The sequence below is a fragment of the Dorea amylophila genome, assembly GCF_025567265.1.
Classification (GTDB): Bacteria; Bacillota; Clostridia; order Lachnospirales; family Lachnospiraceae; genus Dorea_A; species Dorea_A amylophila.
The window spans coordinates 114,658-172,328 of record NZ_JAOQJW010000004.1 but is presented as its reverse complement, the minus strand read 5'-3'; the positions used below and the strand labels follow the sequence as shown (position 1 = coordinate 172,328).

Below are 57,671 nucleotides of genomic sequence, written 5' to 3'. Positions count from 1 at the left end.
TAATTGTTCCGTCAATAATCGGCATCGCAAAAACAAAAGTAAATTATGACCTGCTGAGTTACCTGCCGGATCACCTGGAGACGGTAAAAGGACAGGATATCCTGGTAGATGAATTTGGAATGGGTGCATTCTCCATGGTCGCAGTCGAGAATATGGATATGAAGGATGTACAGAAACTGGAAAAGGAATTTGAAAAAGTGCCGCACGTCCAGGATGTACTCTGGTATGACGATGTGGCAGATATCAGTCTTCCGACAGAGATGATTCCAAAAGATATAAGAAAAGCATTTATCAATGGAGATGCAACGATGATGCTGGTATTATTTGATGATACGACATCATCTGATAATTCCATGGAGGCACTGACGCAGCTTCGTAAGATCGCAAATAAGCAGTGCTTTATCAGTGGTATGACGGGTATCGTTACAGATATTAAGAATATCGCAATGAAAGAACTTCCGATCTATGTAGTGATCGCGGCACTGTTAAGCCTGGTCGTACTGGAGATTACATCGGGATCATTTGTAGTTCCGTTTTTATTCCTGCTAAGTATAGGGCTTGCGATTTTATACAACCTGGGAAGTAATATTATATTCGGTGAAACGTCTTATATTACGCAGGCACTGACAGCAGTATTACAACTTGGCGTAACGATGGATTATTCCATCTTCCTTCTGAATAGTTATGAAGAGAATAAGAAGAGATTCCCGGGTGAGAAAGACAGAGCCATGGGGCATGCAATCGCCAATACATTTAAGTCGGTTGTCGGAAGTTCCGTAACTACTGTGGCCGGATTCATCGCACTTTGTGTTATGACATTCGCACTCGGACGTGACCTTGGTATCGTAATGGCAAAAGGAGTTGTGATCGGCGTTATCTGTTGTGTAACGATCCTGCCGGCACTGATCCTTGTATTTGATAAACCAATCGAGAAGACAAGACACAAATTGCTGTTAAGTAATATGGATCGTCCATCAGCCTTTATCACAAAGCACTATAAAGTATGGATCGCGGCATTCCTTATACTTTTACTTCCGGCAATTTATGGAAATAACCATACAAAGATTTACTACAATATTGCAGATTCACTTCCGGCAACATTGAACAGTAATGTATCAATTGCAAAAGTAAAGGATGACTTTGGGGCAAGCAACATGCATATTATCATGATGGATAAGAACATGGATGCAAAGGAAAAACAGCAGATGCTGAATAAGGTCGATAAAGTAAAAGGCGTGAAATGGACCATCAGTATGAGTTCACTTATCGGGCCTAGTGTACCGGATTCCATAATTCCGAAGGATGTCCGGAAGATGCTGCAGAGTAAAGATTATGAACTGGCATTTGTAAGCACAGAATACGAATCTGCAACGGATCAGGTCAATACACAGATTAAAAAGATTGATAAGATTGTAAAATCATATGATAAGACGGGAATGGTCATCGGAGAAGCGCCTCTGATGAAAGATCTGCAGGATGTCACGGATGTCGATCTTGTTAATGTTAATATTATCTCTATCGCAGCGATATTTGTGATCATTCTGATTATTTTCAAATCGATTTCACTGCCGGTTATTCTGGTGGCAGTTATCGAATTTGCAATTATGATCAATATGGCGATCCCGTATTATCAGGGAATCAGCCTTCCGTTTGTGGCAAGTATCGTGATCGGTGCCATTCAGTTAGGTGCAACTGTTGACTATGCGATCCTGATGACAACGAGATATCAAAAAGAACGAAGCCTTGGAAAAGATAAGATGGAAGCAATCAGCATTGCGCATAAAACAAGCATGCCGTCCATTATCAGCAGCGGACTTAGTTTCTTTGCAGCAACATTTGGAGTTGCCTGCTACTCACAGGTTGAGATGATCGGTTCGATCTGTACATTGCTTGCAAGAGGGGCAATTATCAGTATGATCGTAGTTCTTCTGGTATTGCCGGCAATGTTTATGATATTTGACAAATTAATCTGTAAGACATCCATCGGATTTCTTGGGAAAAAGGCAAAAGCACAGACAAATGAAGCAAAGTAACCTGTTATTAACAATCCATCATAATTAAGAAAGGAAGCAGGAATTATGAATAAGAATAGGAAAATGAAAAGAAAAGTTGCAGCATCTGTAGCAGTCGGAATGTCAGTGATGATGGGTGTAACACCGGCTTTCGCGGCAAATGGAACTTCAAACAGCGAGGTATATAAAGAAGAGACGGTATATGTGAATGCCAAAGCAAGCGGCAAGACAGATAAAGTAACGGTATCCAACTGGCTTAAGAATTCAGGAAGTGTATCCGGCAATCTGGAAGATGAAAGTACACTGAGCGATATCAAGAACGTAAAAGGTGATGAAAAATATACCGCAGACGGAGATAAGCTGACATGGTCTACTGATAGCGAGGATATCTACTATCAGGGAACGACAGATAAGAAACTTCCGGTATCTGTTAAATTAAAATATTACCTGGATGGAAAAGAGATGAAACCATCTGAGTTAAAAGGAAAGAGCGGACACCTGAAGATCACGGTGGATTATAAGAATAATGAAAAGAAGAATGTATCTGTAGACGGAAAAGATACAGAAGTATATACACCATTCGTCATGATGACAGGTATGATCCTTCCGAATGAGACATTCAGTAATGTAACAATTGATAACGGCAAGATCATTTCTGATGGTAATAAGAATATCGTAGTCGGATTCGGAATGCCGGGATTAAAAGACAGCCTGAACTTAAGCAGTGAAGAAAGTGACAAAGTTACGATTCCGGAAAGCTTAAGTATTGAAGCAGATGTAAAAGATTTTACAATGTCTTCTACTTATACAGTTGCATTATCTGATCTGTTGGATGATATGAATATGGATGACATTGCAGATGTAGATGATCTGCAGACAGCGCTGGATGATCTGGAAGATGCGGCACTTCAGTTAGTCAGTGGTTCCGATACACTGGCAGATGGTGCAGGAACACTGGCAGATGGTGTGAATACTTATACAGAAGGTGTTGACACATTGAATGCCGGTATTCAGAAATATCTTGGTTCTAACGGAGAGTTAAGCGGCAGCGTTACAGAGTATGTGAATGGTGTGAATAAAGTTGTCAAAGGGGTACAGGATTATACGGATGGCGTAAATACACTGGCAGATGGTGTAAGCAGTTACGTAGACGGTGAGAAGCAGCTGGCGGCAGGAGCTTCACAGCTGACACAGCTTAGTGCGGGACTGAAGCAGGTGCAGAGTGCAATCTCCCAGCTTGAGGCAGCAACGGATGGTGAGGGTGAAACCACAGAAGACCTTCAGGCAGCCTCCAAGGCTCTGGCAGCAGGAACAGCACAGATGAAAGCAGCACTCGGAACGAAAGAAGTAGAGGGTCTGATGTCTCAGGTAAATGCTATGGTAACAACCGGCAATACATTGATGGCAGAGACTAAGACATTAAGCGGAACACTGGCAAATGGCATCGAGGTACCGCTTACAACAATTGCCCAGACATTAAATGGTATGCAGGAAGCTCTGGCAAATATTGATGCAGCGCAGACAGCATTAGAGAATGCATGTAAGAATATCAATGATGTAGTTGCATCTGACAATCAGACAATTGCAACAGCTAAGACAACAGCAAAGAACAGTTCTGATGCGATCGCTGCATCTATAAGTGCACTGGAAGCGAAGTATGCAGGAATCTCAGATAAGAATTCCGAGGAAGCAAAGCAATTACAGAGTTCTATAAGTGCACTGAAGAACGCAAAAGCTTCCACAGATTCCGTACAGAATCTCAAGGAGTTATCAGGCATTGATACGTCAAAGATGCCGACAATAGATGTAGATTCCTTAAAAGCAGGTGCAGCAACGATCATGACGAATGCAGATACTTTGAAGAAGTCTTCGGGAGAGCTGGCAGCAGTACTTCCGGAATTACAGAAGCAGTTGAAGAGTATCGAAGATGCGGAAGGTGTTCTTGCACAGGCAGGGCAGTTAAGTACATTAACAGGAAGTGTAGACCAGTTAAATGCAGGTATGCAGGGACTGAACAGTGCAATCGGAACACTGCACAGCAATCTGGCTGCATTGAATCATGCGACATCCGCTCAATTCCCGACAGCAATTCAGGGAATCACGGCACTGAACAAAGGATTCGCTCAGTTAAGCGGATACAATGATTCCCTGGTAAGCGGTGCAAATAAACTGAAATCCAACAGTCCGACATTAGTAGCCGGTGTCAATACACTTCAGAGTGGAACCAATCAGCTGGCAAGCGGACTGAACACACTGGGAAGCCAGATGTCTTCCGGATCTGCAACACTTGCAGCCAACAGTGGTGCACTTAGAAGCGGAGCTTCCGAACTTCAGTCAGGTGCAAAAGAGCTTGCAGAAGGCATGGCAAAATTTGACAAAGAAGGAACAAGCAAGTTGAAGAGCACAGTAGAAGATGAACTTGGTGATGTAATCGACAGAATCGATGTGCTGACATCAGAAGATTGCAAATACAATACATTCAGCGGTAAGGATGAAGCGATGGATGGTAATGTAAAATTTGTGATTGAGACGGATGCAATCGAGTAAATAATATGAATATGAAATAAAAAGAATCACAGGTGGAAGAGGATGAAGTAATATGTTCCCTGTTAATTAGACGAGGGGCGTATTACTTCATCCTCTTCCACCTGTGATTCTTTTTTTATTTTTTCAACATTCTCCAGAGAGTGCTTCTGCTTATGCCAAGACGTTTGGCAGTTTTTTCTTTATTCCCATGTTCTTCGGCAAGAATCCATTGTATGATTTGAGAAGACGATAAATTAGTCTTATTATCTTTCCTTGAAATTTCCTCGGTATAGTGCTAAAGTATACTAAAAAGGTATGATTTAGCGAGTGCGTGAAAAACATGCACTAAGGAGGAGAATTCATGAATGAATACAGAATAGGAACAAAATGTGTACAGGGCGGATATACTCCGGGAAACGGAGAACCAAGACAGATTCCGATCGTACAGTCAACAACATTCAAATATGCAACCAGTGAAGATATGGGAAAATTATTTGATCTGGAAGCGTCAGGATATTTTTATTCCAGATTGCAGAATCCGACTAATGATATGGTTGCGGCAAAGATTGCAGAGATGGAAGGTGGAACGGCAGCGATGCTGACTTCATCCGGACAGGCAGCCAATTTCTTCGCACTGTTCAATATCTGTGAGTGCGGAGATCACATTGTAGCATCTTCATCCATTTACGGTGGAACATTTAACCTGATCGATGTAACGATGAGAAAGATGGGAATCGATGTAACATTCGTGTCACCGGATGCAACAGAAGAAGAGTTAAATGAAGCATTTAAGCCAAATACAAAGGTAATGTTTGGTGAGACAATTGCCAATCCGGCACTTACCGTACTGGATATTGAATTATTTGCCAAAGTGGCACATGCACATGGTGTGCCGCTTATCGTAGATAACACATTCCCGACACCGGTCAACTGCAGGCCGTTTGAATGGGGAGCAGATATTGTAACTCATTCGACTACAAAATATATGGACGGACACGGAGCTGCACTTGGTGGAGCAATCGTAGATAGCGGAAAGTTTGACTGGATGGCACATGCAGACAAATATCCGGGACTTTGCACACCTGATGAAAGCTATCATGGAATTACATATGCAGAGAAATTTGGCAAAGAAGGTGCATTCATTACCAAATGTACGGCTCAGCTGATGCGTGACTTCGGATCTATGCAGTCACCACAGAATGCATTCATTTTAAACCTTGGTCTGGAATCCCTGCATGTACGTATGCCGAAGCACGTAGAGAACGGACAGGCAGTCGCAGAATTCCTGGAAGCACATCCAAAGGTAGCATATGTGAACTATTCCGGACTTCCGTCTGATAAATATTATGAAAGAGCACAGAAATATCTTCCAAACGGAGGATGCGGTGTTGTATCGTTCGGATTAAAAGGTGGAAGAGAAGCAGCGTCTACATTTATGAAGACATTAAAGCTTGGTGCGATCGAGACGCATGTAGCAGATGCAAGAACCTGTTGTCTGAATCCGGCAACGTCTACACACAGACAGATGACGGATGAACAGTTAAAAGAGGCAGGAGTACCGGCTGAACTGATTCGTATCAGTCTTGGCCTGGAAGATAAAGAGGATCTGATCGCAGATATTTCGAATGCGTTGGATGCAATCTAAGGTAGAATTGAAAGAGTAAGGCAAAATTCCGAAAAAACTTACATAAATATATATGATTGCAAATGTTGATATCTGTACCAGATCGATAGAGGAAGCACTGGATGTGCTTGCAATGTCGAAAAGGATGGTAGCGACACTAAGGGGATAAGTTTATATCCCCTTTTTTTTTGACGTTTTTATAGCAATCATGCTAAAATAGAGAAATCTACCATGTGTATGGAATATTTTGAGCCGGCAGGGACAGTAAAAAGACCAAAAACCCCGTCCCCAATGGCTGGAGAGGGAAAATTATGAATAAAAGAGAATCATTTAGCAGCAGATGGGGATTTATCTGTGCCTGTATCGGTTCAGCGGTCGGTATGGGAAATATCTGGATGTTCCCAACAAGAGTATCATTGTATGGAGGCGGTTCATTTCTGATACCATATTTTATATTTGTAATACTGATCGGTTCGACGGGAGTGATCGGGGAGATGAGTTTTGGGCGTGCGGCAAAGGCCGGTCCAATCGATGCATTTGGAATTGCCTGTGAGAAAAAAGGAAAGAGAAAAGTCGGAGAAGCACTGGGGATGATCCCTGTATTCGGATCACTTGCCATGGCAATCGGATATACGGTTGTAATGGGGTGGATCCTAAGATATGCCGTTGGAACATTTACAGGAGCAACACTTTCGCCTGAAAATGTGGATGAATTCGGGGCGGCATTTGGTAAGATGGCGTCAGCATTTGGTAATAATATATGGCAGATACTTGCGCTTGTGGCCTGTATGCTGATTCTGATGTTAGGTGTCGGAAGCGGCATTGAAAAAGCAAATAAGATCATGATGCCGATATTCTTCGCATTGTTCGTGATTCTGGGAATCTATGTCGGATTCCAGCCGGGAGCAAGTGAAGGATACCGTTATATTTTCAGAGTAGATCCAGAGGCATTCAAAGATCCGGCAACGTGGATCTTTGCACTTGGTCAGGCATTCTTTTCCCTGTCGGTAGCAGGAAATGGAACATTGATCTATGGATCTTATCTTTCGGATGAAGAGGACATTCCGGCTTCTGCAGGAAGAGTTGCATTATTTGATACGATTGCAGCAATTCTTGCCGCACTCGTTATCATTCCGGCGATGGCAACAACGGGAGCGCAGTTGGATCAGGGAGGTCCCGGACTATTGTTCATCTTTCTCCCGAATCTGATTAAAGGAATGCCGGGAGGATGGCTGATCGCAATCATCTTCTTTGTTGCGGTATTACTTGCGGGTATGACATCGTTGATCAACTTGTATGAGGCTCCGATCGCTACGGTGCAGGAAAAATTCAAGCTTGGAAGAGTGCCGGCATGTGCATTTACGGGAATTGTGGGAGTGATCGTGTCCCTGCTGATCCAGGGCATCGTGTCAGACTGGATGGATGTGCTGTCTATCTATATCTGTCCGCTTGGAGCCGGGCTTGCAGGAATCATGTTCTTCTGGGTATGCGGTAAGGCATTCGTGGAAAAACAGGTTAATACAGGAAGAGAGACACCATTTACGAAACAGTATTATACAATATGTAAATATTTTTATGTACCGGTATGTTTTATTGTACTGATCCTTGGAATTGTTCTCGGAGGAATCGGTTAGAAGAAAAAAGGAATGAGAGGATAAAGAAGAATGAAAAAAGGAAATGTGGCAGCATTACTGCCGATAGGCGTATTTTTGTGTATCTATCTGGGGCTTGGAATCGCATTTGAATATGTAATGAAGATTCCGATGGGATTCTATAATGTTCCGATCATAATCGCATTTCTTGCAGCGATTCTGGTGGCATGCCTGCAGAACCGCAAGATAAGTTTTGACGGAAAGCTGGAAATCATGGCGCAGGGGCTTGCTGATAAGAATATTATTACAATGCTTCTGATCTTCCTGACAGCGGGGGCATTTGTCGGAGTGGTAGGAAGAAGCAGTGCGGAAAGTGTGGCATATTTCATGTTGTCACTGATTCCGGCAAGATTTTCAGTTGCGGTATTATTTGTGGTAGCCTGTTTTGTGTCGGTTGCCATGGGAACGTCGGTTGGGACAATTACATTGATCACGCCGATCGCAGTGTCCGTATCCAAGGCTTCGGGATTTGACATGGCACTTTGCATCGGTTCGGTTATGGGAGGATCAATGTTCGGAGATAACCTTTCTTTTATTTCAGATACAACGATCGCAGCATGTAACGGACAGGGATGTCAGATGAAGGATAAATTCCGGGAGAACTTTGGAATTGCACTTCCGGCAGCTATTGCAACGCTGGTATTGATTTTAGTTTTTTCATTTCAGACAGATATTGCCGGACAGGTAAGCAAGTCTTATAATCTGGTGCAGATTATCCCGTATGTGCTGGTTCTCATAGGAGGAATTGCCGGAGTCAATGTGTTTGTGGTGCTTCTGATCGGAATTCTGTCAGGTTCGGTTATCATGCTGGCCGGCGGACATATTGCGGCGACAGATCTGCTTGCTAATATGGGTTCCGGGGCTTCCGGAATGTTCGAGACGAGTATGGTGGCAATCCTGGTAGCAGCGATGTGTGCACTGATCCGTGAATATGGTGGTTTTGATGCATTGCTGGCAGGAATCCACAAAGTATTCAAAGGCCGCAAAGGCGGTCAGTTTGGTATGGGACTTCTAGTCGGAACGATGGATATTGCAACGGCGAATAATACGGTGGCAATTGTCATGGCGAATCCGATCGCGAAGGATATGGCAAAAGAATATGGGATTACACCGCGAAAGGCAGCTTCGATACTGGATACATTTTCCTGTATTTTTCAGGGGATTATTCCTTACGGAGCGCAGATGTTGGTTGCGATATCTGCGGCAAGTGAACTGGGATATCGTGTGTCGGCATTTCAGATCATGCCGAAGCTTTTTTATCCGTTTTTATTATTTGTGAGTTCTATGATATTTATCTTTGTGATTCCGGCAAAGAAAGAGAGGTAAATTGTGAAAGAAGAGATCAGACAGAAACTGACAGGTGCAGTCATCGGACTTGCAAGAACCTGTGAGAATAACGAAAAGACAGAGAACACTAACCGGGTATTCTTAGAAGCACTGACGGCGGCCGGAGACTGGTCGGCAAGTACCTTTGATATGAGTGAGATGTTAGAAAAGGTAAGAAATGAAAAATATACAGTCTCACCGGGATGTGTAACATGTGCAGCACCATGTGGCAATACGGATGACTATGATATGGAGAATCTGTGGAAAGAATCCGAAGAAATCGGAGCATTTAAGAATACAATCCTGATGGTAATCTGTCAGACTGCAGCAAAATTGTATCATGCAGATCAGACAGAAGAATCTGAGACGGTGAAGTTATTATTCCGTGCATTATGTATGATCAGTTTTGAAGGCTGGGATGTTGCAGGGCTTACACCAGTGATGGTGGAACTTGGAAAAGCAGGACGGATATAAAAATAAATAGAATAATATTAGCAAAAAAGACTTTAAAAGGGATTCAGAAAAATCTATTCCAAAGTCTTTTTTTTGTCATCCATTCAAAAGAAGTATTACTTATGAAAGATAAGAAAAATTATCTGATTTAATAGAAGATTAAAGATAAGAAATGCGTTATAATAACAATACACTGTATATATCAAGGAGGAACAAAAACATGACAGTACCAGAAAGACTTTCCGCACTTCGTAAGTGTATGGAAGAAAAGAACATTGATGTGTATGTAGTACCGACTGCCGACTTTCATCAGAGTGAATATGTTGGGGAACATTTCAAAGCGAGAAAGTTCATTACAGGGTTCTCAGGATCAGCAGGAACGGCCGTGATCACAAAGACAGAAGCAAGACTCTGGACAGACGGACGTTACTTCATCCAGGCAGCAGCACAGTTGGAGGGGACAACTGTAGAACTTATGAAAATGGGTGAGCCTGGTGTGCCAGAGATGAATGCATATATTGAAGAGGTATTAAAGGAAGGCGAGACACTTGGATTCGACGGAAGAGTCGTATCTGTCGGTGAAGGAGAAGGTTATGCAGCCATCGCTGGGAAGAAGAATGCAAAAGTAAATTATCAGGTAGACTTAATCGATGAGATCTGGGAAGACCGCCCGGTATTATCCGAAGAGCCTGCATTTAATCTGGATGTAAAATATGCCGGAGAAACTGTTGCAAGCAAACTTGCAAGAATCCGTGAAGAGATGAAAGAAGCAGGAACCAATGTGCACGTTGTATCTACGCTCGACGACATCTGCTGGACGTTAAATATCCGTGGAAATGATATAGACTTCTTCCCACTGGTATTATCTTACGGAATCATCACAATGGACAGTTTCGAGCTGTATATCGATGAGAGAAAATTAGATGACAAGTTAAAAGCCAAACTTGCAAAAGATGGCGTAAACTTACACCCATACAACGACATTTACGAAGACGTGAAGAAATTTGGCAGTGATGTGGTTGCAATGATCGATCCTGGAAAACTGAATTATGCATTGTTCAACAATATTCCTGAAAATGTTAAGACAGTAAAAAAGAGAAATCCGGCAATTCTCATGAAAGCGATCAAGAACCCGGTTGAGATCGAGAACATCCGCAAGGCACAGATCAAAGACAGTGTTGCGCATGTAAGATTCATGAAATGGCTGAAAGAAAATGTTGGCAAGATGAGGATCACAGAGATGAGCGCATCTGATAAATTGGATGAATTCCGTGCTGAGATGGGCAAATTTATCCGTCCAAGCTTTGAACCAATCTCTTCATTTGGAGAGCATGGTGCGATCGTACACTACACATCTTCACCGGAGACAGATGTAGAGTTAAAAGAAGGACAGTTATTCTTAACGGATACAGGAGCTGGATTCTATGAAGGTTCCACAGATGTAACCAGAACTTACGCACTCGGCGAAGTTCCGCAGATTATGAAAGATCACTTCACATTGGTTGCGATCAGTAACTTACAGCTTGGCAGTGCAAAATTCCTGGAAGGTTCTACCGGTATGATTCTTGACATCCTTGCAAGAAAACCATTCTGGGACAGAGACTTAAACTTCAACCATGGTACAGGACACGGAGTCGGATACCTTCTGAACATCCACGAAGGACCTGCAGGTTTCCGTTGGAAATATCGTAAGGGTGAGACAGAAGTATTACAGGAAGGCATGGTCATCACAGATGAGCCTGGAATCTATATTGAAGGATCTCACGGAATCCGTCTGGAGAACGAACTGTTGACCTGCAAAGGAACATTGAATGAATATGGTCAGTTCATGTACTTCGAAGCAATCACCCTGATTCCAATGGATCTGGATGCGATCAATCCGGATATTATGACACAGGAAGACAAGAAACTGTTGAATGATTATCATGCAAAAGTATACGAAGTGATTGCTCCTTACCTGAACGAGGAAGAGCAGGAGTGGCTGAAGAAATACACAAGAGCTATTTAACCTGTGAGGACGGATTTTTCAGCGGTTTGCTTCTAAATGAGAAATGATATTCATATAATGAATTGACAAAGATGAAAATGCTTAGTAGAATCTAAGTTAGTTACAACTAACTTAGATTCTACTAAGTAAAGGAGTTCATTATATATGAAGCGGAAATCCAAGAATCAATCCAAGAATCAATCCAAGAATAAGACACTTAATTTCTTGCGTTATCTGGGGCCGGGGCTTCTGGTTACAGTAGGATTCATAGATCCGGGAAACTGGGCTTCGAATATTGCGGCGGGATCAGGTTTCGGATATGAGTTATTATGGATGGTGACATTATCTACAGTTATGCTGATCGTACTGCAGCATAACGCGGCACATCTGGGAATTGCAACCGGACTGTGTCTGTCGGAAGCGGCGAGCAGATATATGCCAAGGCTGTTAAAAGACCTGATACTTCTGACTGCAATGCTTGCGGCGGTAGCAACGGCGATGGCAGAGATACTCGGAGGAGCGATTGCGCTGCAGATGTTGTTCCATATACCAATCAGACTGGGGAGTATCCTGATCCTGGTTCTGGTATTATTCTGTGCATTTACGAATGCATATAAGAGAATAGAAAAACTGATCATATTATTCGTGTCGCTGATTGGATTTTCTTTTTTATTCGAAGTTGGAATTGCGAAGATCAACTGGGGAGCAGCTGTGGTCGGATGGGTGAAACCGTCATTCCCGTCAGGAAGTATGCCGGTGATCTTAAGCGTATTAGGGGCGGTGGTGATGCCGCATAATCTGTTTCTGCATTCGGAGATTATTCAGAGCAGACAGTGGAATCTGGAAGACAGTTCGGTAATCGAGCAGCAGTTGAAGTATGAATTTAAAGATACATTATTTTCCATGATCATTGGATGGGCAATTAACAGTGCGATGATCCTGATGGCGGCAGCGACGCTTTATCAGAACGGAAGTGGAAAACAGGTGGATGATCTGACTGTTGCGGGAAAGATGCTGTCGCCTTTGTTGGGGAATGCGGCAACGGTGGTCTTCGCATTGGCACTTTTGCTGGCGGGTATCTCATCCAGTATCACTGCAGGAATGGCCGGTGGAACGATATTTTCCGGAATCTTTAACCAGCCATATGATATTAAGACAAAGGAAACAAAAAGAGGAGTACTGCTGACGATGATTCCGGCGGCGGTGATCATCCTGTTTATCAGACAGCCATTCGAAGGTCTGGTATATTCCCAGATGCTGCTTGCGATTCAGCTTCCGATTACAATATTTACACAGATATATCTGACCTCATCTGAAAAAGTAATGGGAAAATATGCGAACAGCAGACGTTTGAATTTTTTGCTTCTGGTGATTGCTGTGATTGTAACAGGGCTGAATATAGCATTGCTTTTTGTATAGACAGGAAGAACAGAATAAGAAGAAAGAAAAACCGGACACTGTATAGAAACAGGCTCGGTTTTTTTGTATCAATTATTCGGTTACAGCGGAAGCGGCAACGTTTTCTTTCTCAGGAAACATCTTTCTGAAGATCAGACGGATGAATGGTCCGCAGTAGAAGATCTGCCAGAAGAAAGCAACTGGGAAGTTCATGAATGTTGTCTGACACCAGGTAGCAATCACATTACTTCCTGCGTTCTTGAACAGAATCGTTGCAACAAGACTCATGCAAGGGCACATGATACATACGATCATAGAAGAGATTGCAAGAGTGATGAAGATTGGTCTGTCCTGTGGTGTAACGATACGGAATGCAAGCATATGTGCAAGCTTGTCAACGAATGCAAATTCCAGCACGAAAGCAACCGGCCACATGATTTTCAGTTCGCCGAAAGCCATCAGGAATACTTCGTTGCTCATTCCTCCCACATTCAGGCAAATATTGTAGCAGATCATGACGTATACCATCAGAAAAGACATCATCAGTGTAAAAATAACATTTTGAAATAAAGTTTTTGGCATAATTTTTGTTCTCCTTTTTATGAAATATTTAAAAATGGGTACAAAAAAGACACTTGTGTTGTTCGTTAATCAAGCATACACTTGTGTCGTTTCCAATTAAACCAAAATTATCTTATTTTTTTGTCCGAATATGAATTATACCGAACGAAAAGCTAAAAATCAAGTGTTTTTTTACATAACATCCGGAAGTGGATTTATGACACTTCTCATTTCAGTTCTGATCATTCTCGGTGCGGTGTCGACAGCCGTCAATATGGTTGCGGCAATGGTAAAGCGTATCTGTAACGGGATTGAGAAGCGTTTATTAAAGAAAGGGCAATTGATTAAAACTCAATTGCCCTTTTAACGGCCTCAATATCTCCCGTAAACAAGATGCTCTCCATTCCAAGTTCTTTACTTGCAATGACATTTTCCACCGTATCATCGATGAAGAAGCATTCACTTGGTAGAAGGTCATATTTATTGAACAGATGGTAATAAATATCGTGTCCCGGCTTTGCCATCTTTAGAGGTGCAGAGAAGACGATGCCATCGAATTCTTTCAGGATCGGATAATCTTCCGGTGCACGTTCTGCAAACCTGGTAGAAGCGTTGGAAAGCAGATAGATCGGAACTCCCCGGGCTTTTAACTCTTTGATGAATTCCCATGTTTCAGGAAGCGGATCGACATACTGGAACCAGTTCTCGAAAAAATCGCGGGCAGTATCTTTCAGACGGTCCGGAAGTTCTGCAATCGTATCTTCGGCATTCTGGTCATAGTCAATAGTTCCGGCATCTAAAGCTACCCAGTTTTTAAAAATGGCATCAGCAAGAATATTATAATCTTCCGGTGTAGAAGCAAATTTCCCCAGGATATAGTCTCCTTTAAATTTTCCGATTACATTTCCAAAGTCAAAAATAATATTCTTGTATCTCATCTTAAGTTCCTCCCTGTATTTTATACTGCCTGTTTTATATTTTTATAAACATTATTATAGCCTTATAGATAGAAGGAATCAATATACGAATGATAAATAACATGTCAATATAAGTATGATTAATAGAAGGATGTCAGGTTTTTGTGAGATTGACAATCATCAGGAAAGTGTATATGATTTTCGGTAGGACTGTAAAAGGAAAGAGAGATTATTATGGAAATCAGTATACTTTTAATGGAACAGATCGCAGAACTGTTTCTTATGATCCTGATGGGATATATTATTGTAAAGACAGGATTGTTAAAGGGAGATGACAGCAAAGTTATTTCTAAAATTGTATTATATCTTGTTATCCCGTGTGTGATCATCAATGCATTTCAGGTGGATTATACGAGTGAAAAAGTGAAGGAACTTTTGCTGGTATTTGCAGCGTCGGTATTATTACAGGTTATATTACTGGCAGCAGTGTGGGGTGTTGGAAAGGTATTGAAACTAAATGAAGTAGAGATGACATCCATCTATTATTCGAATTCGGGCAATTTGATCGTACCGCTGGTGACTTTTATTCTGGGAAAAGAATGGGTATTATACGGTTGTGTGTTCATGAGTGTCCAATTGGTATTTCTGTGGACGCATGGCAAGAATACGATCAGCCGGGAAGGAAAGTGGGACTGGAAAAAGATTGTATTCAATATCAATATGATCTCGGTATTTGCCGGAGTTGTGCTGTTTTTTACCAGGATCAGGCTTCCGGAAATTGTAAATCAGACCTTAAGTTCTGTGGGCAGTATGATCGGTCCGGCAAGTATGATCGTAACGGGGATGCTGATCGCAGAGATGAATCTGAAGAGTATATTTGAAAATGTGAAAGTGTATTTTATTTCATTTCTGAGACTGGTCGTGATACCTGTGATATCATTGATGATTTTAAAGATAAGCGGGCTTGTGAACATACATTCGTATGGAAAGAAATTACTGCTTATCGTATTTCTTGCGGTGATCACACCGTCTGCTTCAACGATCACACAGATGTGTCAGGTGTATGGAAATGATTCGAAATATGCCAGTGCGATCAATGTTATGACGACATTATTATCCATTGTGACAATGCCGCTCATGGTGCTCTTGTATCAGACTGTGATGTAGAAGAGAGTATAGATGAAAGGCGTGTATTTGTATATAGTTGATGAAGAAAATTATCTGTTTTCTGATTGAAAGCGAACCAAAGGTAAGATACAATGGAGATATGAAGGAGGGGAGCAGAAGATGGCAGAATTACTTACAGCGGCGACACCGATATCCTATTATCTCGTTGCAGTAAATATTATTGCATTCATTTTATATGGAACGGATAAAGCGAAAGCAATGCATCATCAGTGGAGGATCAAAGAGGCAGTGCTGATAGGGATTGCGTTTGTCGGCGGTGCATTTGGTGCGTTTGCAGGAATGATTGTATTTCATCATAAGACAAGAAAGATGAAATTCCGAATCTTAGTTCCAATCGCTATTATCATCTGGCTGACCCTTGGCGGATTTTTGGCAGAACGTGATGTGGTAGGACTGACGAAGACAGACCGGCCAAAGAATGAATACAACGGCACAGAGATCACACCGTATCATAGCAGTGTGGATAAAGATGGTGACGGTACGGATGATCAGACCGATATTTTGAAGAATGCATTGGTTTATGTGAAGAAGCGGCCGGTTTACAAGAGCAGATATTATCAGACCGGTTATCCGGATGACAGATATGGTGTCTGTACAGATGTTGTCGGATATGCGCTTAAGAAAAGCGGATATGACCTGCGGGAACTGGTAGACAAAGATATCAGAAAGAATTCGAAGGATTATGATATTGATGAGCCGGATAAAAATATTGATTTCCGAAGAGTAAAGAACCTGAGAATATATTTTGAACATACAGCGACCAGTCTGACCATGGATGTAAATGATATTGAACAATGGCAGGGCGGCGACATTGTAGTGTTCAAGAATCATATCGGGGTAATTTCTGACAGACGGAATGTGGAAGGTGTACCATATGTGATTCATCATAATGATCCGTATCAGAAGAATTATGAGGAAGATATCTTGCAGGAGAGAACGGATATTGTCGGGCACTTTAGAATATCGTAATGGCAAAGCACTGTGAAATATTACCAAATTTCGCAGTGCTTTTTTGGCGCATTTTTCAATATGTCTTTTTATGACAAATCTTTTAATAATAAAGACTGTTCGTCTGGTTTAGCATTCTCAGCAATTACATCACGGACGTTCTGCATACGCATATCCAGGTCGGCACTGATCTGTGCACAGGCAAGCATCTCATCCTCCAGATATTTTGCTTTGTCAGCCGGGATATCTTTCTTGTAACGTAGCTTATGTTCCAGACTTGCCCAAAAATCCATAGCGATCGTACGAAGCTGTACTTCTACAGTCATGTTACGTTTTCCGTCCTGTAAAAAGATTGGTACACTGACAATCAGATGAAGGCTGCGGTATCCGCCCGGTTTTGGATTTTTGATATAGTCTTTCTTCTCAAGAAGTGTGATGTCATCCTGAGAAAGCAAACAGTCCGCAAGCATGTAGATATCATCCGGAAAAGAGCAGATGACACGGACGCCGGCAATATCATGGATATTTTCTTCAATAGAAGAAAGGGTGAGAGGTATGTCTTTTTTACGGATCTTTTTGATCAGGCTTTCCATGGATTTGACGCGGGACTTGATATCCTCGATCGGATTGCGGTCATATTCCAGGGAATACTGTTCGTTTAATACTTTGAATTTCGTCTCTACTTCCATGATGGCACATTGATAATAGGACATCTGTTTCTCTATTGGTTTCATATCTTTATTAACAAAATCCAGAAATTCGTCAGACATCAGACTGTTTCTGACGAAGCGTTCTTTGCGTTGTTCGATAAATGTCTCAAGGGGTCTCATGTTACATTTCTCCTTTCATTATCCAAAAATATTTTAGCATATCTGTAGTTGAAATTCTATCAACAGATAGGTGTGTTTATGGGAGAATGCGACAATGTAAAAGAATTGTAGCAAGTTGTACAAAATCAAGTCCAATTGTCGGATATATTCACAGTTAAAATTTTTCGTGGTAAGATAAATGACATAACGTAAGATATAAAGAAATAAATCATAAGGAAGTGTAAGTTTATGAATTCCAGATACAAAGGAATATTTTTCATTACATTATCGGCGTTATCATTTGCATTCATGAATGCTTTCGTAAGGTTATCCGGTGATCTGCCTTCGGTACAGAAGAGCTTTTTCAGAAATCTGGTAGCTTTTTTTATTGCGCTGATCATGATCATAAGAAGTAAGGACGGATTTAAAATCGAAAAGGGAAATCTGAAATATATGATTCTGCGTGCGACATTCGGTACGGTGGGAATCTTGTGTAATTTCTATGCGGTGGATCATCTGGTGCTGTCGGATGCATCGATGCTGAATAAGATGTCGCCGTTTTTTGTAATTATCTTTTCATTTTTATTGCTGAAAGAAAAGATGAGTCCGGCACAGGCACTGGCGGTTGCGGGTGCATTCATCGGAAGCTTATTTGTAATCAAACCGACATTTACGAATATGGCACTGGTACCGTCACTGATCGGACTGTGCGGCGGGATCTGCGCAGGTATTGCTTATGCGATGGTGCGTATCCTGGGGCAGAGAGGACAGAAAGGTTCTTCGGTTGTAATCTTCTTTTCAGGATTCTCGTGTGTGGTTACACTGCCATATCTGCTTCTGGATTTTCATCCGATGAGCGGCCTGCAGATCTTAACACTTCTGGGTGCGGGACTTGCGGCTGCAGGCGGCCAGTTCGGAATCACGGCGGCTTATTATCATGCACCGGCGAAAGAGATATCCATTTATGATTATTCGCAGATCATCTTTTCGACGATTCTGGGCTTCTTTCTGTTCGGGCAGGTACCGGATAGGTATAGCGTGCTGGGATATGTGATCATATGTGCGATGGCGCTTTGGATGTTTGTGTATAATAAGAACCGGGATTAAACACAAAATCGATTTAATAATTCAGTTTTTCTGGAATCAAAAGTTTTCCGAATCTGTTCGTTGGTTTTTACCGGTGGATACTCTAGAAAAAACGAAGGAGGTTACTTTATGCAGGCACAAGTAAAAACGTGGGGGAATAGTCAGGGGATTCGCATTTCAAAGGAAATATTAAAAGCTGCAAATATAAGAGCTTCTAAGACTGGTATTACAAACTGTTATTACATTTTACAATAATTATGTTGACTTATAGAAAATCCATGATATGATTCAAATGTTAGATTTAGGAAATGGTAATTTTATGAAGGAAAACAAGGGGTAAAAAAGATGAATTATAACAAGATTGTACAGGGGATCCTGGACATCGGAGAAGCGATGCTTCAAAGTGGTGCAGAGAATTTCCGTTTGGAAGACAGCTTTTACCGCATGTGCAGAAGCTATGGATTTAAGAGATCGGATGTATTTGTCATTCCGAGTAATATACAGGTGACGGTGGAGACACCGGAAGGCGAGATTATTACACAGATACGTCATATCGAGTCGTCGGAGCCGAATTTTGACCAGCTGGATTATCTGAATAATCTGTGCAGATATGTCTGTCAGCATACACCGGATGAAAATGAGATGCGTGAGAAGTATCTGGAAGTTATCAATCGTGAACCACAGAAGCGTATCACAAGATATGCGGCAGGAATCATGGGTGGAACAGGATTTGCTGTATTTTTCGGGTGTAACCTCTGGGATGCGGTCATTGCATTTATAGTATCGGTGATGATCGTTGCAGTCGGTGACTGGCTTGCGAAGCGTGAAAGCAACTTACTGGTTTACAATGGTATTCTTGCGTTTATATCAGAAGTGATTATTATCGGAGCTTTGAAGATGGGAATTGCAGAGCATCCGGACCGTATTATGATCGGTATCGTCATGCTTCTGATCAGCGGATTGAGTACAACGAACGGAATCAGGGATCTTCTTCAGAGAGACTTCATTTCCGGATTCATTAATATTATGAATTCGTTCCTTGGAGCAGCGGGAATTGCATTTGGAATTGGTCTGGCGATCATATTATTCCATGAGGGATATTCCGATCATTTTATCCTGAATCACAGTGTACCGATTCAGCTGCTCTCCTGCACGGTTGCGTGTACTGGATTTGCATTATGGTTCAAGATCCGTGGAAAACAGGTATGGTATAACAGTATCGGAGCATTTTTTACATGGGCAATCTATGTTGCAGTATACGCAGTAAAACCGAGTAACTTCCTGGCAACCATGATTGCAGCAGGATTTGTTGGATTTTATGCATTTATCATGTCCAGAGTAAATAAAGCACCTTCAACCATCTTTTTGACTGCATCGGTATTCCCGCTGATCCCAGGACCGAATCTGTACTATGTAATGTACGGGTGTGTCAGCCAGGATCCGCAGATGGTTTTTGAGGAGACGATTATTCTTCTGGCGACCTGCCTTGCAATTGCATTCGGATTTATCATCGTAGATGTGGCATCCAGAAGTATCATGCATGCAATGAAGAGAGAATATCATATCGGTAAAAGCGCATTGAATCTTCCACTGATCGGTGGAAAGAAATAATAATCGAAATCTATGAATTATGAAAAGTTAGTACAGGGAATCCTGAATATAGGAGAAGCAATGTTACAGTGCGGGGCGGAAATTTTCCGGGTAGAAGACAGCCTGTACCGTATGTATAAGAGCTATGGTTTCGTAAAATATGATGTATATGTGATCCCAAGTAATATACAGGTGACGGTGGAGTCGCCGGAAGGTGAGATTCTCACACAGATCAGGCATATAGAGTCTACAGGGGCGGATTACGACAGGCTGAATTATCTGAATGCCCTGTCACGGTATGTCTGTGCATATAATCCGGATGATAAAGAGCTGGTCAGGCGCTATAAAAAAGTAATGGCACGGCCGGATCAGAGTGAACTGATCACAGGAATCGCACAGATTACAGGTGGAACGGCGTTTACCGTATTCTTCGGTGGAGATATGCAGGATGTAGTTGTTGCATTGATTGTCTGCCTGATGATCGTTCTGGCAGGCAGATGGCTTGGTAAGCGGGAGGGCAACCCGATGATCTACAATCTGATTCTTGCATTCTTATCGGAGGTTGTGATCATCAGTGCTGCCAGGATCGGATTGGGAGATCATCCGGACCGTATCATGATAGGAATTATCATGCTGTTAGTCAGTGCACTTGGTGTGATCAATGGGATACGTGATGTGATGCAGAGAAACTTTATATCCGGAGCACTGGAAGTAATGAATTCAATGCTTGGTGCGTTTGGCATTGCTTCCGGGATCGCACTTGCAATGCTGTTGATGGGAAATATATCGGCAGAAGGATTTGATGTGAATAAAAATACCGTGATTCAGCTGATTTCCTGTACGATAGGCTGTATCGGTTATGCAAGCTGGTTCAAAATACGGGGAAAGAAAATCCTGTATTCCGGTGTCGGGGCATTTCTGACATGGGGGATATATTTACTGGTGTATGCATGGTATCCGAATAATTTTTCCGCAATAGTAGCTGCGTCCTGTTTTGTTGCAGGATATGCATTTATTATGTCGAGAATCGATCATGCGCCGTCCACGGTCTTCCTGACCGCATCGGTCTTTCCGTTGATGCCGGGAGCAAGGCTGTATTATCTGATGGATGGTGTAGTCAGCAGAAATTTTTCAATGGCAGCAGAACATGCACGGGTATTGCTCGAAACGTGTCTTGGTATTGCATTTGGATTTATTATTGTAGATGTGATTTCAAGAAGTATCATGCGGGCGCAGGGAAAAGAATATCACATGGGGAAAAAGTCTACAGTTATTAAAAAAGATGAAAAATAAAGACTGTGTTACGAGCATCCGGATGATGCAGGTGAATTTTCCGGATTGACAATTTTCCATCCTTATAATATAGTAAAAGACAAAGAGAAGATCTGATGACTGACGGATAATGTGGAGTACCACAGGGAAATCAGATACTTGGTAGAAGCCGACCGTCTGGGCAGCATTTATCCTAAATAGGATGAGTGTTGTCCTTTTTTTACAACACCGGATACAGAAGAACCGGTAGTGTTGTATGAAAAGGACCGGGAATTCAGAAAGACAACATACGATCAGGAGGAAATGAATGATGAAAACAGATATTGAGATCGCACAGGAATGTATGATGGAGCCTATCACAAAGGTGGCAGAAAAAGCAGGAATTCCAGAAGAATATCTGGAACAGTATGGAAAGTATAAAGCAAAGATTGATTATAATTTTTTAAAGAAATCAGATAAAGAAGACGGGAAGCTGATTCTTGTGACCGCAATCAATCCGACACCGGCAGGAGAGGGGAAGACAACTACCACGGTAGGTCTTGCAGATGCCCTGCAGAGAATGGGGAAAAAGCCTATGGTGGCACTTCGTGAGCCATCTCTTGGACCTGTATTCGGTATGAAGGGAGGAGCTGCGGGCGGAGGATACGCGCAGGTTGTTCCGATGGAAGATATCAACCTTCATTTTACGGGAGATTTTCATGCGATCGGAGCTGCGAATAACTTACTGGCAGCAATGATCGATAACCATATCTATCAGGGAAATGACCTGAATATTGATCCAAGAAAAATTGTATGGAAGAGATGTGTGGATATGAATGACCGTCAGCTCCGTTTCATCACAGACGGACTTGGCGGAAGGGTAAATGGTGTGCCGAGAGAAGACGGCTATGATATCACTGTTGCTTCTGAAATCATGGCAATCCTCTGCCTCTCAAAGGATATTGCAGATCTGAAAGAAAGACTCGGAAAGATTATTGTTGGTTATACTTATGGCAAGATCGCAGACCAAAAACCGGTAACAGCACATGACATGCATGCAGAAGGTGCGATGTGCGCACTTCTGAAAGATGCTTTGAAACCGAACCTGGTACAGACACTGGAGCATACACCTGCAATCGTGCATGGCGGACCATTTGCCAATATTGCGCACGGATGCAACTCACTGACGGCGACCAGAATGGCAATGAAGCTTGCAGATTATGCGATCACAGAAGCAGGATTCGGAGAAGACTTAGGGGCAGAGAAATTCCTGGATATCAAATGCCGTATGGCAGGAATCAAACCGGATGCAGTCGTGATCGTAGCAACTGTAAGAGCTCTCAAGTATAACGGCGGCGTTGCAAAACCAGATCTGAATGAAGAAAATCTGGAAGCATTAGAAAATGGAATTCCGAACTTAATGAAACATGTGGATAATATTAAGAATGTATATGGACTTCCATGTGTTGTTGCGATCAATGCGTTCCCGACGGATACCAAAGCGGAACTGGATCTTGTAGAGGAGAAATGTAAAGAGGTCGGAGTAAACGTGGCACTTTCCGAAGTATGGGCAAAGGGCGGCGAAGGCGGTCTGAAGCTTGCAGAAGAAGTGGTACGTCTGTGTGAGGAACCAGGTGATTTCCATTATGCATATGAACTTGAAGGAACGATCGAAGATAAATTGGATCAGATCGTGCAGAAGATCTATGGCGGTAATAAAGCAGTACTTACGGCAGCAGCCCAGAAGCAGGTAAAACAGCTGACGGATCTTGGATTCGGCAACGCACCGATCTGTATGGCGAAGACACAGTACAGTCTGACTGATGATCCGAAGAAACTTGGAGCACCGAAAGACTTTGACATTACAGTCCGCAACCTGAAAGTCTCTGCGGGGGCAGGATTCATTGTAGCCCTGACAGGAGACATCATGACGATGCCTGGTCTTCCGAAGGTTCCGGCAGCAGAAAGAATTGACGTGGATGATGAAGGAAGGATCACAGGATTATTCTAAGTGTAGATAAAGTTAACAGTAAAATCCGGCGGCTTTTGTGAGGCCTGCCGGATTTTTTGACATTTTTTGACATAAGATTTACAGGATTTTGAAAAACAGCAGGAGAATATGTGCTAGAATTTCAAGTTAGTGTTATAATGCAAGAAGTAAAAAACGGCAAGCAGGCATGGCTGCCCGGCTGTAATTTGAAAAGGAGGAATGCTTATGCGTCAATGCCCGAATTGCAAGTCTGACAATCCAGATGATGCTCGTTTCTGCAATTATTGTGGAATGCGTCTTCCCGAATCAAAAGAGGAAACATTATATAATGATCTGGAAGGACTGGAAAAAGCCCGGAAGGTAGAATTTTCCGATCAGGAGATAGCAGAGGAATCGGAGAAAGTAATTGATGAAGCGAAGAAATTATTCGAACCAGAGTGGAGCGAAGAACAGGAAGAAAATGATGGTCTGAAAAAGCAGCTCACAATTCCGGAGAATCTGGGCCATATGATCGAAGAAGTGACGCGGGAAGAACTGGAACAGGAACTTCACAGGAAGATCAAGCTGAGAGAACAGGATCTGAAAGAGAATGAAACTCCGGAAGAAGAACTGGTTGAAGAACCGACCAGAATGATCGGAGAGGACAGCAAAGAAGAGGCAGATGAGCCGACACGTATGTTCACAGGGGATATCGGAGATTTCATCAAGAAGAAAAAGGACTATGAAGATGTTCCGGAAGAAGATGCATATGAGGAAATTCTTCAGTCCTGGGAGAGAAAGCGGAAAGAAAAGAAGATAAAACGGGAAAAAGAAGGAAAAGATCCGAGTCGTGTGCCGCAATTTATCCGGGATAAACGTTCCTGGTCAGATATGACAACCGGACAGAAGAAAGCAGTGAAAAGAATTGCAGCAGGGATCCTTATAGTTGCTGTATTCTGTATTATAGAAGTATATCACGGTCGCCCGGAGGCGGTGGCAGAGCGCTATTGTAAGGCATACATACAGGAAAACTGGAAGAAGGCAGGACGTCTGTCAGATCTTCCGAAAAACGGATATGTAACGCAGGATGAATATGTAAGCTATATGAAGAAAAATGCGGTTACAGGGATTTCCGGTTATGAAATAAAAGAGACAAAGGAAAATCGTCAGACAGAGGTAGAATCCGGCGGAAAGCAGCGTGCATTTACCGTTGCATATAAGACAGAAGATAACAAAGAAAAGACGAAGACGCTTATTGTTCAAAAACAGAAAAAACGAAACTTTCTTTTTTTTACTGATTGGAAAGTATCATCAGACGAGATAGTAGCAAATGACTTTAATCTCTATCTTCCGGCAGGTTCAAAAGCCTGGATCGATGATATAAAACTGACGGGGGATTCTAAGCTGAAAGATGACTCTGACAATCTGGAACAATACAAAGTGTCATTGATTGAAGGGGAACATAAGATCAAGGTAAAAGTTCCGTGCTTTCGGATGTACCGGTCCGGGTTCCGGGTGTCAGATAAAGGAAATGCGACGATTTCCAAGATGAAGACATCGGAAAATGGGAAAAAGAAATTTAACAGAAAGATGCAGGACATCCTGAACGCATATGTGAAAGCTGCGAAGGCAGGCAAATCTTTCTCTGAAGTAGCAGTATTGTTTGAAAAGGATTCTTCCTGCAAAAAAGAGAACAAAGAATTCTATAATGACCTGAAGAAGCAGCTCGGTTCCGGAGACGGTTATATAACGAAAGAAGTAAAACTTGATAATTATGAAGGAAAATATGTGATCAGCGGTGTAACAGGAGTGGTCAGGGGAACGTTGTCCTATGATTATAAAGTTACTTTTAAAGAAGAAAATAAAAATGAGAGCCGGTCTGTGTCAGAAACAGGTGATGGCGTAGAAGATGCAGACGGAAGTTCGCAGATGAGCGCCGAATTTGTGTATCAGAATGGAAGTTATCAGCTGCGTTCCGTTAATCCCGGAAATATCTGGTATAAGCAGCTACAGTAGATTTATTCCCAAAAAGTTCTTTCAAAAAAATGCAAATAATATAGGAAAAAGCTTGCTTTTTAAGCTTGGATATGATACGATATTCGGGCGAATGGAAGTAGGCTTTTTTTTTATGCCTAAAATCGGGCAGCATCGCAAGCTGCCACGAAACACGTTAACTAAGAATATAAAGCGAGGTGGAAGTTGTGCGTACAAGAATCACATTGGAGTGTACAGAATGCAAGCAGCGTAACTACAACATGACAAAGGATAAGAAATCTCATCCGGAACGTATGGAAACCAAGAAGTACTGCAGATTCTGTAAGAAACACACATTGCACAAAGAGACAAAATAATCGCCGCAAGAAGGAGTGAATGTCGATGAGTGGTAAGAAAACTCAGAAAGAAAGCTGGTTCAAAGGTCTGAACAGAGAGTTCAAGAAGATCGTATGGCCAGACAAGATGACAGTTGCAAAAGAGACGGCAGCGGTTGTTTCTGTATCCGTGGTCCTGGGAGCGATTATCGCAGTTGTAGATTTTTTCGCCCAGTACGGAGTAGATTTATTAATTAAATAACTCAAAACGGACAAGAAAGGTGAGATTATGTCAGAGGCAAAATGGTACGTAGTTCATACCTATTCAGGGTACGAGAACAAAGTAAAAGCCAACATTGATAAGACAATCGAGAACAGACATCTTGAGGATCAGATCCTTGAAGTAAGAGTGCCGCTGGAAGACGTTGTTGAGATGAAGAACGGTGTCCAGAAAGTATCTCAGAAAAAGATGTTTCCAGGCTATGTGTTGATACACATGATTATGAATGATGATACATGGTACGTTGTTCGTAATACAAGAGGTGTGACAGGATTTGTCGGACCTGGATCTAAGCCGGTGCCGCTTACAGATGCGGAGATGGCTCCTCTGGGAATCCAGAGAGAGGAAGTAGTCATGGACTACGAGGAGGGCGACACAGTCCAGGTAATCGCTGGAGCATGGGCAGATACGGTTGGTGTAATCCAGTCTATCAACATGCAGAAGCAGAGCCTTACTATTAATGTTGAGCTCTTCGGCCGCGAGACCCCGGTTGAAATTGGTTTCGCAGAAGTTAAGAAAATGTAACAGTAAGTGGGAGGGGCGTTGTATGTTCCCCGCCATCACCACAAGGAGGTAATTGAAATGGCAAAAAAAGTAGAAGGTTATATTAAATTACAGATCCCAGCCGGCAAAGCTACTCCGGCACCACCGGTTGGACCTGCTCTTGGTCAGCACGGTGTAAACATCGTTGAATTTACAAAACAGTTCAACGCTAAGACTGCAGATCAGGGAGATATGATCATCCCTGTAGTTATCACAGTTTACAATGACAGAAGTTTCAGCTTCATCACAAAGACACCACCGGCAGCAGTTCTGATCAAAAAGGCCTGCAACATCAAATCTGGTTCAGGTGTACCTAACAAAACAAAAGTTGCTACAATCACAAAAGCTCAGGTTGAGGAAATCGCTAAGACAAAGATGCCAGACCTGAACGCTGCTACAATCGAGAGCGCTATGAGCATGGTAGAAGGTACATGCCGTTCTATGGGTGTAACTGTAACAGAATAATTGATGAAGATTAATGTGGGAGGGTTATCCCGACAATACCACTAGGAGGTTTATAGAATGAAAAGAGGAAAGAAATACGTTGAAGCTGCGAAAACAATCGACAGAGGAACACTCTACGATGTAGCAGACGCAGTATCATTAGTTAAAAAGACTGCAACAGCAAAATTCGATGAGACAATTGAAGCTCATATCAGAACTGGATGTGACGGACGTCACGCTGACCAGCAGATTCGTGGAGCAGTTGTTCTGCCACACGGAACTGGTAAAAAGGTTCGTATTCTTGTATTTGCGAAAGATGCCAAAGCTGAAGAAGCTAAAGCAGCCGGAGCAGATTTCGTAGGTGGAGAAGAACTTATTCCTAAGATTCAGAATGAAAACTGGTTTGAATTCGATGTAGTAGTAGCTACACCAGACATGATGGGTGTTGTTGGACGTCTCGGACGTGTACTTGGACCTAAGGGATTAATGCCGAATCCGAAGGCTGGTACAGTAACAATGGACGTTACAAAAGCTATCCAGGAAATCAAAGCTGGTAAGATCGAGTACAGACTTGATAAGACAAACATTATCCATGTGCCAGTAGGTAAAGCAAGCTTTACTGAAGAACAGCTTACAGACAACTTCCAGACGCTTATTGATGCGATTAACAAAGTAAGACCTGCAGCAGTTAAGGGACAGTACCTTAAGAGCGTAACACTTACTTCAACAATGGGACCTGGTGTAAAAATCAACCCAATGAAGCTTGTTTAATCCGCAAGATAATAATGAATAAAAACTCCGTATACAGATGTGATGCTGTATACGGAGTTTTTTTATACCAAAGTTTTTTTGTAAAAGAAAATGAAAAATCTCTTGACAATAACACACGCATATGATAATATACTACAGGACTGCCGAAGACAGTAGGTGCTTGAAAGAGCGTAAGAACACATTTTATGCGGACGCCTACCGAGGAAAGATCGATACTAAAGTATGACTTATCAACCTCTATGTCTTTGGATATAGAGGTTTTTTACATTTATATCTGTCGGCGGTGTAAACTTACAAATCTACAAGGAGGTGCACCATTCGTGGCAAAAGTTGAATTAAAACAACCAGTTGTACAGGCTATTGCAGAGGACGTGAAAGACGCAACAAGCGTTGTCCTTGTTGACTACCGTGGACTGACTGTTGCAGAAGATACAGAGATGCGTAAACAGTTAAGAGAAGCAGGCGTTGTCTACAAAGTTTGTAAGAACACAATGATGAAGAGAGCTTTTGAAGGAACTGATTTCGCAGCATTAGATGAGCACTTAGAAGGACCAAGTGCTATCGCTATTTCTAAAGATGATGCAACAGCTCCGGCAAGAATCCTTTGCAAATTTGCAAAGAATGCAAAAGCCCTTGAATTAAAAGCAGGTGTGGTTGAAGGAACATTATATGATGTAGACGCATTAAATGAACTTGCTAAGATTCCTTCAAGAGAAGAGCTTCTTTCCAAATTACTTGGAAGCTTACAGTCACCTATCACAAACCTGGCTCGCGTTCTCAATCAGATCGCAGAAAAAGGTGGAGCAGATGCTTGTGAAGCAGCTCCGGCAGCAGAAGAAGCTGCAGAAGCACCAGCAGCTGAATAGGCTGATGGCAGCGTAATAATTTATTTCAAAAAAGAAAATAAGAAAAATGGAGGAAAATAAAATGGCAAAGTTAACAACAGAAGAATTTATTGAAGCTATCAAAGAGTTATCTGTATTAGAGTTAAATGATCTTGTAAAAGCTTGTGAAGAAGAATTTGGTGTATCCGCAGCAGCAGGTGTTGTAGTTGCAGCAGCTGGAGCAGAAGGTGGAGCAGCAGCAGAAGAGAAAGATGAGTTCGATGTAGAATTAGTTTCTGCAGGAGCAGCTAAGGTTAAAGTTATCAAAGTTGTTCGTGAAGTAACAGGACTTGGACTGAAAGAAGCTAAAGCATTAGTTGACGAAGCTCCAAAGGTAATCAAAGAAGGCGCTTCTAAAGCTGAGGCTGAAGAAATCAAGACTAAACTTGAAGCAGAAGGTGCTGAAGTTAACCTTAAATAATTCGAGTTTGATTGAATTATCAGGGCATTCCGGTGACGGGATGCCCTTTCGTATTATAAGGGATGCTGAATATAAGAAAGAACTGAAAAAATAGTGCGGATTTGCTTGACATACTTGACAGGCCTGTGCTATAGTAAAAAATGCGCTATTGTGGATAGTTATGCCATGATTTCGTAAAAAAAACAATAAATTGTGTTGTTTTTTGAGACTCTGCAAGTTATATGGGCAGTGAAAAGCCCAGCCAGAAAAATAAATGAGGAGTGAAACGTCAATATGGAGAAAAACAGAATTCGTCCTATTAAAAGTGGAAAAAGTTCACGAATGAGTTATGCCCGACAGAAAGAAGTCGTTCAGATGCCTAACTTGATCGAAGTTCAGACAGATTCTTACAAGTGGTTTCTGGATGAAGGGTTAAATGAAGTGTTCGATGACATTTCCCCAATTACAGATTACAGTGGAAAATTAAGCTTGGATTTCGTGGATTTTACTTTGTGTGAGAATGAAGTGAAATACACGATTGATGAGTGTAAAGAACGTGATGCAACATATGCTGCACCTCTGAAAGTCAAAGTAAGACTTCACAATAAAGAGACAGATGAGATCAATGAGCATGAGATCTTTATGGGAGATCTTCCACTGATGACAAGAACAGGTACCTTTGTGATCAATGGTGCGGAACGTGTAATTGTCAGCCAGTTAGTTCGTTCTCCTGGTATCTATTATGCCATTGCACATGACAAATTAGGTAAAAAACTGTATTCAGCTACCGTAATCCCGAACCGTGGTGCATGGCTGGAGTATGAGACGGATTCTAATGACGTTTTCTATGTACGTGTAGATAGAACAAGAAAGGTACCGATCACTGTGTTGATTCGTGCATTGGGAATCGGTACAAATCCGGAGATCATCGAACTCTTCGGAGAAGAGCCGAAGATCCTGGCAAGTTTTGAAAAAGATGCTGCAACGAATTATCAGGAAGGACTTCTGGAATTATATAAGAAGATCCGTCCGGGTGAACCTCTGGCAGTAGACAGTGCTGAAAGTCTGATCACAAGTATGTTCTTTGATCCGAGACGTTATGATCTTGCAAAAGTAGGACGTTACAAGTTCAATAAGAAGCTTGCGTTAAAGAACCGTATCAGTGGTCAGGTGCTGGCAGAAGATGTTGCAAGCCCAATGACAGGGGAAGTTCTGGCAGAAGCAGGAACCAAGATCACAAGAGAACTGGCTTCCGCAATCCAGAACAATGCAGTTCCATATGTATGGATCAGCGTAGAAGAGACAGAACGACCGATCAAGGTACTTTCAAATATGATGGTTGACCTTGATGCTGTTGTTGATGTGGATCCGGAAGAAGTAGGGGTTACAGAGCAGGTATATTATCCTGTGCTTGCTGGAATTCTGGAAGAGACAGCCGGAGACATTGATGAATTAAAGGATGCGATCAAGAGAGATATTCACGATCTGATTCCAAAGCATATCACAAAAGAAGATATCTTAGCTTCTATTAACTATAATATGCATCTGGAATATGGCATCGGAACAGATGATGATATCGACCACCTGGGTAACAGACGTATCCGTTCTGTAGGAGAACTGCTTCAGAATCAGTACAGAATCGGTCTTTCTCGTCTGGAAAGAGTGGTTCGTGAAAGAATGACAACACAGGATATGGAGGGCATTTCTCCACAATCCCTGATCAATATCAAACCTGTAACAGCAGCAGTGAAAGAATTCTTCGGATCTTCCCAGCTGTCACAGTTCATGGATCAGAACAATCCGCTTGGTGAGCTGACTCATAAGAGACGTCTTTCAGCGTTGGGACCTGGTGGTCTGTCAAGAGACCGTGCAGGATTCGAGGTACGAGATGTACACTATTCTCACTACGGAAGAATGTGTCCGGTAGAGACACCTGAAGGACCTAACATCGGTCTGATCAACTCTCTTGCAAGTTATGCAAGAATTAATGAGTATGGATTTATCGAGGCTCCATACCGTAAGATCAACCATGATGATCCGACTAACCCGGTAGTTACAGATGAAGTTGTATACATGACAGCGGATGAAGAAGATAATTATCATGTAGCACAGGCGAACGAGCAGTTAGATGAAGAAGGACATTTTGTACGTAAAAATGTATCTGGTCGTTACCGTGAAGAGACACAGGAATATGAAAGAAGAATGTTCGATTATATGGACGTATCTCCTAAGATGGTATTCTCTGTGGCTACAGCTTTAATCCCATTCCTTCAGAATGATGATGCGAACCGTGCCCTGATGGGATCAAACATGCAGCGTCAGGCAGTACCGCTCCTGTTTACCGAGGCTCCGGCAGTAGGAACAGGTATGGAAGAAAAAGCTGCCGTTGACTCCGGTGTATGTGTGGTCGCTGAAGAAGGCGGTACAGTAGAACGTTCTACTTCTACAGAGATTACAGTTCGTCAGGATGACGGAAAACTGAAAAAATATAAATTAACAAAATTCCAGAGAAGTAACCAGAGCAACTGTTATAACCAGAGACCAATCGTCTTCAAAGGAGACAGAGTCGAAAAAGGCGAGGTTATTGCAGATGGACCATCTACATCTAATGGTGAACTTGGACTTGGAAAGAACCCGCTGATCGGATTCATGACATGGGAAGGTTACAACTACGAGGATGCTGTTCTGCTTAGTGAAAGACTGGTGCAGGATGATGTATATACTTCTATTCATATTGAAGAATATGAAGCAGAAGCACGTGATACAAAGCTTGGACCAGAAGAGATCACACGCGACATTCCAGGTGTTGGTGATGATGCATTGAAGAATCTGGATGAAAGAGGAATCATCCGTGTCGGAGCAGAAGTCCGTGCCGGAGATATCCTGGTAGGTAAGGTTACTCCTAAGGGAGAGACAGAGCTTACAGCTGAAGAAAGACTGCTTCGTGCAATCTTCGGTGAGAAAGCCCGTGAAGTAAGAGATACTTCTCTTAAAGTACCTCATGGAGAATATGGTATTGTAGTGGATGCAAAGGTATTTACAAGAGAGAATGGTGATGAGATGTCACCTGGAGTAAACCAGTCAGTCCGTATCTATATTGCACAGAAGAGAAAAATCTCTGTCGGTGACAAGATGGCCGGACGTCATGGTAACAAGGGTGTTGTTTCCCGTGTACTTCCGGTTGAAGACATGCCATTCCTGCCGAATGGACGTCCACTGGATATCGTGCTGAATCCACTGGGTGTACCGTCACGTATGAATATCGGTCAGGTCCTGGAGATTCACCTGTCCCTGGCTGCAAAAGCACTTGGATTCAACATCGCAACTCCTGTATTTGACGGAGCGAACGAGATTGATATTATGGATACTCTTGATCTGGCAAATGATTATGTCAACTTAAGCTGGGAAGAGTTTGAAGCAAAACATAAAGAAGAACTTCTTCCGGAAGTACTGCAGTATCTGTCAGACAACAGAGAACACAGAAAACTCTGGAAAGGTGTTCCGCTTTCAAGAGATGGTAAGGTCCGCCTGCGTGACGGACGTACGGGTGAGTACTTCGACAGCCCGGTAACCATCGGACACATGCATTACCTGAAACTGCACCACCTGGTAGACGACAAGATCCATGCACGTTCTACAGGTCCTTACTCACTGGTTACACAGCAGCCATTAGGAGGAAAGGCTCAGTTCGGTGGACAGCGTTTCGGAGAAATGGAGGTATGGGCACTGGAGGCTTATGGTGCATCATACACACTGCAGGAAATCTTGACTGTGAAGTCAGATGATGTCATCGGACGTGTGAAGACTTACGAAGCAATCATCAAGGGTGAGAATATTCCTGAACCGGGAATTCCGGAATCCTTCAAGGTATTGCTCAAAGAGTTACAGTCACTCGGACTGGACGTACGTGTCTTACGTGATGACAATACAGAAGTGGAGATTATGGAAACTTCCGATATGGGAGAGACAGATTTCCGTTCTCTGATCGAGGGAGACAGAAGATATCGTAATGATGATGACGAAGACTTTGGTAAACACGGATACAGCAAACAGGAATTCCAGGGTGAAGAGCTGGTTGATGTAGAAGAAGAACCAGAATCAGACGATGATTTCGATATGAATTTTGAAGAAAATGATGACTATGATTTCGGCGATTCATCTGATGATGAATAGGAAGGGGTCCAAAGTATGCCAGAAAATAATAAGGAACAAACTTATCAGCCAATGACTTTTGATGCGATCAAGATCGGTTTGGCATCACCTGAAAAGATTCTGGAATGGTCAAAAGGAGAAGTTACCAAACCAGAGACCATCAACTATAGAACTTTAAAACCTGAAAAAGACGGACTGTTCTGCGAAAAGATTTTCGGACCAAGCAAGGACTGGGAATGCCATTGTGGAAAGTACAAAAAGATCCGCTATAAAGGTGTGGTCTGCGACCGTTGTGGTGTTGAAGTAACAAAAGCAAGTGTACGTCGTGAGCGCATGGGCCATATCGCCCTTGCTGCTCCTGTATCGCACATCTGGTACTTCAAGGGAATTCCAAGCCGTATGGGACTGATTCTTGATCTGTCCCCGAGAACATTGGAAAAAGTACTGTATTTCGCTTCTTATATCGTACTGGATAAAGGTGAGTCAGATCTGATGTACAAACAGGTATTATCAGAGGCTGAATATCAGGAAGCAAGAGAAAAATGGGGAAGCACATTCCGTGTAGGAATGGGTGCAGAATCCATCAAAGAACTTCTTGAGAACATTGATCTTGAGAAAGAATATACAGAATTGACAGAAGGCTTGAAAGGTGCAACCGGACAGAAACGAGCAAGAATCGTAAAACGTCTGGAAGTAGTAGAAGCTTTCCGTGAGTCTGGAAACAAGCCAGAATGGATGATCATGACAAATATCCCGGTTATCCCACCGGATCTTCGTCCAATGGTACAGCTGGATGGCGGACGTTTTGCGACATCTGACCTGAATGATCTGTACAGAAGAATCATCAACAGAAATAACCGTCTGAGACGTCTTCTTGAATTAGGCGCACCGGACATTATTGTTAGAAATGAAAAGAGAATGCTTCAGGAAGCTGTAGATGCCCTGATTGACAATGGCCGTCGTGGACGTCCGGTAACAGGACCTGGTAACCGTGCACTGAAATCTCTTTCCGATATGCTGAAAGGTAAGTCCGGACGTTTCCGTCAGAACTTGCTTGGTAAGCGTGTTGACTATTCCGGACGTTCCGTTATTGTTGTAGGACCGGAACTTAAGATCTATCAGTGTGGTCTGCCGAAAGAAATGGCAATCGAGCTGTTCAAACCATTTGTTATGAAAGAACTGGTTCAGAACGGAACAGCACACAATATTAAAAATGCTAAGAAGATGGTAGAAAGACTTCAGCCGGAAGTATGGGATGTTCTGGAAGAAGTAATCAAAGAGCATCCGGTTATGCTGAACCGTGCCCCTACACTGCACAGACTTGGTATTCAGGCATTTGAACCGATTCTTGTAGAAGGTAAGGCTATCAAGCTTCATCCACTGGTTTGTACAGCGTTCAACGCCGATTTCGACGGAGACCAGATGGCTGTCCATCTTCCACTTTCCGTAGAAGCACAGGCAGAGTGCCGTTTCTTACTTCTGTCACCGAACAACTTACTGAAGCCGTCTGATGGTGGTCCGGTAGCCGTTCCTTCACAGGATATGGTACTTGGTATCTATTATCTGACTCAGGAGCGTCCTGGTGCCAAGGGAGAAGGCATGATCTTCAAGAGCTTCAACGAAGCACTTCTTGCTTATGAAAATGCTGCCGTAACACTTCATTCACGTGTAAAAGTACGTGTATCCAAGAAGATGGCAGATGGAACAGTGAAGACAGGAACGGTAGAATCTACAGTCGGACGTTTCATGTTTAATGAGATCATTCCACAGGATCTGGGATTTGTAGACCGTGAAGTAGAAGGAAATGAATTGCTTCTGGAAGTTGATTTCCATGTAGGAAAGAAACAGCTGAAACAGATTCTTGAAAAAGTCATCAATACACATGGAGCTACTGCTACAGCAGAAGTACTCGACCATGTAAAGGCTATGGGTTACAAGCTTTCAACAAGAGCTGCCATGACCGTATCCATTTCTGACATGACGGTACCTCCGCAGAAACCGGAGATGATCAAAAATGCACAGGATACTGTAGATAAGATTACAAAGAACTTCAAACGTGGTCTCATTACAGAAGAAGAAAGATATAAAGAAGTTGTAGAGACATGGAAAGCAACTGACGATGCCCTTACAAAGGCGCTGCTTGACGGTCTTGATAAATATAACAACATTTTCATGATGGCAGATTCCGGAGCCCGTGGATCTGACAAACAGATCAAACAGCTTGCAGGTATGCGTGGTCTGATGGCCGATACAACAGGTCATACGATCGAGCTGCCAATTAAATCAAACTTCCGTGAAGGTCTTGATGTACTGGAATACTTCATGTCTGCACATGGAGCTCGAAAAGGTATGTCCGATACAGCTCTTCGTACAGCCGATTCAGGATATCTGACAAGACGTCTGGTAGACGTATCACAGGAACTGATCATTCACGAAGTAGACTGTGCAAAACCGGGAGCACCGATTCCTGGAATGTATGTAAAAGCATTCATGGATGGAAACGAAGTGATTGAAAGTCTGCAGGATCGTATCACAGGACGTTATATCTGTGAGAACATCGTAGATAAAGATGGTAACATCCTTGTAAAGGCAAATCACATGGTAACACCGAAACGTGCAGAGCTGATCTGTAAAAAGGGTGTTGACGAGAAGGGCGAGCCGCTGACACAGATTAAGATCCGTACAATCCTTACATGCCGTTCACATAGTGGTGTATGTGCAAAATGTTACGGATCCAACATGGCAACAGGTGAGCCGGTACAGGTTGGAGAAGCTGTCGGAATCATCGCCGCACAGTCAATCGGAGAACCTGGTACACAGCTTACTATGAGAACATTCCATAGTGGTGGTGTAGCCGGTGGAGATATCACACAGGGTCTTCCTCGTGTCGAGGAGCTTTTCGAGGCAAGAAAGCCTAAGGGACTTGCAATTATCACAGAAATCGCAGGAACTGCTAACTTAAATGACACGAAGAAGAAACGTGAGATTATTGTGACAAATAAAGAAACAGGTGAATCCAAAGCATATCTGATCCCTTATGGATCACGTATCAAGGTGGCTGACGGCGCAGAACTGGAAGCCGGTGATGAACTGACAGAAGGTAGTGTAAATCCACACGATATTCTGAGAATCAAAGGACTTCGTGCTGTACAGGATTACATGATCCAGGAAGTTCAGAGAGTATATCGTCTGCAGGGTGTAGAAATCAACGATAAGCATATCGAGGTTATCGTTCGTCAGATGCTGAAGAAGATACGTATCGAAGAGTCCGGAGACACAGAATTCCTCCCGGGAACAAATGTTGACAGACTTGAGTTTGAGGATGTAAATGAAGCTTTGGAAGCAGAAGGTAAAGAACCTGCAACAGGTGAGCAGATCATCATGGGTATTACAAAAGCTTCCCTTGCTACGAATTCATTCCTGTCTGCCGCTTCCTTCCAGGAGACAACAAAAGTCCTGACCGAAGCTGCTATTAAGGGTAAGGTTGATCCGCTGGTAGGTTTGAAAGAGAATGTTATCATTGGTAAACATATTCCTGCCGGAACAGGTATGAGAAAGTATCGTGACATCAAGTTGAACACAGAGATGGAAATGGAAGACGAACTGGATTTTGAGGACGATTTTGATTTTGAATTCAAAGATGCAGATGAGATGAATCAGGAGATTACTCTTGATGAAGGAACAGAAGATGCAGTAGAAGATATTGCAGAAGAAACAGTTGCTGTATCTGAAGATGAAGAATAAAATATAAGTCAAATAAAAAGAAAGTGTTCACACTGAAAAGTGTGGACATTTTCTTTTTTTAATGAAGAATAAGTTAATATCACTAACGTTTACTGTTATTTGTATATATAAATTGACTTTTATATTCAAAAAGTTTATAATAATTGTCAGTGAGAATCAGCGAAAATAGTAACAGATTCTGTCAACATTTTAAGAAAGGTTGGGGTTCTATTATGGATCAAGGTAAACTTACAAGAATATTAAAATCAATGGAGGAGCATGAGGTTCCGCAGATGATCGTTTCTGACCCGGTTGCGATCTTCTATCTGACAGGCAAGTGGATTTTCCCAGGAGAAAGACTTCTGGCATTGTATCTGAATGTGAACGGAAATCATAAAATGGTAATCAACAAATTATTTCCACAGGAATCAGATCTTGGCGTAGATATTATCTATTATGATGACATTGAAGACGGAGTAGAGATCTTAAGCAAGTATGTAGATAAAGATAAGACAATGGGAATTGATAAAACATGGCCGTCAAAATTCCTTATTCGTCTGCAGGAGTTAGGCGGAGGAAGTAAATTTGTAAATGGATCTCCGATCATCGATTATATCCGTATGGTAAAAGATGAGAAAGAAAAAGATCTTATGAGAAAATCTTCTAAGTTAAATGATATTGCTATGGAAAAGATCATTCCATGGGTAGCAAAAGGATTAACTGAGAAAGAATTAAATGCAAAAATGCGTGAAATTTACAAAGAAATCGGATGTGAAGATGTATCGTTCGATCCAATTACAGCATACGGACATGGCGCTGCAGATCCACATCATGTAACAGATGATTCTAAAGGAAAACGTGGAGATTGTGTAATTCTTGATATCGGTGGATTTAAAGATAACTATGCATCGGATATGACAAGAACTGTATTCATCGGTGAAGTATCTGACCGTGCAAAAGAAATTTATGATATCGTAGTTGAAGCAAACAGAAGAGGTATCGAAGCTGCCAAACCGGGAAATAGAATGTGCGATGTTGACCTTGCTGCAAGAAATTACATCGAGGAAAAAGGATTTGGCGAGTATTTCACACACAGAACAGGACATTCTATCGGACTGGAAGATCACGAATTTGGTGATGTATCATCTGTTAATACTGACATCATCAAGGTTGGACAGTGCTTCTCAGTAGAGCCGGGAATCTATCTCCCGGATGAGAACATCGGTGTTCGTATCGAAGACCTTGTAATCATCACAGAAGATGGATGTGAAGTTCTGAATGACTTTACAAAAGACCTGATCGTTGTACCGGAAGAGTAAAATATCAGAATACATATTTCGTACAGAAATGGAGAAAATGCAGATGACAAGAGATCAGGCGTATGAAATCTTAACAAAATACATGAAAGGTGAGAATTATATTACCCATTCTCTGGCAGTTGAGGCTATTATGAAGGGATTGGCCAAACGTCTTGCGCCGGACGAGGTGGAATATTGGGGAATTGCAGGATTGCTGCATGATCTGGATGAAGAGCAATGTGACTGGGAGCATGACTTAAGTGTACACGGACCGACATCGGTAGAAATCTTAAAAAAAGAAGGGATTGATGATCCTGTATTATTTGGAGCGATTTGTGCACATAATCCGAAAAGTGGCGTGAAAGCGAAAACAAAAATCCAATATGCACTTCTGGCGGCAGATCCAATGAGTGGTTTCTTAAAAGCGGTTGCGCAGATTTACCCGGATAAAAAGATTGCAAGTGTAAAAAGAAAGTCTGTTATAAAACGTTTTAATGAAGCACGATTTGCGAAAGGTGCCAATCGTGATTATATGGAAAGTATTGAATTTACAGGGCTGATGCTGGAGGATCTGATTGATATCGGATTGGAAGAAATGTGTGCGATCTCTGATGAATTAGGATTATAACAAAGTATAAAAATGGTGTTGTAAGAAATATAGATCTTACAACACCATTTATAATATATCACTAATTATTCATAACGCTCATCGATGACACGTTTTGTCTTCTTTTCGCTTCGAGGTAATAATCCGATTTCAACAACTTTAACTAACGGTGTAAAGCCTATGCGGCTTTTGACGGTAGCTGCGATTCGTTTGGCAAGATCAAGGAAGTCAACCGTTCCATTTGTTTCAACATAGATTCGCATGGTGTCTTTTCCGTCAAGATGAGAAATGCGGATCTGATATTCACTGGATACTTCAGAAAATCCTTTTAAGATTTCCTCAATCTGAGCTGGGAACACATTTACACCCTTGATCTTCATCATATCATCGGTACGTCCCATAATAGTATCGAGCCGTGGGAATCTGCTTCCGCAAGGACATTCTCCCGGAATGATGCGGGAAAGATCATGTGTGCGGTAGCGGATAAGAGGTGCTCCTTCTTTGACCAGGGTGGTAATGACGATTTCTCCGAGTTCTCCGTCCGGAAGTACCTCACCGGTTACAGGGTCGATGATCTCAATGTAAATATAATCATCCCAGTAGTGCATACCACAGTCATAGGAACAGCTGATTCCGATTCCCGGTCCATAGATTTCCGTCAGGCCATAGATATCATAGAGTTCAATTCCAAGTTCTTCCGTGATACGCCGGCGCATTTTTTCACCCCAGCGTTCAGAACCAATGATTCCTTTCTTCAGATGGATCTTGTCTTTGATTCCTCTTTTTTGGATTTCTTCTGCAAGAAGCAGGGCGTAAGAGGAAGTAGAACCGAGAACGGTTGTTTTCATATCCATCATCATCTGAAGCTGTTTGTCGGTGTTTCCGGGTCCCATAGGAATAACCATGCTTCCTAATCTTTCGGCACCTGCCTGAAATCCGATTCCGGCAGTCCAGAGTCCGTATCCGGGTGTGATCTGGATACGGTCCAGATTTGTAAGACCGGCCAATTCATAGCAGCGTTGAAACATGATTGCCCAGTCGTCTACATCTTTCTGAGTATATGGAATGATGACCGGCAGTCCGGTGGTACCGGAAGAAGAGTGGATTCGGACAATCTTTTCTTCCGGTGCGGTCATCAGACCAAGAGGATAAGCATTTCTTAAATCATTTTTCTCAGAAAACGGAAGCTTTTGAAAATCTTCCGCTGACTGTATACTGGTAACACCGGCTTCTTCTAATTTCTTTCCATAGAAACTTTCCGCTTTCAGGAGCGCCTGTATCTGATTATTTACCTGTGCGATTTGTGTCTCTGTAATCTGCATATGTCGTGTTCCTGCCTTTCTTTGTTATATGTTATAGTTTAATGCCCGGAGATTCATTTCATGGAATTTCTCGGGAAGTGTATATTTCATAATGTCTTCAATTTCAGAGATTGTAAAGTCCAGTACTCCGGTCCGTATGGCTGCGCCAAGAAGCACCATGTTCAGTACTTTGGAAGAATCAATGTCTGCACATGCCTGATCTGCATTTACAAGAGTCAGATTAGGAACAGCCGCTTTTAGATATTCAAGCATCTGAGGTGCATCATAATCTGATCCGCTTAAGGTAGCAGTAACTGGTTTTACAGCTCGGGTGCTGACAACAATATGTCCGTGGTCTTTGAGATAGGGAAGCATACGGACTGTCTCACCTGGTTCGAAGCCGATGATCAGGTCGGCAGTTCCTGTTTCAATCATTGGCGAATAGAGATTATCACCCATACGAAGATGACTGAATACACTACCACCACGCTGAGCCATACCGATGGTCTCGGCACTCATGACAGGAATATCTTTACTCATAGCTGCTGCGGCAAGAAGTTTGGAAGCGAGGACGGTTCCCTGACCGCCGACGCCGCACAGGACAATGTTTTTTTGATTATTCATGTTTTTTACCTCCTATAATAGCAGCTGCAGGGCATACCTGACTGCATAATCCGCAGCCGGTACACATCGTATCATCAATGCAGACATTACCGTTGTCAAGTACAATGGCAGGGCATCCAAGTTCACGGATACATTTTTTACATCCGATACATTTTTCGGCATCTATATGAAGAGAAAACGCCGGCTTGGTGATGGCTATACATGGTGATTTGAATATAATAGCTTTTACACCTGTCTTATCAGCCATTTCCCGGACGCATGCTACAGATGAGTTCAGATCCAGCGGATTTACAGTCTTAACATCTGTAACGCCGATTCCGCGGAGGACTTGTTCGATATTAATCTTTTGCACGATCTCCCCCATCACTGTGCGGCCGGTTCCAGGGTGTGGCTGATGTCCGGTCATGGCTGTGGTAGAGTTGTCCAGAACGATCAGTATCATATTCGCCTGATTGTACACGGCATTGACAACACCTGTGATCGCAGAGGCGAAGAAGGTCGAGTCTCCGACAAACGCAAAGCATGTGGTGTCAGGTTCCACTTTTTCGATACCTTGTGCAATATTCAATCCGGCACCCATGCACAGACAGGTATCAACCATATCGAGAGGAAGGGCATTTCCGAGCGTATAACATCCGATATCCCCGCAGAAAACGGTTTTCTTTCCTTTCATAGCTTTTTTTACGGCGTAGAAAGAAGCTCTGTGAGGACATCCGGCGCAAAGTACCGGCGGGCGGACCGGCAGTGCCGGCGGTTCCGGAAAATCAGTGGTGACAGGGGAGGTAAGACCAAGAAATGTATTAATATAGGTAGTTATAGTGTCACGGGTGTTTTCTCCGGCACAGGCAGTATGACCACTGAGTTTTCCGTTAATTCTGGTTGGAAGATGATATTTTCCGCATATATAGATCAGCTCACGTTCGATGACCGGATCAAGTTCTTCCAGGCAGAGAACTTCATCAAGTCCAGAAAGGAAATCTACTGCTAATTTTTCCGGAAATGGATGAGGCGTGGCAATTTTTAAAGTCTTTACCATACCGGTCTTTTTTAATGTTTCCATCGTGTAGGTATAGCTGATCCCTCCGGTGGCGATTCCTTTTTTTGAATCCTTGAAAGCATCGCAGGATGGATGAATCGTATTTTTCTCATAAGAAGAAAAGATATCGGATAATTCCTGGTTACGTGCTTCGATTTTTTTGTGATTCATGAAAGATAATCTAGGAAAGATAACCCAGCGTTTGGAATCTTTGATAAAACCTTCCGGCTGGTGGTGGGTATATTCTGTCTCATCTTTTACCATGATAGACGCGTAGCCATGACAGACACGTGTGGTTGGACGTAAGAATACCGGAGTACCGTATTTTTCTGAATATTCAAAAGCTTCCTGGATCATCTCATAAGCTTCCTGTGCCGAAGATGGGTCAAAGCAAGGCAGCTTGGAAAATCTGGAAAAATGTCTGGTATCCTGCTCTGTCTGAGAAGAAATCGGACCCGGATCATCTGCTACGAGAATGACCATTCCGCCTTTGATCCCGACGTACTCGAGACTCATCAGCGGATCGGAAGCAACATTTAATCCGACCTGCTTCATGGTTACCATGGATCTTGCACCGGCATAAGAAGCTCCGGCAGCCAGTTCCATGGCAGCTTTTTCGTTCACGGACCATTCCACATACACATCATCCGGCCGGTGTTTTGCTATAGTTTCCAGAACTTCCGTAGAAGGGGTTCCGGGATAACCGGCTACGACATTAACTCCGGCAGCAACTGCACCGAGGGCAATTGCTGCATTTCCCATTAAAAATTCTTTATGCATAATCATATCACCTCTAATTGTACGAATTCGTTATTTAAATAGTATAATATGTCTGATAAAGAAATGCAATCTTTTGGTAACGTGATAAAGTGGAATAAAGCAAGGGAAACGAAGAATGTCTTTTCGGGAATACAAGGATATGATAGAATAACACTACCAGATAGATTGTGACAGGTATCAGAAAATAAAAAGAGGTATGTAAGATGAAAAAATATGATTATTTAGTAGTCGGGTCAGGATTATATGGGGCAGTGTTTGCCCGTGAAGCAAAAAAAGCGGGGAAATCTGTTCTGGTAATTGATAAACGTCCGAATATTGCGGGAAATGTATATACAGAGGATGTAGAAAAAATTCATGTACATAAGTATGGTGCACATATTTTTCATACAAATAATAAGAAAGTATGGAATTATATTACGCAGTTTGCGGAGTTTAACAGATTTACGAATTCACCGGTAGCGAATTATAAGGGTGAGTTATATTCACTTCCTTTTAATATGTATACATTTAACAAGATGTGGGGAGTGGTGACACCGGAAGAAGCAGAAGCGAAGATAGAAGAGCAGAGAAAGGAAATTACGGGAGAGCCAAAGAATCTGGAAGAACAGGCAGTTTCACTGGTTGGAAGAGATATCTATGAGAAATTGATCAAGGGTTATACAGAGAAGCAGTGGGGACGTGACTGCACAGAACTTCCGGCATTTATTATCAAGAGACTTCCGGTGCGTCTGACATTCGACAATAATTATTTCAATGCAATGTATCAGGGAATTCCTGTGGGAGGGTACACGAAGATGGTAGAGAATCTTCTGGATGGCATAGAGATCCGTCTGAACACAGAATATCTGGAGCATAAAGAGGAATTAGATGCGCTGGCAGAAAAAGTAGTTTATACAGGACCGATCGATGCTTATTTTGAATATAAACTCGGAACGTTGGAGTACCGCTCTGTAAGATTTGAGACGGAACTTTTAGATAAGCCGAATTTCCAGGGGAATGCAGCTGTAAACTACACAGACAGAGAGACGCCTTGGACACGTATCATCGAGCATAAGTGGTTCGAATTTGGAAAGGATTCAGAAGGAAATGATATTCCAAAGACTGTGATCAGCCGGGAATACAGCTCTGAATGGAAATTGGGTGACGAACCATATTATCCGGTCAATGATGAAAAAAATGGAGCATTGTACGCAGAATACAAAAAATTAGCGGAAAAAGAAGAGAACGTGATCTTCGGAGGCCGTCTAGGGGAATATAAATATTATGATATGGATGCTGTCATAGCATCAGCGTTAGAACTCTGTGAAAAGGAACTTGGAATTATAACTGGGTAATAATGAAAAAAGTATGCATAGAAGCAATTGTCTTTGCACATATGCATACTTTTTTGCTATTTTTGCTTGAACTTGAGTCTAATACCAACTATAATGGGGGCAGTTGCTTTGTAAAAGATAGACGATATATTATTTTAGGAGAATAGATATGGGAAGATATTTCGGAACAGATGGTTTCCGTGGCGAAGCCAATAATAACTTAACAGCAGATCATGCGTACAAGATCGGAAGATTTCTCGGATGGTACTATGGAGAAATAAAACGTCAGAATGGTGATGATACACCGGCACGTATTGTAATTGGAAAGGATACGAGACGTTCCAGCTACATGTTCGAATATACATTGGTAGGTGGACTTGTTGCATCGGGAGCAGATGCTTACCTGCTTCATGTTACAACAACACCATCTGTTGCTTATGTGGCAAGAACGGATGAATTTGATTGCGGGATCATGATCTCTGCAAGTCATAATCCGTATTATGACAACGGAATCAAACTGATCAACGGTAATGGCGAGAAGATGGATGAGGGAACGATCGCACTGGTAGAAGACTATCTGGATGGCAAACTGGAAGTATTTGGGGAAAAGTATGAGGAGATTCCATTTGCACATACATCTAAGATCGGACGTACGGTAGACTATGTATCAGGAAGAAACCGTTACATCGGATATCTGATTTCACTTGGACTTTATTCTTTCAAGGGTGTGAAAGTCGGACTGGATTGTGCGAACGGAAGTTCATGGAATCTGGCAAAGTCTGTATTTGATGCACTTGGAGCCAAGACATATGTGATCAATGCAGAGCCGGACGGAACGAATATCAATAACAATGCAGGATCTACGCACATCGGCGGCCTGCAGAAATTTGTTGCCGAGAATGGTCTGGATGTTGGATTTGCATATGACGGAGATGCTGACAGATGTCTCTGTGTAGATGAAAAAGGGAATCTGATAGATGGAGATGCGATTCTTTATATTTATGGAAAATATATGAAAGAACGTGGCAAACTGGAAAACAATACGGTTGTTACAACAGTTATGTCTAATTTTGGATTATACAAAGCGTTCGATGAGGCAGGGATTGATTATGCAAAGACTGCAGTCGGAGACAAATATGTATACGAATATATGACAAACAATGGATGCATTCTCGGAGGAGAACAGTCCGGCCATATTATTTTCTCAAAATATGCTTCCACAGGAGACGGTATCCTTACCAGTCTTAAGATGATGGAAGTTATGATGGCAAGAAAGAAGAAAATGAGTGAACTCATGGAAGGGCTTCATATTTATCCACAGGTTCTGGAGAATGTACGTGTGACAGATAAGAAAGCAGCGCAGGACGATGCGGATGTACAGAGCGCGGTACGGGCAGTAACAGAAGCCCTTGGAGATACCGGACGTATCCTTGTGCGGGAATCCGGAACAGAACCACTTCTCAGAGTTATGGTAGAAGCAGAGACAGAAGAAATCTGTAAAAAATATGTAGATCAGGTTGTAGATGTCGTTAAGAAAAAAGGATATGTGATCGGCTAAAGCAGCGGACCTGAGGCGGAGATAAGATACATAAATACCAGAAATGGAATAGATTATATTAAGAATAATACAGGGAGAAAAAACGAATTATGTGTGGAATTGTAGGATTTACAGGTGAACACCAGGCAGCACCGATCTTGTTGGATGGTTTGTCAAAACTGGAATATCGTGGTTACGACTCTGCAGGAATTGCTATACGTGACGGCAGTGCAGATGCAGAGATCATTAAGGCAAAAGGCAGACTGAAAGTTCTTGCTGAGAAGACGAATGATGGTGAATCCGTAAAAGGAACCTGCGGTATCGGTCATACAAGATGGGCAACACATGGAGAACCATCTGAGAATAATGCACATCCTCATGCAAGTGATGATGGAAATGTTGTGGCTGTTCATAATGGTATTATTGAAAACTATCAGGAATTAAAGGATAAACTTGTCCGTAAAGGGTATACATTCTATTCTGAGACAGACACGGAAGTAGCAGTAAAACTGATCGATTATTATTATAAAAAATATGAGGGGACTCCGGTAGATGCGATCAATCATGCGCTGGTACGGATCAGAGGCTCCTACGCACTGGCAATTATGTTCAGGGATTATCCGGAAGAAATCTACGTAGCAAGAAAGGACAGTCCGATGATCCTTGGAGTTGCGAACGGAGAATCCTATATTGGTTCCGATGTTCCTGCAATTCTGAAATATACGAGAGATGTATACTATATCGGTAACCAGGAGATGGCACGTGTCCGTAAAGGTGAGATTACATTCTATAACCTGGATGGAGAAGAGATTGAAAAAGAATTAAAGACGGTTGAATGGGACGCAGAGGCAGCAGAAAAATCAGGATATGAGCATTTCATGATCAAGGAAATACATGAGCAGCCAAAGGCAGTTTCAGATACACTGAATTCTGTTATAAAAGACGGAATGATTGATCTTTCAGAGGTCGGACTTTCGGAAGAAGAGATCAAAGAGATCAGCCAGATTTATATCGTAGCATGTGGATCGGCATATCATGTCGGAGTGGCAGCACAGTATGTCATGGAAGATCTGGCAAGAATTCCGGTACGTGTAGAACTTGCATCAGAATTCCGCTATCGCAATCCGATTCTTGATCCGAAAGGACTGGTAGTCATTATCAGCCAGTCAGGAGAGACCGCAGACAGTCTGGCAGCACTCAGAGAATCAAAGAAACAGGGAGTAAAGACACTTGGTATCGTGAATGTAATCGGTTCTTCTATTGCCAGAGAGGCAGACAATGTATACTATACACTGGCAGGACCGGAGATTGCAGTTGCGACAACAAAAGCATACAGCACACAGTTGATCGCAGCTTATACGCTTGCAATTCAGTTTGCAAAGATCAGAGGACAGATTACAGAAGAACAGTATGCCGGATATATTGAAGAACTTCAGAGCATTCCGGAGAAAATTCAAAGAATTATCGAGGATAAAGAGAGACTTCAGTGGTTTGCATCCAAACAGGTGAATGCGAAAGACATTTTCTTTATCGGTCGTGGAATTGATTATGCGATTTCCCTTGAGGGAAGCCTTAAGATGAAAGAAATCAGCTATATTCATTCGGAGGCATATGCAGCAGGAGAATTGAAGCACGGAACGATTTCCCTGATTGAAGAGGGTACACTGGTTATCGGAGTACTGACACAGCCGGAATTATATGAAAAGACACTGAGCAACATGGTAGAGTGTAAGAGCCGTGGCGCATATCTGATGGGACTTACAACATTTGGACATTATAATATTGAAGAAAACGCAGATTTTTCTGTATACATTCCAAAGACAGACCCTCATTTTGCAACATCACTTGCAGTTATTCCGCTTCAGTTACTTGGATATTATGTATCAGTAGCAAAAGGTCTGGATGTAGATAAACCGAGAAACCTTGCAAAGAGTGTAACAGTAGAATAGAAATGAACAGGGTGGGATATGGCATGATAAACAGTCATGGTATATCCCGCTTTTTTGTGCTATACTGATTTTAACTGTAAAAAAGACAAATAAACAAAGGAGAAAGAGAATTATGAAAACAGCATTAGTCATCATGGCTGCAGGAATGGGTTCGCGTTTTGGCGGCGGAATTAAGCAACTGGAACCGGTAGGCCCAAATGGGGAGATCATTATGGATTATTCAATTCATGATGCAATAGAGGCCGGATTTAATAAAGTAGTATTTATCATTCGTAAGGATATCAAAGATGCATTTCATGATGCGATCGGAAAAAGAATTGAAGGAATCTGTAATGAATTGAACATAGAATTTGCTTATGCATATCAGGAGTTGGATGATCTCCCGAAAGGAATTGAAAAGCCGGCCAAGAGAAGCAAGCCGTGGGGAACAGGACAGGCGGTACTAGTTTGTAAAGATATTATCAAAGAGCCATTCGTAGTTATTAATGCAGATGACTATTATGGAAAAGAAGCATTTGTAAAGATTCATGAGTTCCTTGTGGAAAATTATACACCGGAAAAATCAAAAGAACTTTGCATGGCCGGATTCATTCTCGGCAATACTTTAAGTGATAATGGAACTGTTACAAGAGGAATTTGTGCAGTAGATGAGAATGATTATCTGACAGATGTCGTAGAAACTTATGAAATCAAAAAGACATCAGACGGAGCAGAATCTCAGGGAAATAGAATTGATGTAAATGCACATGTATCGATGAACATGTGGGGACTGACACCGGAGTTTGTAGGACTTCTGGAGGAAGGATTTGTAGAATTCTTTGAGAATATCAAAGGGGATGAAGCAAAAGAACTGAAAGGTGAATATCTGCTCCCGATCTATATTGATGAACTTCTGAAAAAGGGAAAAGTAAGTGTTAGACTTCTGGAGACAAAGGATAAATGGTTTGGCGTAACTTATAAAGAAGACAAACCGGTTGTAGTAGAGTCATTTGCAAAATTGATTGCAGACGGTGTATATCAGAAAGATCTGTTTGCAGATCTTAAGGCGTAATATCCGGGATATAACTGCAGGTATGATATCGAAAGCATGTGATTGAACAGGAAGAAAAAAGACAGGAAAGAATATGACGGAAAACAGGAGAAAGAGAAATAAGGCAGGAATTATCTGGCTGTTTCTTGTGCTGATATGGCTGACGATGATTTTTTCATTTTCAGCAAAAAAGGCAGATGAATCGACGGTAATGAGCCGCTCCGTCGGAAAGTTGATTGGAAATATCGTGATTCCGGAGTACAGATCCTGGCCGGAAGATAAACAGGAGCAGTTTGCGGAAAAGATAGATTTCCCGGTACGCAAATGTGCGCATGCGTCGGAATACGCAGTCCTTGGTGTGTTGATGCTGGGGACTGCGTACTCTTTTGCGGAAGATCAGGGAAAAAAGAACAGATTATTATGCTGGTGTGCAGGTACGGCATACGCAGCAACAGATGAATTCCATCAACTATTCGTGCCTGGGCGCAGCTGTCAGTTCAGGGATGTCTGTATTGACAGCGCAGGCATACTGACAGGTATCGTGCTGTTTAGCCTGATAAAGCATCAGATCGCGAAATATAATGAAAAGAAAAAAGTGGCAAAAAACGTGAAAAATCAAGGGAAATCCCTTGACAAGAATCATGATTCGTAATAAACTAAACAAGCGTGCATGGGAACGTTTTGTTTTGATGTGCGACTATTCACAAGATGAATAAGCAACTTATTATAATCGTAGGAGGTGAAAGAAATGCCAACATTTAACCAGTTAGTAAAAAAAGGACGTCAGACATCTGTAAAGAAGTCTACAGCACCAGCACTTCAGAAAGGATACAACTCTTTAAAGAAGAGAAGTACGAATACTTCTGCACCACAGAAGAGAGGTGTTTGTACAGCTGTTAAGACTGCTACACCTAAGAAACCTAACTCAGCTCTTAGAAAGATCGCCAGAGTACGTCTGTCTAACGGAATCGAAGTAACAAGCTATATCCCGGGAGAAGGACACAACCTTCAGGAGCATAGTGTTGTTCTGATCCGTGGAGGAAGAGTAAAAGACCTTCCAGGTACAAGATATCATATCGTAAGAGGAACACTTGATACAGCAGGTGTTGCTAAGAGAAGACAGGCTCGTTCTAAATACGGTGCTAAGAGACCAAAAGATGCTAAGAAATAAATCTATTGCATAGACAACAGATAAGATTTCAAACCAATTAAAAATGTAATCACAAACAGAACTATGATTATGTAAGTTGCAAGGTATATATATGTATGCCCTATGCACTACACAGTATCATTAGAAAGACACATGTGAGTACCGATGAATTAAATTAAGATGTTTAAGGAGGGAAGGACCGTGCCACGTAAAGGACATACTCAGAAAAGAGACGTATTAGCGGATCCAGTATACAACAATAAAGTGGTAACCAAGCTTGTCAACAACATTATGCTTGATGGTAAGAAGGGTGTTGCACAGAAAATCGTATACGGAGCGTTTGAAAGAGTTGAAGCAAAAGCCGAAAAGCCAGCTATCGAAGTATTTGAAGAGGCTATGAATAACATCATGCCAGTACTTGAGGTAAAGGCTAGACGTATCGGAGGAGCTAACTACCAGGTGCCGATCGAGGTTAGACCTGAGAGAAGACAGACTCTTGCACTTCGTTGGCTGACAGTATACTCTCGTGCTAGAGGAGAGAAAACAATGGAAGAAAGACTGGCTAACGAAATCCTGGATGCAGCAAACAATACAGGCGCATCTGTAAAGAAGAAAGAAGACATGCACAAGATGGCAGAAGCAAACAAAGCATTTGCTCATTATCGTTTCTAATTATAGGAGGAAAAAATCTTGGCTGGAAGAGAATATCCATTAGAGAGAACAAGAAATATCGGTATTATGGCGCATATCGATGCTGGTAAGACAACTCTTACCGAGCGTATCCTGTACTATACCGGTGTTAACTATAAGATTGGAGATACTCACGAAGGTACTGCTACCATGGACTGGATGGAACAGGAGCAGGAAAGAGGTATCACAATCACTTCTGCGGCTACAACATGCCACTGGACACTCGAAGAGTTCACAAAACCTAAAAAGGGAGCTCTTGAGCACCGTATCAATATCATTGATACTCCGGGACACGTTGACTTTACTGTAGAGGTTGAGCGTTCACTCCGTGTACTGGACGGCGCTGTCGGCGTCTTCTGTGCTAAGGGTGGTGTTGAGCCTCAGTCAGAAAACGTATGGCGTCAGGCTGACACATACAATGTACCAAGAATGGCATTCATCAATAAGATGGATATCCTGGGTGCTGATTTCTACAATGCAGTAGACCAGATTAAGACCAGACTTGGAAAGAACGCTATTTGTCTTCAGTTACCAATCGGTAAAGAAGATGACTTCAAGGGAATCATTGACCTGATGGAAATGAAAGCTTACATCTACAACGATGATAAGGGAAATGACATTTCTGTTACAGATATCCCGGAAGATATGGCAGATGATGCAGAACTTTACCATACAGAAATGGTAGAGAAGATCTGCGATCTTGATGATGATCTGATGATGCAGTATCTGGAAGGTGAAGAACCATCTGTTGAAGATATGAAGAAAGCACTCAGAAAAGCAACATGCGAGTGTACAGCAGTTCCTGTTTGCTGTGGTTCAGCTTACAGAAACAAAGGTGTACAGAAACTTCTTGATGCAATCCTTGAGTACATGCCTGCACCAACAGATATCCCACCAATCGATGGTGTGGATGAGGATGGTAATGAGGTTGTAAGACATTCTTCAGATGAAGAGCCGTTCTCAGCACTTGCATTCAAGATTATGACAGACCCATTCGTAGGTAAACTGGCATACTTCAGAGTTTACTCTGGTACAATGAACTCAGGTTCTTATGTACTGAATGCTACAAAGAATAAAAAAGAGCGTGTTGGACGTATCCTTCAGATGCATGCCAACAAACGTGAAGAGCTTGATAAAGTATATTCAGGTGATATCGCAGCCGCTATCGGATTTAAATTCACTACAACAGGTGATACAATCTGTGACGAGCAGCATCCTGTAATTCTGGAATCAATGGAATTCCCAGAACCAGTTATCGAGCTTGCTATCGAGCCTAAGACAAAAGCTTCCCAGGGTAAACTTGGTGAATCTCTTGCAAAACTGGCTGAAGAAGACCCTACATTCCGTGCTCATACTGATCAGGAGACTGGACAGACAATCATCGCCGGAATGGGAGAACTTCATCTTGAAATCATCGTAGACAGACTTCTTCGTGAGTTCAAGGTAGAAGCTAATGTAGGTGCTCCTCAGGTTGCTTACAAAGAAGCATTTACAAAACCAGTTGATGTCGACAGCAAATATGCAAAACAGTCAGGTGGACGTGGACAGTACGGACACTGTAAAGTTAAATTCGAGCCAATGGATGTTAACGGTGAGGAAACATTCAAATTCGAATCTTCTGTAGTTGGTGGAGCTATTCCGAAGGAATATATCCCGGCTGTAGGTGAAGGTATCGAAGAGGCTATGCAGTCTGGTATCCTTGGAGGATTCCCGGTTGTTGGTCTTAAGGCTAACGTATATGACGGTTCTTACCATGAAGTCGATTCAAGTGAAATGGCTTTCCATATTGCAGGTTCTCTTGCATTTAAGGACGCTATGAAGAAGGCATCTCCGGTTCTTCTTGAGCCTATCATGAGAGTTGAAGTTACTATGCCGGAAGAGTACATGGGTGATGTTATTGGAGACATTAACTCACGTCGTGGACGTATCGAAGGTATGGATGACCTCGGTGGTGGAAAGATCGTTCGTGGATTCGTTCCATTGTCAGAAATGTTTGGATACTCTACAGACTTACGTTCCAGAACACAGGGACGTGGTAACTACTCAATGTTCTTCGAGAAATACGAGCCAGTACCGAAGTCTGTACAGGAGAAGATTTTATCCAGCAAAAATGACTAATTATTTATAAAACGCTTGAAAAAGTGCTACATTTGAAATATAATCAAATGTAGCCGAGCAAACGAACAATTTGTTAATATGCCATATGGCACTAAATTAAGGAGGATATTCAAAATGGCTAAAGCTAAATTTGAAAGAACAAAACCGCATTGTAATATCGGTACTATCGGTCACGTTGACCACGGTAAAACAACTCTTACAGCTGCTATCACAAAGACACTTGCAGCAAGAGTACCAGGAAACACAGCAGAGAACTTTGAAGATATCGATAAAGCTCCAGAAGAGAGAGAACGTGGTATCACAATTTCTACAGCTCACGTTGAGTACCAGACAGAGAAACGTCATTATGCACACGTTGACTGCCCAGGACATGCTGACTACGTAAAGAACATGATTACAGGAGCTGCTCAGATGGATGGAGCTATCCTTGTTGTAGCTGCTACTGATGGTGTTATGGCTCAGACAAGAGAGCACATCCTGCTTTCTCGTCAGGTAGGTGTTCCTTACATCGTTGTATTCATGAACAAATGTGATATGGTTGACGATGACGAACTTCTTGAATTAGTAGAAATGGAAATCCGTGAACTCCTTGACGAGTATGAATTCCCAGGAGATGATACTCCAATCATCCAGGGATCAGCTCTTAAAGCTCTTGAAGATCCTAACTCAGAGTGGGGAGACAAGATCATGGAACTCATGGATGCTGTAGATTCTTATATCCCAGATCCAGAGCGTGATACAGATAAGCCATTCCTTATGCCAGTAGAGGACGTATTCTCTATCACAGGACGTGGTACAGTTGCTACAGGTAGAGTAGAGCGTGGTGTTCTTCATGTATCTGACGAAGTAGAAATCGTTGGTATTCACGAAGAGACTAAGAAGACAGTTGTAACAGGTGTTGAAATGTTCCGTAAACTTCTTGATGAAGCTCAGGCTGGTGACAACATCGGTGCTCTTCTTCGTGGTATCCAGAGAACAGAAATCGAAAGAGGACAGGTTCTTTGTAAACCAGGTTCAGTAACATGCCATCACAAATTCACAGCTCAGGTTTACGTTCTGACAAAAGATGAAGGTGGACGTCATACTCCATTCTTCAACAACTATCGTCCACAGTTCTACTTCAGAACAACAGACGTTACAGGTGTTTGCGAACTTCCAGAAGGTGTTGAAATGTGCATGCCTGGTGACAACGTAGAAATGACAATCGAACTGATTCACCCAGTTGCTATGGAGCAGGGACTTCGTTTCGCTATCCGTGAAGGTGGACGTACTGTAGGATCAGGACGTGTTGCTACAATCATCGAGTAATACAATCTGAATATAGATTTGTTATCGTAAGATAACGTTGTGTCCAAACGTAAGATACCCCAGAAACCTTGTGTTTCTGGGGTTTTTCTGTACTCTAAGAAAAGAATTGTTTGTAAAATTATCAGATTAGAAACAGTGAAACGTTTATCAGAAAGATGAAATACGGATAAATTTAAAATTGAAAAATCAGTCTAGCGGTGCCAAAACGGTGCCAAAAAGAAACTCCTGCGAATATTTGCTATTCACAGGAGTAATTTTTTTACCAGCCTTTGATCTGTTTGATCTGTTCAGCACGTTCCGGATCACGATGATATTGCAGTTTCAGACGGATCGTTTCCACAACTTCCTGTCTGGCTTCATCATCAAGCTGATAGAACGATGTGAGCAGATTATCTACATCAGGCATACTGTTCTTACCGAAAAGATACATCAACGGGTACATAGAATTTTTTAAATAAGTCTTTACACGGCTTGCGTCTAATGCTCCGTTCAAACCGTCTGGAAGTGTAGGATAAATCTCTTCTTCCTTAATTGTGCCAGAAAATGGACTGGCAGAACATATCTCATTCACATCAATTTGTAATTCATTTGCAAGTCTTAAAGCAAAATCAAATCGAATATTGGAATCTTTTTGAATAATTGAATATAAGGTTGTGGCACTGATTCCGGTTGCCTTTGCAATTTTACGGACATTTGTGCCTTTTTCATCAAGATATTTCTTTAAATTTTTACCGTCACCCATAGAATCCTCCTTTTTCATATATTGCAAAATTACGAAAAACATAAATCTATAGAATATCATAGCACAGACCTGGAATAAAATAAAGAGAAAATAATATACGAAGTTCGTAAAAATATGTTTACGAAATATTGACAATGAAATAAATACATGATATTATCAATTTACGAAAATCGTACAGATATAGAAATACAGTAAACGTATTCTGTATCTGGAGAGGAAAGGAGGATGCAGTATGGCAAGCTACAATTATATGATGAGTGCTGATGAAGTGGCACAGGAATTAAACTGCTCAAAATCTTATGCTTATAAACTGGTGAAAGCTATGAATAAGGAACTGGCTGCACAGGGATATATTACGATGGCTGGAAGAATACCAAAGGCGTTTTGGGCAAAAAAGATGTATGGCTATGAAATAGCAGGAAATTAAGGAGGATTAATATGGCTTACAGAGAAAAAGACACAAAAAAATGGACAGCCCAGTGGTTTGAGACAAATGTTATGGGTGAGAAGAAAAAACGCAGAAAGCGTGGATTTGAAACAAAGCGAGAAGCATTGGAGTTTGAACGAAGTAAAAAGTTGAGCACTGAGCGAAGTATGGATATGAAACTGAGCGATTTTATTGAGATTTATTTTTCAGACAAACAGAATGACCTAAAAGATCGAACAATCAAAAATAAAAGATATATGATGCAACAGCATATCGTTCCATACTTTGGAAATCAGATGATGAGTGAGATCAAGGCTTCACAGATTATTCAGTGGCAGAATGAAATTCAGAAAAAAGGATATTCAGATTCTTATCTGAGAATGATTCAGAATCAGTTGACCAGTCTGTTTACACATGCAGCTAAAATATATGATTTGCCAGTTAATCCATGCAAGAAAGTGAAACGAATGGGAAATTCGGATTCGAGAAGTTTGAACTTCTGGACACTGGACGAGTACAAACAGTTTATACAGACAATGGAGCCGGGAACAAGATATTATCTTATATTTGAGATGCTGTTCTGGACTGGGTGCAGGATTGGGGAGCTGCTTGCGATTACAAAAGCTGATATCAATTTTGAAAAGAATCAGCTTAGTATCAATAAGACTTATTACCGAACAGGAATGCAGGATATTATCACAGAACCAAAAACAAAACAGTCCTTTCGAACAATCGAAATTCCAGAATTTTTGAAAGAGGAAATTAAGGAATTTGTAGATGGTCACTACGGAATGCCGGATACAGAAAGATTGTTTCCAGTTGTTCAGGAAGCGGTACAGCATAAGATGAAACGGCAGATTGAACTGGCAGGAGTAAAGAAAATCCGAGTGCATGATCTCAGACACAGTCATGTGGCTTATCTCATTGAGAAAGGTGTAGAACCGTTACTGATCCGGGACAGATTGGGTCATAAAGATATTCGTATCACATTGAATACTTATGGACATCTTTATCCAAATCAGCAGAGGAAGATTGCAAATCTGCTGGATAATGAAAATGCAGTTACCGGATTGGGAGAAGAAAGAGATGAATGTTGAAAAGGCAAAAGAAAAAGCCCAGATAAATAATCTGAGCAAGTTCTCTGATAATCAGATTAACTGATATACCATCTTGGCAGATTCAGTATATCACGAATCGAGAAATACGACAATTCCCGAATATCTGTTCATCAGAGACTTGCCCAGAAGGGCAGGAGGAGATGATGGAATGAATATGAATGAAAAAAACAAAATTAAGAATTGCAGAATAGAACCAAAACTGAAACTGATCAATATGGATTCAGTAGAGGTGGAACAGGTAGAATGGCTGCTTTATCCGTTTATTCCTTATGGAAAAGTGACCATTATACAGGGAGATCCAGGAGAAGGAAAGACAACAATGGTACTTCAGATTATTGCAAAACTGACCAGAGGAGAGCCGATTCTTCCTGTTACTGATACAACAAAAGAAAAACGAAGTGATGAAGTCGGTAGTGAGAATGAAGATCTAGATGCCAAAGATAATATTCAGGAACAGTCTTCTATGTCACCTGTAAATGTGATTTATCAGACAGCGGAAGATGGTCTAGGAGATACTATCAAACCCAGATTACTTGCTGCAGGTGCAGATTGTTCGAGGGTGCTGGTGATTGATGACAGTGACCAGCCACTGACAATGGCAGATGCCAGATTAGAAGAAGCAATCGTGCAGACAAAAGCCAAAATGGTTGTTCTTGATCCGATTCAGGGATTCCTGGGAGCAGAGGTAGACATGCACAGGGCAAATGAGATCAGGCCATTGATGAAGCGTGTCGCAGTGCTGGCAGAAAAATATCACTGTGCAGTCATTTTAATCGGTCATATGAACAAAAACAGTAACGGCAAATCTTCTTATCGAGGACTTGGCTCCATTGATTTTCAGGCTGCTGCAAGAAGTGTCCTGATTGTCGGGCGAGTGAAAGATGAACCAGAAGTAAGAGTGGTATGTCATACGAAGAGTTCTCTTGCACCGGAAGGAACGTCCATTGCATTCAGACTGGATAAGAATAATGGCTTTGAATGGATTGGAGAATATGATATCAGTGCCGATGAACTTCTTAATGGAGACGGCAGAGGGCAGAAAAGTCGGAAAGCAAAAGAATTTCTCCTTGAAATACTGGCAAATGGAGGAATGACTCAAAAGAAAATTGCAGAAGAAGCCGAAACCAGAGGAATAAAAAGTAAAACGTTATGGAATGCCAAACGGGAACTTGAAATTGATTCTGTAAAACGTGGAAAGCAATGGTATTGGATGCTGCCAGAATAAAAATGGAAGATGGCAAGATTACCATTTCTTAAGAAGAGGGAATCTTGCCACCTTGAAAGGAGAACAGATGCAAAATAAAAATGTACAGATTCCATACGAGTTATTTTTTCAACTCCTGCAATATTTTTTGATGGATAACTACGATGGCGAAGAAATAATCCGGTTGGGATTGGAGAAAAAACTGGATGCAATGGTGAATCGTGAAGTGTATAGCAAATCCAAAACAGCACCAACGGAAGAAGAAAGGGAAAAGTTCCGGCAGGAATATCTGGACAGACGGGGAATACCGGAGAACTTTCGATGGTAAAGGTTCTTTCTGACTACTTTATTACAGGAGCGTGTCACGCACCTGTAGATAGCAGACAAGTAGAAAGCTGGTAAGATGTAGCCGGGAGTTTGTTGGTGGAGAAGAGAATTTTCAAAAGGGAGCCCTGATTCAGGGCGTCCCTGCGGAAACGCTAAATGAAAGGAGAATGGCATAATGCGAGAAGGAAGATTAGGATATAACAGTTATAACAAAAGATATGGATTATTATCATCAGATCTATGGATTGATACAGGATTTCACTGTGGAGAATGCCTGGAAGTGTTGCTTGATGATGAATGGGTTCAGAC

The 57,671-nt window shown here is 42.0% G+C and carries 50 protein-coding genes, 1 riboswitch and 1 other annotated feature (2 of these 52 only partly in view); of the genes, 42 read left to right on the top strand and 8 right to left on the bottom strand.

From position 1 onward, the window contains the following. Both OCV72_RS03655 and OCV72_RS03650 read left to right on the top strand, forming a co-directional pair. Positions 1-2,033, top strand: partial view of an efflux RND transporter permease subunit gene (locus OCV72_RS03655; protein WP_055282004.1) — the 3' portion only. It extends 64 nt beyond the left edge of the window; 2,033 of the gene's 2,097 nt are visible here — the last part of the coding sequence; its start codon lies beyond the left edge, outside the window; it ends in the stop codon at positions 2,031-2,033. 45 nt (positions 2,034-2,078) lie between these two features. Then, entirely contained in the window at positions 2,079-4,559 is a 2,481-nt protein-coding gene (locus OCV72_RS03650; RefSeq protein WP_055282001.1) for a hypothetical protein, read from the top strand. A 115-nt stretch (positions 4,560-4,674) separates the two neighbouring features. On the opposite strand, the gene OCV72_RS16740 is transcribed toward OCV72_RS03650, so the two are convergent. Continuing rightward, positions 4,675-4,773, bottom strand: coding sequence for a helix-turn-helix domain-containing protein (locus tag OCV72_RS16740; protein WP_334291733.1), 99 nt, complete (start codon positions 4,771-4,773; stop codon positions 4,675-4,677). Between the two features lie 126 nt (positions 4,774-4,899). Here OCV72_RS16740 and OCV72_RS03640 point away from each other — a divergent pair, with 126 nt between their 5' ends. The 6 genes from OCV72_RS03640 to OCV72_RS03615 all read left to right on the top strand — a co-directional run bounded on the left by OCV72_RS03640 (position 4,900) and on the right by OCV72_RS03615 (position 12,999). Then, positions 4,900-6,183: an O-acetylhomoserine aminocarboxypropyltransferase/cysteine synthase family protein gene (locus OCV72_RS03640; RefSeq protein ID WP_055214299.1), complete on the top strand. Its 1,284-nt coding sequence runs from the start codon at positions 4,900-4,902 to the stop codon at positions 6,181-6,183. Positions 6,184-6,473: 290 nt separating this feature from the next. Further along, entirely contained in the window at positions 6,474-7,796 is a 1,323-nt protein-coding gene (locus OCV72_RS03635; RefSeq protein ID WP_171029265.1) for a sodium-dependent transporter, read from the top strand. 30 nt (positions 7,797-7,826) lie between these two features. Further along, positions 7,827-9,140 (top strand): Na+/H+ antiporter NhaC family protein, encoded by a 1,314-nt coding sequence (locus tag OCV72_RS03630; protein WP_055281996.1) that lies wholly within the window; start codon positions 7,827-7,829, stop codon positions 9,138-9,140. 3 nt (positions 9,141-9,143) lie between these two features. After that, positions 9,144-9,614 carry a hypothetical protein gene (locus OCV72_RS03625; RefSeq protein ID WP_055281993.1) on the top strand — a complete coding sequence of 157 codons (471 nt, stop codon included), beginning with the start codon at positions 9,144-9,146 and terminating at the stop codon, positions 9,612-9,614. 199 nt (positions 9,615-9,813) lie between these two features. Then, the gene (locus OCV72_RS03620; protein ID WP_055281992.1) at positions 9,814-11,601 is read left to right on the top strand and encodes an aminopeptidase P family N-terminal domain-containing protein; all 1,788 of its coding nucleotides are present in this window, start codon (positions 9,814-9,816) and stop codon (positions 11,599-11,601) included. 144 nt (positions 11,602-11,745) lie between these two features. Next, the gene (locus OCV72_RS03615; protein WP_055281990.1) at positions 11,746-12,999 is read left to right on the top strand and encodes an Nramp family divalent metal transporter; all 1,254 of its coding nucleotides are present in this window, start codon (positions 11,746-11,748) and stop codon (positions 12,997-12,999) included. Positions 13,000-13,071: 72 nt separating this feature from the next. On the opposite strand, the gene OCV72_RS03610 is transcribed toward OCV72_RS03615, so the two are convergent. Next, the gene (locus OCV72_RS03610) at positions 13,072-13,560 is read right to left on the bottom strand and encodes a DUF2798 domain-containing protein (RefSeq protein WP_055214292.1); all 489 of its coding nucleotides are present in this window, start codon (positions 13,558-13,560) and stop codon (positions 13,072-13,074) included. A 196-nt stretch (positions 13,561-13,756) separates the two neighbouring features. Between OCV72_RS03610 and OCV72_RS03605 the strand changes: the two genes are divergently transcribed. Next, complete coding sequence (locus OCV72_RS03605) at positions 13,757-13,906, top strand: hypothetical protein (protein ID WP_172677199.1); 150 nt, start codon at positions 13,757-13,759, stop codon at positions 13,904-13,906. Here OCV72_RS03605 and OCV72_RS03600 read toward each other — a convergent pair. Continuing rightward, complete coding sequence (locus OCV72_RS03600; protein WP_055281988.1) at positions 13,884-14,477, bottom strand: HAD family hydrolase; 594 nt, start codon at positions 14,475-14,477, stop codon at positions 13,884-13,886. The two genes, OCV72_RS03605 and OCV72_RS03600, sit on opposite strands and share 23 nt — an antisense overlap. A gap of 213 nt (positions 14,478-14,690) precedes the next feature. On the opposite strand from OCV72_RS03600, the gene OCV72_RS03595 reads away from it, so the two are divergent. Then, positions 14,691-15,623: an AEC family transporter gene (locus tag OCV72_RS03595; protein ID WP_055281986.1), complete on the top strand. Its 933-nt coding sequence runs from the start codon at positions 14,691-14,693 to the stop codon at positions 15,621-15,623. 120 nt (positions 15,624-15,743) lie between these two features. Then, positions 15,744-16,613 carry a DUF1287 domain-containing protein gene (locus OCV72_RS03585; RefSeq protein WP_081020989.1) on the top strand — a complete coding sequence of 290 codons (870 nt, stop codon included), beginning with the start codon at positions 15,744-15,746 and terminating at the stop codon, positions 16,611-16,613. A 68-nt stretch (positions 16,614-16,681) separates the two neighbouring features. Here OCV72_RS03585 and OCV72_RS03580 read toward each other — a convergent pair whose 3' ends face one another. Beyond that, positions 16,682-17,422, bottom strand: coding sequence for a GTP pyrophosphokinase (locus tag OCV72_RS03580; protein WP_055281984.1), 741 nt, complete (start codon positions 17,420-17,422; stop codon positions 16,682-16,684). Positions 17,423-17,650: 228 nt separating this feature from the next. Between OCV72_RS03580 and OCV72_RS03575 the strand changes: the two genes are divergently transcribed. The 17 genes from OCV72_RS03575 (at position 17,651) to OCV72_RS03495 (ending at position 38,729) form a co-directional block, all read left to right on the top strand. Next, complete coding sequence (locus tag OCV72_RS03575; protein ID WP_055281982.1) at positions 17,651-18,508, top strand: DMT family transporter; 858 nt, start codon at positions 17,651-17,653, stop codon at positions 18,506-18,508. Positions 18,509-18,616: 108 nt separating this feature from the next. Next, entirely contained in the window at positions 18,617-18,742 is a 126-nt protein-coding gene (locus tag OCV72_RS03570; RefSeq protein ID WP_262568865.1) for an AbrB/MazE/SpoVT family DNA-binding domain-containing protein, read from the top strand. Between the two features lie 90 nt (positions 18,743-18,832). Beyond that, positions 18,833-20,098 carry a threonine/serine exporter family protein gene (locus OCV72_RS03565; protein ID WP_055281980.1) on the top strand — a complete coding sequence of 422 codons (1,266 nt, stop codon included), beginning with the start codon at positions 18,833-18,835 and terminating at the stop codon, positions 20,096-20,098. A 12-nt stretch (positions 20,099-20,110) separates the two neighbouring features. Beyond that, positions 20,111-21,370 carry a threonine/serine exporter family protein gene (locus OCV72_RS03560; RefSeq protein ID WP_055281977.1) on the top strand — a complete coding sequence of 420 codons (1,260 nt, stop codon included), beginning with the start codon at positions 20,111-20,113 and terminating at the stop codon, positions 21,368-21,370. A gap of 85 nt (positions 21,371-21,455) precedes the next feature. Next, positions 21,456-21,539, top strand: a riboswitch (ZMP/ZTP riboswitch). Between the two features lie 120 nt (positions 21,540-21,659). After that, a complete protein-coding gene (locus tag OCV72_RS03555) occupies positions 21,660-23,339 on the top strand; it encodes a formate--tetrahydrofolate ligase (RefSeq protein WP_172677200.1) in 1,680 nt (559 codons plus the stop codon). A gap of 204 nt (positions 23,340-23,543) precedes the next feature. Then, positions 23,544-25,313 carry a zinc ribbon domain-containing protein gene (locus tag OCV72_RS03550; RefSeq protein WP_055281972.1) on the top strand — a complete coding sequence of 590 codons (1,770 nt, stop codon included), beginning with the start codon at positions 23,544-23,546 and terminating at the stop codon, positions 25,311-25,313. Positions 25,314-25,498: 185 nt separating this feature from the next. After that, on the top strand, positions 25,499-25,648 hold the full coding sequence (gene rpmG, locus OCV72_RS03545) for a 50S ribosomal protein L33 (protein WP_028086482.1): 150 nt from the start codon (positions 25,499-25,501) through the stop codon (positions 25,646-25,648). A gap of 25 nt (positions 25,649-25,673) precedes the next feature. Next, positions 25,674-25,868: a preprotein translocase subunit SecE gene (secE, locus tag OCV72_RS03540; protein ID WP_330376550.1), complete on the top strand. Its 195-nt coding sequence runs from the start codon at positions 25,674-25,676 to the stop codon at positions 25,866-25,868. A gap of 27 nt (positions 25,869-25,895) precedes the next feature. Beyond that, on the top strand, positions 25,896-26,411 hold the full coding sequence (nusG, locus tag OCV72_RS03535; protein WP_006428123.1) for a transcription termination/antitermination protein NusG: 516 nt from the start codon (positions 25,896-25,898) through the stop codon (positions 26,409-26,411). 57 nt (positions 26,412-26,468) lie between these two features. Continuing rightward, complete coding sequence (gene rplK / locus OCV72_RS03530; RefSeq protein WP_006428124.1) at positions 26,469-26,894, top strand: 50S ribosomal protein L11; 426 nt, start codon at positions 26,469-26,471, stop codon at positions 26,892-26,894. A gap of 57 nt (positions 26,895-26,951) precedes the next feature. After that, complete coding sequence (gene rplA, locus OCV72_RS03525) at positions 26,952-27,644, top strand: 50S ribosomal protein L1 (protein WP_006428125.1); 693 nt, start codon at positions 26,952-26,954, stop codon at positions 27,642-27,644. Between the two features lie 125 nt (positions 27,645-27,769). Continuing rightward, positions 27,770-27,917, top strand: a sequence feature (ribosomal protein L10 leader region). A gap of 47 nt (positions 27,918-27,964) precedes the next feature. Then, on the top strand, positions 27,965-28,510 hold the full coding sequence (gene rplJ / locus OCV72_RS03520; RefSeq protein ID WP_028086478.1) for a 50S ribosomal protein L10: 546 nt from the start codon (positions 27,965-27,967) through the stop codon (positions 28,508-28,510). Positions 28,511-28,571: 61 nt separating this feature from the next. After that, complete coding sequence (rplL, locus tag OCV72_RS03515) at positions 28,572-28,949, top strand: 50S ribosomal protein L7/L12 (protein ID WP_028086477.1); 378 nt, start codon at positions 28,572-28,574, stop codon at positions 28,947-28,949. A gap of 273 nt (positions 28,950-29,222) precedes the next feature. Then, entirely contained in the window at positions 29,223-33,101 is a 3,879-nt protein-coding gene (rpoB, locus tag OCV72_RS03510; RefSeq protein ID WP_055281967.1) for a DNA-directed RNA polymerase subunit beta, read from the top strand. A gap of 15 nt (positions 33,102-33,116) precedes the next feature. Next, complete coding sequence (gene rpoC, locus OCV72_RS03505; protein WP_055281965.1) at positions 33,117-36,824, top strand: DNA-directed RNA polymerase subunit beta'; 3,708 nt, start codon at positions 33,117-33,119, stop codon at positions 36,822-36,824. 212 nt (positions 36,825-37,036) lie between these two features. After that, positions 37,037-38,122, top strand: coding sequence for a M24 family metallopeptidase (locus OCV72_RS03500; protein ID WP_028087897.1), 1,086 nt, complete (start codon positions 37,037-37,039; stop codon positions 38,120-38,122). Between the two features lie 43 nt (positions 38,123-38,165). Then, positions 38,166-38,729: an HD domain-containing protein gene (locus OCV72_RS03495; RefSeq protein WP_049947128.1), complete on the top strand. Its 564-nt coding sequence runs from the start codon at positions 38,166-38,168 to the stop codon at positions 38,727-38,729. Between the two features lie 65 nt (positions 38,730-38,794). On the opposite strand, the gene OCV72_RS03490 is transcribed toward OCV72_RS03495, so the two are convergent. The 3 genes from OCV72_RS03490 to iorA are packed head-to-tail and all read right to left on the bottom strand — an operon-like array spanning position 38,795 to position 42,449. Then, positions 38,795-40,030, bottom strand: coding sequence for a phenylacetate--CoA ligase family protein (locus OCV72_RS03490; RefSeq protein WP_055281963.1), 1,236 nt, complete (start codon positions 40,028-40,030; stop codon positions 38,795-38,797). A gap of 24 nt (positions 40,031-40,054) precedes the next feature. Further along, positions 40,055-40,633 (bottom strand): indolepyruvate oxidoreductase subunit beta, encoded by a 579-nt coding sequence (locus OCV72_RS03485; protein WP_055281961.1) that lies wholly within the window; start codon positions 40,631-40,633, stop codon positions 40,055-40,057. Next, positions 40,626-42,449, bottom strand: coding sequence for an indolepyruvate ferredoxin oxidoreductase subunit alpha (iorA, locus tag OCV72_RS03480; RefSeq protein ID WP_055281959.1), 1,824 nt, complete (start codon positions 42,447-42,449; stop codon positions 40,626-40,628). Before iorA ends, OCV72_RS03485 begins: the two co-directional genes overlap by 8 nt. Positions 42,450-42,652: 203 nt before the next feature. Here iorA and glf point away from each other — a divergent pair, with 203 nt between their 5' ends. From glf to tuf, 9 genes are all read left to right on the top strand, one after another. Beyond that, positions 42,653-43,783 (top strand): UDP-galactopyranose mutase, encoded by a 1,131-nt coding sequence (gene glf / locus OCV72_RS03475; RefSeq protein WP_055281957.1) that lies wholly within the window; start codon positions 42,653-42,655, stop codon positions 43,781-43,783. Between the two features lie 148 nt (positions 43,784-43,931). Continuing rightward, entirely contained in the window at positions 43,932-45,320 is a 1,389-nt protein-coding gene (gene glmM / locus OCV72_RS03470; protein ID WP_055281955.1) for a phosphoglucosamine mutase, read from the top strand. A gap of 89 nt (positions 45,321-45,409) precedes the next feature. Continuing rightward, on the top strand, positions 45,410-47,248 hold the full coding sequence (gene glmS / locus OCV72_RS03465) for a glutamine--fructose-6-phosphate transaminase (isomerizing) (protein WP_055281953.1): 1,839 nt from the start codon (positions 45,410-45,412) through the stop codon (positions 47,246-47,248). Between the two features lie 112 nt (positions 47,249-47,360). Beyond that, complete coding sequence (locus OCV72_RS03460) at positions 47,361-48,299, top strand: nucleotidyltransferase family protein (RefSeq protein ID WP_055281951.1); 939 nt, start codon at positions 47,361-47,363, stop codon at positions 48,297-48,299. A gap of 73 nt (positions 48,300-48,372) precedes the next feature. Further along, positions 48,373-48,930, top strand: a complete 558-nt coding sequence (locus tag OCV72_RS03455; RefSeq protein ID WP_055281949.1) for a VanZ family protein — start codon at positions 48,373-48,375, stop codon at positions 48,928-48,930. 96 nt (positions 48,931-49,026) lie between these two features. Further along, positions 49,027-49,449: a 30S ribosomal protein S12 gene (gene rpsL / locus OCV72_RS03450; RefSeq protein ID WP_055281947.1), complete on the top strand. Its 423-nt coding sequence runs from the start codon at positions 49,027-49,029 to the stop codon at positions 49,447-49,449. Positions 49,450-49,629: 180 nt separating this feature from the next. Beyond that, positions 49,630-50,100 carry a 30S ribosomal protein S7 gene (gene rpsG / locus OCV72_RS03445; RefSeq protein WP_022415687.1) on the top strand — a complete coding sequence of 157 codons (471 nt, stop codon included), beginning with the start codon at positions 49,630-49,632 and terminating at the stop codon, positions 50,098-50,100. An 18-nt stretch (positions 50,101-50,118) separates the two neighbouring features. Further along, entirely contained in the window at positions 50,119-52,236 is a 2,118-nt protein-coding gene (gene fusA, locus OCV72_RS03440) for an elongation factor G (RefSeq protein ID WP_055281945.1), read from the top strand. A gap of 114 nt (positions 52,237-52,350) precedes the next feature. Next, positions 52,351-53,544: an elongation factor Tu gene (gene tuf / locus OCV72_RS03435; RefSeq protein ID WP_028087889.1), complete on the top strand. Its 1,194-nt coding sequence runs from the start codon at positions 52,351-52,353 to the stop codon at positions 53,542-53,544. Positions 53,545-53,803: 259 nt separating this feature from the next. Here the strand turns inward: tuf and OCV72_RS03430 are convergent, their stop codons facing one another. After that, the gene (locus OCV72_RS03430; RefSeq protein ID WP_015541737.1) at positions 53,804-54,286 is read right to left on the bottom strand and encodes a helix-turn-helix domain-containing protein; all 483 of its coding nucleotides are present in this window, start codon (positions 54,284-54,286) and stop codon (positions 53,804-53,806) included. A 232-nt stretch (positions 54,287-54,518) separates the two neighbouring features. Here OCV72_RS03430 and OCV72_RS03425 point away from each other — a divergent pair, with 232 nt between their 5' ends. The 5 genes from OCV72_RS03425 to OCV72_RS03405 all read left to right on the top strand — a co-directional run. Beyond that, positions 54,519-54,713, top strand: coding sequence for a hypothetical protein (locus tag OCV72_RS03425; RefSeq protein WP_055258613.1), 195 nt, complete (start codon positions 54,519-54,521; stop codon positions 54,711-54,713). Between the two features lie 11 nt (positions 54,714-54,724). Next, on the top strand, positions 54,725-55,810 hold the full coding sequence (locus tag OCV72_RS03420) for a site-specific integrase (RefSeq protein WP_055258611.1): 1,086 nt from the start codon (positions 54,725-54,727) through the stop codon (positions 55,808-55,810). Positions 55,811-55,979: 169 nt separating this feature from the next. After that, entirely contained in the window at positions 55,980-57,056 is a 1,077-nt protein-coding gene (locus tag OCV72_RS03415) for an AAA family ATPase (RefSeq protein WP_055258609.1), read from the top strand. A gap of 67 nt (positions 57,057-57,123) precedes the next feature. Next, positions 57,124-57,363 (top strand): hypothetical protein, encoded by a 240-nt coding sequence (locus OCV72_RS03410; RefSeq protein ID WP_055258607.1) that lies wholly within the window; start codon positions 57,124-57,126, stop codon positions 57,361-57,363. Between the two features lie 174 nt (positions 57,364-57,537). Then, positions 57,538-57,671, top strand: partial view of a DUF5348 domain-containing protein gene (locus OCV72_RS03405; RefSeq protein WP_055281943.1) — the 5' portion only. 94 nt of this gene lie beyond the right edge of the window; only the first 134 of its 228 coding nucleotides appear in the window; the start codon lies at positions 57,538-57,540; its stop codon lies off the right edge, out of view.

Excerpts from the sequence above, each read along its gene's own strand:
- OCV72_RS03410 (WP_055258607.1), top strand. The coding sequence starts at position 57,124 with ATGCAAAATAAAAATGTACAGATTCCATACGAGTTATTTTTTCAACTC.
- rplK (WP_006428124.1), top strand. The coding sequence starts at position 26,469 with ATGGCAAAAAAAGTAGAAGGTTATATTAAATTACAGATCCCAGCCGGC.
- OCV72_RS03595 (WP_055281986.1), top strand. The coding sequence starts at position 14,691 with ATGGAAATCAGTATACTTTTAATGGAACAGATCGCAGAACTGTTTCTT.
- OCV72_RS03460 (WP_055281951.1), top strand. The coding sequence starts at position 47,361 with ATGAAAACAGCATTAGTCATCATGGCTGCAGGAATGGGTTCGCGTTTT.
- OCV72_RS03565 (WP_055281980.1), top strand. The coding sequence starts at position 18,833 with ATGAATTATAACAAGATTGTACAGGGGATCCTGGACATCGGAGAAGCG.
- secE (WP_330376550.1), top strand. The coding sequence starts at position 25,674 with ATGAGTGGTAAGAAAACTCAGAAAGAAAGCTGGTTCAAAGGTCTGAAC.
- OCV72_RS03580 (WP_055281984.1), bottom strand. The coding sequence starts at position 17,422 with ATGAGACCCCTTGAGACATTTATCGAACAACGCAAAGAACGCTTCGTC.
- OCV72_RS03585 (WP_081020989.1), top strand. The coding sequence starts at position 15,744 with ATGGCAGAATTACTTACAGCGGCGACACCGATATCCTATTATCTCGTT.
- OCV72_RS03500 (WP_028087897.1), top strand. The coding sequence starts at position 37,037 with ATGGATCAAGGTAAACTTACAAGAATATTAAAATCAATGGAGGAGCAT.
- OCV72_RS03490 (WP_055281963.1), bottom strand. The coding sequence starts at position 40,030 with ATGCAGATTACAGAGACACAAATCGCACAGGTAAATAATCAGATACAG.
- OCV72_RS03425 (WP_055258613.1), top strand. The coding sequence starts at position 54,519 with ATGGCAAGCTACAATTATATGATGAGTGCTGATGAAGTGGCACAGGAA.
- OCV72_RS03615 (WP_055281990.1), top strand. The coding sequence starts at position 11,746 with ATGAAGCGGAAATCCAAGAATCAATCCAAGAATCAATCCAAGAATAAG.
- nusG (WP_006428123.1), top strand. The coding sequence starts at position 25,896 with ATGTCAGAGGCAAAATGGTACGTAGTTCATACCTATTCAGGGTACGAG.
- OCV72_RS03495 (WP_049947128.1), top strand. The coding sequence starts at position 38,166 with ATGACAAGAGATCAGGCGTATGAAATCTTAACAAAATACATGAAAGGT.
- tuf (WP_028087889.1), top strand. The coding sequence starts at position 52,351 with ATGGCTAAAGCTAAATTTGAAAGAACAAAACCGCATTGTAATATCGGT.
- OCV72_RS03570 (WP_262568865.1), top strand. The coding sequence starts at position 18,617 with ATGCAGGCACAAGTAAAAACGTGGGGGAATAGTCAGGGGATTCGCATT.
- rplL (WP_028086477.1), top strand. The coding sequence starts at position 28,572 with ATGGCAAAGTTAACAACAGAAGAATTTATTGAAGCTATCAAAGAGTTA.
- OCV72_RS03635 (WP_171029265.1), top strand. The coding sequence starts at position 6,474 with ATGAATAAAAGAGAATCATTTAGCAGCAGATGGGGATTTATCTGTGCC.
- OCV72_RS03455 (WP_055281949.1), top strand. The coding sequence starts at position 48,373 with ATGACGGAAAACAGGAGAAAGAGAAATAAGGCAGGAATTATCTGGCTG.
- OCV72_RS03485 (WP_055281961.1), bottom strand. The coding sequence starts at position 40,633 with ATGAATAATCAAAAAAACATTGTCCTGTGCGGCGTCGGCGGTCAGGGA.
- rpoC (WP_055281965.1), top strand. The coding sequence starts at position 33,117 with ATGCCAGAAAATAATAAGGAACAAACTTATCAGCCAATGACTTTTGAT.
- OCV72_RS03610 (WP_055214292.1), bottom strand. The coding sequence starts at position 13,560 with ATGCCAAAAACTTTATTTCAAAATGTTATTTTTACACTGATGATGTCT.
- OCV72_RS03430 (WP_015541737.1), bottom strand. The coding sequence starts at position 54,286 with ATGGGTGACGGTAAAAATTTAAAGAAATATCTTGATGAAAAAGGCACA.
- iorA (WP_055281959.1), bottom strand. The coding sequence starts at position 42,449 with ATGCATAAAGAATTTTTAATGGGAAATGCAGCAATTGCCCTCGGTGCA.
- OCV72_RS03415 (WP_055258609.1), top strand. The coding sequence starts at position 55,980 with ATGAATATGAATGAAAAAAACAAAATTAAGAATTGCAGAATAGAACCA.
- rpoB (WP_055281967.1), top strand. The coding sequence starts at position 29,223 with ATGGAGAAAAACAGAATTCGTCCTATTAAAAGTGGAAAAAGTTCACGA.
- glf (WP_055281957.1), top strand. The coding sequence starts at position 42,653 with ATGAAAAAATATGATTATTTAGTAGTCGGGTCAGGATTATATGGGGCA.
- OCV72_RS03575 (WP_055281982.1), top strand. The coding sequence starts at position 17,651 with ATGAATTCCAGATACAAAGGAATATTTTTCATTACATTATCGGCGTTA.
- OCV72_RS03650 (WP_055282001.1), top strand. The coding sequence starts at position 2,079 with ATGAATAAGAATAGGAAAATGAAAAGAAAAGTTGCAGCATCTGTAGCA.
- OCV72_RS03620 (WP_055281992.1), top strand. The coding sequence starts at position 9,814 with ATGACAGTACCAGAAAGACTTTCCGCACTTCGTAAGTGTATGGAAGAA.
- OCV72_RS03605 (WP_172677199.1), top strand. The coding sequence starts at position 13,757 with ATGACACTTCTCATTTCAGTTCTGATCATTCTCGGTGCGGTGTCGACA.
- OCV72_RS03555 (WP_172677200.1), top strand. The coding sequence starts at position 21,660 with ATGAAAACAGATATTGAGATCGCACAGGAATGTATGATGGAGCCTATC.
- OCV72_RS03640 (WP_055214299.1), top strand. The coding sequence starts at position 4,900 with ATGAATGAATACAGAATAGGAACAAAATGTGTACAGGGCGGATATACT.
- OCV72_RS03630 (WP_055281996.1), top strand. The coding sequence starts at position 7,827 with ATGAAAAAAGGAAATGTGGCAGCATTACTGCCGATAGGCGTATTTTTG.
- rplA (WP_006428125.1), top strand. The coding sequence starts at position 26,952 with ATGAAAAGAGGAAAGAAATACGTTGAAGCTGCGAAAACAATCGACAGA.
- rpsL (WP_055281947.1), top strand. The coding sequence starts at position 49,027 with ATGCCAACATTTAACCAGTTAGTAAAAAAAGGACGTCAGACATCTGTA.
- glmM (WP_055281955.1), top strand. The coding sequence starts at position 43,932 with ATGGGAAGATATTTCGGAACAGATGGTTTCCGTGGCGAAGCCAATAAT.
- OCV72_RS03550 (WP_055281972.1), top strand. The coding sequence starts at position 23,544 with ATGCGTCAATGCCCGAATTGCAAGTCTGACAATCCAGATGATGCTCGT.
- OCV72_RS03560 (WP_055281977.1), top strand. The coding sequence starts at position 20,111 with ATGAATTATGAAAAGTTAGTACAGGGAATCCTGAATATAGGAGAAGCA.
- glmS (WP_055281953.1), top strand. The coding sequence starts at position 45,410 with ATGTGTGGAATTGTAGGATTTACAGGTGAACACCAGGCAGCACCGATC.
- OCV72_RS03600 (WP_055281988.1), bottom strand. The coding sequence starts at position 14,477 with ATGAGATACAAGAATATTATTTTTGACTTTGGAAATGTAATCGGAAAA.
- OCV72_RS03420 (WP_055258611.1), top strand. The coding sequence starts at position 54,725 with ATGGCTTACAGAGAAAAAGACACAAAAAAATGGACAGCCCAGTGGTTT.